We start from the raw sequence: 57671 nt of genomic DNA on the forward strand, positions 1-57671 counted from the left end.
TCACAGCACCTTCACGAATTTTGGCCGATGTTACCGCATCATCAGCCAGCTTCGATGTATGAATGACTCCACCCGATAAATGGCGGGTCTCGATCCCACTGATGGCAATCTTATCGCCGGTGACCGCATGATTCTTGATCAATTCTTCGGTAACCAGCAAGCGGCTAAGATGCCTTGTATTGATGGAACCGTCGGCAATTTTGGCGGAATCAATGACTTGATTGCCGAGCTTCTGCGAAGTGATGCTGCCATCCCTGATTTTATCCCCACCAATGGAAGCATTACGGATTTTGTGACCTGACACGGAGCCATCAATCAGATGTTCTTCCGATACAGACGCCTCTGCCAGTTTCGCAGATACAATTGCACCATCCGCAATGTGGATACTGGTCACTGCATAATCCTGTAACGCTTCACTTCCGACAGCACCTGGTTTCAGCTTGGATGCATCCACCGAGAAGGGAGCCAGCCGACTCTCCGTAACAGCGAACTCACTGAGATCATCCGTGTAGATGTAGTGTCCGGTATGTCCCGGCATCTGATTCTGATTCAGGATCTCCAGCCGATCCTTGCTCTTTGTCTCCTTCTTGCTACTCTGTTCTTCCAGGGAAAGAGGAGCAATACTGCTTACCTGAATTTCTTTCTCCGTGACCACTGGAGCACTCACTTCCTGGTTCACTGACTCTACAGGTTCAGGCTTCGGGGTGTCAGCCAATTTCTCTTGCACAGGCTCGTTCGTAGCTGAACGAACCTCTGTACTTTCGGGAGAAGCTTCAGTCGAATCTTGAATGCTCTTGGGAGCAGGTACATCTGTATTCAGGCGTTCTCCCCTATTCGGTATCAGCCCTGATTTTGTTGGATCCACTCGGCGATCAGTCAGTTCCAATTCCTTGAATTTCGGGCTCACATGCCGCAGTTTCGGCGTCAGAACCTTCTTTTTGCCATTTTTACTCATGCAGCTTGCTCCTTCCTCTAACGTTCGTCTCCGGCATCATATGCTTCCATATGGGCATCTGCCACTTCATTTATGACTTTTGCAGATTCCAGAACACGGATGGACAAGTGTCAAAACAGGAATGTTCGATGATCTTCGTGGAAATAGGCGTGTCAGGGTAGCAGAGGAAAGGCGGCTGTCCACGCCCCCGTCCCAGTCATGTCATAGGATATTGTGTCTAGGTCATGTCTGAAAACTCGCTGAAGTGCTTCCTTCGGAGTTTTCAGACACGACCTAAGCAAACACTGGTGCATGGCTATGCATCTACACACCGGTCTGCGTTATCGCGATGTCAGAGCCATGCGGTGACAGGCCGGCATTCCATGAATGGACGATCCATGTCGCGATAACATCGAAGGAGGAACGGTCATGCTCCAAGAAACGATCGGCATTATGTTCGATTCACGCATGTACCGGGGGATACCGGCCGGAAGGACCGGTCAGGAATCACTCGCGAATTATGAACAGGCAGCGGCTAGTTATGGATTAACTCCCTGCTTTTTGCGGCTGGAAGATATTGATTCGAATCGTAAGACATGTTTTGCCTATGTAAAAAAGGAAGGTAAATATGTCCGTGAGCGCATGCCATTGCCCTCCGTCATTCATAACCGATCACTCCAGCTTCGCCGGGCGGAACAGCATCAGATCACCAAGCTGATGTTGCAGGGTATTCAGGTATTCAACGTTCGCAATCGGTACCGTAAAGATCATATTCATGACATGCTTCATCAGGACTTCGCCTTGCGAGAACATCTGCCCCATGCAGTTAAAGCTACGCCTGAGTCTCTGACCTATATGATGGAACATTATGATGACCTCGTCATCAAACCCTGTAGTGGCAGTATCGGTCATGGTATTATGCGAGTCTTTCAGCGAGATGGACAGTGGAAACTGACCTGTGAAACGAAGGCTGCACGCAAAGGATGGGCTACATTCCGTTTGAGCAAAGGACAGCTTCCTTCCTCCACCCTGCGGCGCATCTTTCGTCATGCCTACCTCATTGAAGAACGTATCCCGCTGGTGCGTTATGAGGGGAGGCCGGTCGATCTGCGGGTATCCGTACAGCGTGGTAGCGATGGTCTGTGGGGAATTACAGGCATGTTTGCCAAAGCCGCTCCTGCTCATACGTTTGTCACCAACATCGCCCAGGGCGGTAAAGTCATGAAGCTCGCGGAGGCCCTTGGAGCAGCATATTCAGACTTCGATTTGGCTCGACTGGAGCACAGAATCGGATTTGTTGCACTCCGAATTGCCCAAAACCTGGCCGCCAGTCTGCCACACCTGGCTGATCTGGGCCTTGATCTTGGAATTACGCGCAGCGGCCAGATCTATTTTATTGAATGCAATGGACGGGATCAGCGCTACGGTTTTCGTAAAGCCGGCATGTCGGAACACTGGAAGACCACATACAGCAAACCGATGGCCTATGGACGTCTGTTGCTGGAGCAGAATTCGAGAATTCCGAGACAACCGCAGACATACGATAGGGGATCATATTGATTTCGTGTGCATTCTGTGTCAATATTATGCAGAACGGCCGGTCATGCCGGCCTTGAAGTTCGCATTAACCCTAAGGGGGATATTCATGGCAAAAACGCTGTTGCGATTAATGACCGAGCTTTCTTCGCGCAAATGGATCTCCCGGACTGTGGGAGCCTTCTCCAAAAGCCGGGGAAGCAAGGCATTTATCCCTTATTTTGTCCGGACCTACGACATCCCTGTTCAGGAGGCCGAAAAAGACTGGAAGGAATACCGTTCACTGAACGATTTCTTTACCCGCAAATTAAAACCGGGCATGCGCCCGTTGGAACTTTCAGAGCATGCACTGATCAGCCCGGTCGATGCCAAGATTACGGCAGCCGGTCCGATATCTGCAGGGACACTCCTGAATGTTAAGGGACAAAATTATACACTTGCTGAATTATTAAACCATTCTCCCCATCTGGAGAAGTACAAGCACGGCTACGGGTTCGTCCTCTATCTCAGCCCTCGCGACTATCACCGCATTCATGCACCTGTCAGCGGCCGCAAAATAGAGAGCGAGCACATCAAAGGCAAAGTTTATCCCGTGAATGACTTTGGCCTGACCCATATGAGATCGGTGCTTAGTCGAAACGAACGGCTCATTACGTATATCGCACACGATTACGGTGAAGTGGCGGTTGTCAAAGTAGGTGCGATGAACGTGAGTAGCATACAATATGCGGACACGGACACAAGTACCTGGGCACAGGGCGATGATCTGGCCTATTTTGAATTCGGTTCCACTGTTGTTCTGTTGACGCAGAGTGGCACATTCGAACCGAAACCAGGCTTGCAGCCAGGCGATTCGGTCAAAATGGGCGCATTGCTTGGTCGTTTGAAACCGAAGAACTAATGAGTCCACACGCAAATAAAGAGGATGGCGCAATACCTGGTTACAGGTGCTGCGCCATCCTCTTTATGCATTCATATTCATCCATGTATACATACAGTACGAAGCTATGCTCCGTCGTTATTGGTCTGCTGAGTTCTCCTCAAAACCACACATCTTGCAAGTCCTCTGCCGGTTTGAAGCGGCGCAGACGGTTCCGGAAAATATTGCATCCCTTCGTAGAGCATCCCCGGTTGCGGACCCGACGTTTTCCGTTCATCACAAGTTCCCCCTTTTGGTCATCTGGAATGCTAGATAATTACCCTTGCTTTCCAGACTTGAAACGTTGTCATGTTCTTCCCATCAGAATTCTAACGAATCTCGGATGGGCTTTTGCCTGTATACTGCTTGAACTGACGACTGAAGAAGAATATATCCCGGTACCCCAGAGCATCAGCCACTTCGGTCACATTCATGCCGGTATGCACCAGCAGATGTTCCGCCCGTTCAATACGCATACGGATAATATAAGATTGCACCGATGATCCGACCAGTTCTTTGAACTTGATCGAGAAGTATCGGGGTGATAAGCCAGCCCGTGCAGCCAGATCTTCCACCCGATGCGTAATCCCGGGATGCTGACGCACATAATTGGCGACCTCCTGGATCACATCGGATAACTGGTTGCTTACCTTTTTCTCCACAGGTTCTTCCGTATCGGCGCGCAGCAAATGAATCATCAGCTGTTTTAGAATCAATCGACTCTCTTCATCACGTCCGTACACATCCGATAAGAACAGTCTTACATAACGTGCCAACAAATGCTCAAATTCCACCGTTTCCTGTACCTCACGATAGGACTGGGGAACATCAGTAACAGGCTCGTCCACATCAAAGTGAATATACGTAAGTACCAACGGTTTTTGCTTATTATGTGTTGCCGTAGGATGATCGCCTGGTCTGAACAAAAAACAACTACCCTTCCCAACTTCATAGGACTGGTCATTCAGTACAAGCGTTCCTTCACCACTCCATACATAAAATAAATCATAGTTTTGCATCGGTTTTTCCCGTTTCTGCCACTTCCAGCCCGGTTCACAGACAATTTTGGCGACAGCGGGCAAAATAACAAATGATGACGGCGATGCCTGCAGCATGTCGCCACTCCCCCTTGATAGTTAATCTCTCTGCATATGGCATCATTCTGATCTGAATCTCACTTCTTCAATCAAGGCCATATGTATTTCAGTATGTTGCATCATTCAATACAACTTGCTCATATATGATCTCTGCTCCTACAGGAGCGAAATGTCTTATCCCATTATACAGCGGAATTCACTGAAACGAAAATGTGCACTTCTCCCAGGCTAGCCGCATTCGCCGGATTCCCTCTGTTATCTCTTCTTTCTCCAGATGTGCAAAAGCAAAACAGGCCGCGGGATGACCTGAAGTCAGCCGATATCGCTCTGCATCACGGAATAGTATGCCATCCTCCTCAGCAAGCTTTTTAAATTGCTGATAACTGTCCTCATCGCCATTCCAGGTAGCGTAGATATGCAGTCCTGCATCACCAAGCTGCATCGTGAATGCCTCCGGCAACTGCAGTTCCATCTCTCGCACAAAAAAATCATGCCGTTCCCCGTATAACCGGGTTAACCGCCGTAAGTGCCTCAGGTAACCTCCTCGGGTCATAAATTTTGCCAGTGCGCGCTGCTCTAACAGCGCCGGAGGTACCGGTTCATACAGCGCCTTGGCGGCAAGCAAAGGTTCTACCAGACCAGGTGGCAGGACGGCGTAGCCCAGTCGAAACGAAGCAACCATCGTTTGTGAGAATGAACCGACGTAGATGACGCGCTGTTCACGATCAAGCACTTTAAGGGGTTCAATCGGTCTTCCGCCCCACCGGAATTCGCTGTCATAATCATCTTCAATAATGACCGCATTCCGCTTCGAGGCCCACGCAAGCAAAGCACGTCTTCTGTCCAATCCCAGCACGGCTCCTGTTGGAAACTGCCGGGTAGGGGTAACAAATAACGTCTGTGCCTCCCATGGCTGGGGAATAATACCCGCGGTATCCACATCTGCCGGGATGATGTTCCCACCACAGGACTTAACGGCATGGGCAATGCCCGGATACCCCGGATTCTCCAATACAACCGCTGCCCCCTCTGCAATCAGCAGCTGGGATAGCAGAGTGATGCCTTGCATTGAACCGCTGAACAATACAATCTGTGATGCATCAGCCTGGATGCCACGTGTCCATCTGAGATGGGAGGCGATGGCTTCACGCAGCTCCGGATCACCGGCTGCACCGCTAGGTTCTCGCCAACCACTGCGATGAACAGCAGCGAGCGCACTCTTCCACTCCGCCAACGGGAAATGTTCTGCTGGCATGCGCTGCATTTGGAAATTAATGATGGACGGCTTCGGTGAAGGCAGCTGGGCCCGTGGGACATCATGTTGTGTATTCAACATCTGGACTCGTTCGCCCCAGGGAGACAGCCTGAGAACGGCTTCCTGTTTCTCATTTTCCTGTGTCGATAATGTTTCCGTTACAAATGTACCTCTTCCCCGATGTGCATGGACATAACCATCCGCAAGCAGCATGTCGTATACCTGAGCTACCGAACCACGTGACATCTCATATTGTCTTGCCAGTTCGCGCGTCGAAGGAAGCCTCGTGCCTCCCTCCAGTGTGCCTGCATGAATGGCATCCCGTAACGCATGGTACAATGCCTCATACTTGTATCGATGCTGAAGTTCATAGGTATCCATCGGCAGCCACAATTCCATCGTGCACCTCTCTCCATCCGTCTTCATTCTTGATCCCTGACCAATTGGCCTACTAAAGTGAATGTAAATTGGATCTATTTCATTGTCAATGTATGAACTAATGTTATCCATAAGATATGGCGTTCTATTATACATTTCATTGATGGGGGAATACACATGAGACGGAAAGAATTCACAGTAGATGAAGAACAGGAGATTACCGCATTTCTGGATCAGTGCTCCTTCGGGTTTCTGGGAACGGTCAGTCCGGATGGACAACCACGGGTTACACCGCTGAATTTCGTTTATATGGACGGTCACTTTTATTTTCACGGCAGTCTGGCTGGCGAGAAGATGAAACAGATTAAGCAGGATTCGTCGGTCAGTTTCACGGTGGCTGAAGAGTTCTCCCTGATTCCATCCTATTTCAGTGATCCCGAGCTTGCTTGTCCAGCGACTTCTTTCTTCAAAAGTGTCATGGCCTTCGGTCAGGCAGAACCGGTTAAGGATCTGGACATCAAAGGCAAGGTACTACAACGCTTCATGGAGAAACTCCAGCCACAAGGCGGATATGTGCCCATTGATGCTACTGACTCGCGTTACACAGGCAACCTCAAAGCTGTAGCCGTTGTAAGAATAGTACCAGAACGAATCAGCGCCAAGTTTAAATTCGGACAAAATCTCTCCAGTGAACGATTCGATCATATCAGTGGTCAACTGGAGCAACGCAATGAGGGACGAGATGCCGAAACCGCTGAGATGATGCGGAAATATTGTCCATTTCATCAGCAATAAGATTCATTTTCAGAGGATTCATCCAAGGATAAATTCAGCTAATTTTCACCTTAAAACCGTCTGCAACAACGCGGTAAAGCGATATAACTGTCATGTTGCGTAATTTCCGTGACGGGGGGATGTCAAGGTGTTATAATGTTAGGCAGTTGAATCCCAAAGACTTGGAAGGATGAAAAGAATGAATCCACTGGCTGAACAGTTGAACGAAAGTATTCAGGCAGGCAGCAGTCACGTCTACTCCATGCTGTCACAGCTCGGCAAAGAAATTTATTTCCCTAAAGAAGGTATCTTGAGTCAATCTGCTGAAGCAGCAAGCTTGGCCAAAACCTATAATGCAACGATTGGTATCGCTCTAGAGGGCGGTGTGCCGATGCATCTTCCGGTTATCCAGGAGAAGCTCTCTGCATTCCAGCCGAAAGATCTTTACCCTTACGCTCCGCCTGCAGGCAAGCCTGAATTGCGGACCGTCTGGAGAGACAAGATGCTGAAGGAAACACCTTCGCTTGAAGGTAAAACGTTCGGTAACCCGATTGTAACCAATGCATTAACCCATGGACTTAGTATCGTAGCCGACCTGTTTGCCGATGAAGGGGACGCTGTCATATATCCGGATAAAAACTGGGAAAATTATGAGCTGACCTTCGGAATTCGTCGTCATGGCCAGTTGGTTCATTATCCCCTGTTCGATGATCAATTGAACTTCAACAGCGAAGGCTTGCTTCAGGCCCTGCTTGATCAGAAGGACAAAGGTAAAGCGATCGTACTGCTCAACTTCCCGAATAATCCTACAGGTTATACGCCTGGAGCCGAAGAAGCAGATGCGATTGTGAGCACGATTCTTCAGGCAGCTGAAGCTGGCGTTAACGTGGTTGCTGTAACAGATGATGCCTACTTCGGGCTGTTCTTCGAAGATTCCATTCATGAATCCCTATTTGGCAAACTTGCCAATATTCATCCACGTGTTCTGACTGTAAAAGTGGATGGTGCAACCAAGGAAGAATTCGTATGGGGCTTCCGCGTTGGATTCATTACGTATGCCCATGAAGATGCAGCCGTTCTGCACGCATTGGAACAGAAGACACTCGGTATTATCCGGGCAACCATCTCCAGTGGCCCGCATCCTTCCCAGACCTTTGTATTGGATGCGCTCAAAGCACCGGAATTTGAAGCACAGAAACAGGAGAAGTTCGAGATTATGAAAGGCCGTGCCAACAAGGTGAAGGCCATTCTCGATAGCGGCAAGTATGAAGATGCATGGGATTATTATCCCTTCAACTCTGGTTACTTCATGTGCCTGAAGCTGAAAGAAGTTGGTGCTGAAGAACTTCGAAGCCACTTGCTGCACAAATACGGTGTCGGTACAATCGCGCTGGGTGAAGCGGATCTGCGAATCGCCTTCTCCTGTATCGAAGAATCCGGATTGGAAGATCTGTATGAAACCATCTATCGTGGAGTTCAGGATCTGCAGACGACCTAGTTAACACACCGTAACGAAGTTACAACAATCTCAATAAATCAGGGACACAGGATCATGTCTGTACCCTGCATGATATAAGAACCCTTTGTATAACCGCGACGTTTCATGTCTACGGATATACAAAGGGTTCTTTTATGTTTTAGCTGCCCAAAAGCTTTAATTTCTGACTTTACCGGGCATCGGCCCAATCAGCCTACCCCCAAGGCACATAATATACGATGTACGCAAGGGCGTGCCAAACAACCACTTGAAAGGGGAATGACCATGTCTGGAGTTGAAGATACAAGAGGCGGTTATGGATGCGGCGGTTACGGCGGAGGATTTACAAACACAGGTGCCATTCTCGTTCTTTTCATCTTGCTCGTGATTATCACTAAATCGTTCCTCTGTTAGTACCAATACACACTTGCGCGAGAATCAAGTGATCTGACCGCATGATTCCATTACAGCACAAAGAAGGGTATACCGGGATACAGCCCGGCATACCCTTCTTTTGTTATCTTTTGTACCTCTCACTGATGAACCCAATGTAATAAATTGAGTTGGTCAGGTGTCGGATCGTTTACTCGTCTTCTTCTTCCTTCAACCACTTGTTACCTTGCGAACGCCGCATGATTACAATGACCAGTATGCCCAATACAAGTGCCACTCCAGTGATGCTTAGTCCACTCACTCCGGCAGCTAGCATAGGCAGCCACATGAGCAATGCAGCCAATGCGTGCAGATGGAATATGAATCCTAACACCTGGGAACGACGACTTTCTCCCGAGATCGGATAGATCATAATCCAGAACGATTCACTATGACTGCGACGCAGCGCACCTAACTGAACACCTGCAAGCAACAGGAAGAACAGATACACACCTACACCAAAGTAGCTGCCTGCTGTCCACCAGGATAGTAACATGCCCAGTACAACTAGGCGTAACACGATTGAGAACACTTCGGTTCGAATAAACGTTTTGGTAATCAGATATCGGTAAGCTTTCCCTGCATTCCAGGGAAGACCGCTCCCCAATTTGCTAAGCCAGCGACGCGAACTTACTTTCTGTCCGGATGAAGGTACATCCACGAACCAGCCGAGCGTCCGCATAACCCTGCCAGCCTGCCCCCGCTCTACCTGAATCAATCGTTCCCACGCTACCCGATGTTTCACCGGTATACGCAAGGCGACGATGTAGACGACAGCCAGCAGCAGCAGGAACCAGACGCTGCGTTGCGGTGGCTGCCACAGCCATGCGCCAACCGCCAGCACTGCCAGAGCCCATCGCAAGAGACGATATCCTCTTGCTGCCCCGAGCTGAACCATTCTTAGCTCTTGCCACGCTCCATAACTGGACAACCCTTTCCACAGCAACAGGAATACGATGAACCAGCCAAATGGCCGTGCATCCAGATCTGCTCTGACATAGAGAGGCCACAGTGTAACAAATACAAGCAGCAAGCCCAGACTTTTATATATGACACCCCGGGCAAAGCTATTCTTCAAATACTCCTGCATCCGGTATTCCTGTGGTCGCAGGAACACGATATCTGCCGGAAGCAGATATGTACGATAACTGCTAAACAGCACTAGCGGTGCCAGCAGCAACAATGCAATCCAGCGAATCGGAAATTCAGCCGGAATGTTCTGGACAAACGATGTATACCAGGCGGAGAACGCAATGACGAGAAATAAAAAGACCATAGCTACACCGCTCTGGATCACATAACCCAGATAAGGAAGAATTCCGTTCCAGAATCCTGTGCGTCTTTGCTTCCATAGCAGCTTGAGATCCATGCTCAATCCCTGCCTTGTACGAGGGAATAGAACATGTGCTCCAGCGTGGCATCCGATTCCCCGAATTGGGAGCGCAGTTCATTCAGCGTCCCTTGAGCAATAACCTGCCCACGGTGCAAAACGATAAAACGGTCACAGTAATTTTCAATCGTCGACAGAATGTGTGAACTGAGCAAGATGGATGATCCCGAAGCTTTCATCTCCAGCATAAAATCAAGCAAGGAGCGAATACCGAGCGGGTCCAGCCCCAGGAAAGGCTCATCAATGATGTACAGTGGTGGTCCGGCCACAAAAGCACACATGATCATAACCTTTTGTCGCATCCCCTTGGACAGGTGAGTCGACAGACTTGTACTTTTCTCATTCATGCGGAACAATGCCAGCAATTTCTCTGTACGTTGTTTGAAGTCAGCCTCCGACACATTGTACGCTCTTGCCGTAAATTCCAGATGCTCCATCACCGTCATCTCATCATACAGTTCAGGTGATTCAGGTACGAATGCCATGGCCGATTGGTAGATCTGCGCATCCTCGTCCCTCTTCTTGCCCATCACTCGCACTTCGCCCTGTTGAGGGGTCATCAAGCCGAGGATATGTTTCATGGTTGTGCTTTTGCCAGCACCGTTTAATCCGATCAGTCCGACCATCTCTCCACGTCCGACTTCCAGATCGATGCCGTGAAGGACCGGCCGTTTGGCGCTATAGCCTCCGCTTAGCCCGCTGATTTGCAGAACAGGCGATTGAACGTTTTCCATCTATCCCTGCACCCCTTTCGTCAGATTCTATTCTTCGGAGCGTGGCGTTTTGTCTTTACTCCACTTGGGTGCTCCCTTGTTTTTACGATCCTGTTCGCGCTCCGTGCGGCCTGTATTGCCAGCTGGTTTGCTACCCGCTGGACGCGAATTGGAGATTGTAGCTCGGGTACCGCCATTGCGGCTGCCCTGACCTGGTTTGCGATCTCTGGATTGTCCTGGTTTTCTGGAGAACGAATGTCCCTCAGGACGTGTGTCCGGACGCGGATCAGCCTCCAATACTTTACCGCCAAAGAGTACACGTTCTGGCAGTTCAATTCCGAGTTCACGTGCGAATTTACGCATAATGAAGATCTGTGTTTCGTCCACAATAGACAGTACAATACCCGAGCGCCCCATCCGGCCTGTACGACCTGCACGGTGAACATAGTGCTCCGAGTCAAATGCAGGGTCATAGTTAATGACCATTGGCAGGCCTTCGATATCCAGTCCTCTGGCAGCGACTTCACTGGCGATCAGCAATTGCAGTTTACCGTTACGGAATGCAGACAATACGTTACTACGGGTCACTTTGTCAGCATCGCCATACAGCGCAGCAGCGGACAAGCCCAGATGATTCATTTTCGCTTCCACTTCACCAATATCCTCTGTTGCATTCACAAATACAATTGCCCGATCCGGGTTGTACTGTCTAACCAGACGACGCAGCATGTCAATTTTGTTGCGGTTCTCTTCTACAAAATAAAAATGCTCAAGGCCCGCAGCCGTAGCACGGTCCGGTTCAATTCCAATCTGAACAGGCTCTTTCATCTCACGCTTTGCGAGTCCAGCCGTATGCTCATCAATGGTTGCTGACAGGAAAATCAGCTGACGGTCGCGCAGTGCACTTTTAAGAACAAAGTTCACGTCACTTACGCCGCCAAGTTGGAATACCTGATCCGCTTCATCAATAACAATGGTGGAAACGTTGTGCATTTTCAGTTTTTTGAGTGTAATCAATTCTTTCAGTCGTCCCGGTGTACCCACGACCAATTGCGGATGCTCACGCAGCTTCTCGATCTGACGTTTAGCCGCTGCGCCACCAATCAGACCCAATACGCCGATCTTGCGTTCTTCCCCGTAGCGCTGTGCCTCACGTACAATTTGCATCGCCAGCTCTTGTGTTGGTGCAATAACAAGCTTCTGGGTACCTTTAATATCCATTTTGATGGATTGTAACAGTGGCAGCAAATATGCCAACGTTTTTCCTGTTCCCGTCTGGGATTTGGATACGACATCTCGGCCTTCCAAAATAACCGGGATTGTCTGAGCCTGCACAGGTGAAGGTTCGTTAATGCCATGTTTCGCCAAAACGGCCTCCAGATCCTGTTCCACGCCAATTGAAGCAAATGTTTGATTCGTCATGTATGTCCATCCTTTTAATTTATTCATTTTGATGCTAGCCCTGCTTGTGCCTACTAAAACCGAAGCCTGTCATCACATTACCTTTCATTATATGCGAAAAAAGCCCGTGGACCAAATCTTATTCAGGAATTGTCCATTTGCACACAAAAAAAAGAAAAGCCCCTCGGCGGAGCCTTTCTTTCATCCCGTATATGATGCCCAGTATTGCATTTACTTCTGATTCATTACACCGTGCGACAATCGATCCGCAAGACGTGGAAATAGCTGGTACAGCCATATGCCAGCAGAAGCAAGTCTTGGCAGATTCACTTCTTCCTTGCGCTTTTTCATCGCCCGAATCATATGACCCGCAACGTCTTCCGGTTTCAACATCATCCAGCGTACATTATTCACATAATTGCCAGATGGGTCAGCCCGATGGAAAAATGGTGTATCAATCGGACCTGGGTTAATCGTTGTCACCAGGACTCCGGTCTTGCGAAGCTCCTGACGCAGCGCGTTACTAAATCCGAGTACAGCATGTTTCGTAGCCGTATAGGAAGCGGATTTGGCCGTACCGATTTTGCCGGCCATAGAAGCCACATTCACAATCTGTCCTCTACCCCGTTCCAGCATCTGTGGCAGCACTGCTTTGGTACAGCGGACAATGCCCATGTAATTGACGTCCATCATCTCATCGAATTCCTGTACAGACATGTCCGTCATAGCTGCGAATTTTCCATAACCCGCGTTATTCAGTAAAATGTCAATTCGTCCGTATTTATGCAATATCGCATCCACAGCTTCCTGAACCTGCTCACTATTCGTAACATCAAGCGTGAGCAATTCATGCGGCCCTTTCAGCGAAGCACCAATCTCTTCCAGCTTGTCCCGCGAACGGGCAGCCAGAATCGGGATGGCTCCTTCTTCTATCAGCATCTGCGCACAAAGCGCACCGATACCACTCGATGCACCTGTGATAAACACTACCTGATCTTTCAGCATCCGTGATGTCCTCCCGTATGAACACATATTGCCTTTTGAGGCGTATGGTTCTATTCTACGAGATCATGACCTGAATATCCATCTCACCAATGCCGTCCATCAGCAAAGGAATGCTCAGTGCTTTCGTTGCACTAAATGTAGTCAAGTGTTCGGATTTCATCACTTGTGGAGGTGTAATATCAACCACAACACCTTGGTTCGACAGGATCGTACTGGCATTACCACTGATCATATTACCGAGTTCCGAAATAGCACTCTTGCTCATTTCATCCATTTCTGTAATGACGAATCCGCCCATCATCGCAGATACAATTTTCAGTGCAACTTGTTCGTTGATTCCAAATACAATATTTCCGCTAAGTTGTCCGGTCATTCCGATCACGATCCAGACATGGTCTGCAATGAACTCTACATTCTTCACGCCAAGACTCCCGGTGGAAGGCGAAACCTGGATGAGCTGTTCGAATACGTTCCGTGCCGATTCCAGGAAAGGATTAATCACTTCCGCTTTCACTGTCTATGTCCCCCTCACACTGGGTTATTGGTCACACACCAAAAGTCCCATATTCAATAAATTTATTATACTTTATCACGTACAAGAATTCATTAAGAATTCGTTAAACCATGTGTACTATAATTTATCGTCATCCGTGGGGCAAATGTTTATAGCTGATTCTAGCGAATAAACAGAGCTTTTCACTTCTTTTGCAGAAAGCTTTTCGATCATCATATGTGGCAAAAGGCATTTAGGACTTTATGACTGTTTTCTCACAACTGTTAAAAAAATCAAATTCTTGCATTCGCATTTTTTTCACAGTCTCTTGAACTACTTTTTATCCCAACAATCACCTTCATTGCTCTGCTGTCCTGAATCACCTATAATTTAAGATAACGGAACAATAACCAGTTACGGGATTTCATCGCACCAAACACTACATAATCAAGATACTTTGCCTGCAAGGAGGTCACCTATGAACATAAGCCAATTGGAGACACTAATTACCATTTCCAAAACGATGAGCTTCCGCAAGGCGGGAGAACTTCTGAACCTGACCCAGCCTGCCGTCTCGGCCCAGATCAAAAGTCTGGAGGATGAATTCAGCACCGTTCTTGTGGATCGCAACCAACCCGTCACCCTGACAGACCGTGGACAGGTATTCCTGGAGCATGCTGAACGGATGCTCGACATCGTCGATGAGTTGAAACAAAAATTGTCCGATCTCGATGAAACGCCTCAGGGACGCATCGTGCTGGGTACAACAACTTCCATTGCTATTCAGATCCTGCCAAGGGTGTTATCCTATTTCCAAGATCAATTCCCGCTGATTAAAACCAGTATCCAATCCCTTCCTTCATCACAGATCTATACCCAGGTCGAAAATGGGCTGGTTGATATTGGTATTGGTTATCTCACGGAGCGCAATCCCAACCTGAATACCTCTGTACTGTACTATGACACATTTGAACTCGTGGTATCTCCTTCCCATCCGCTGGCGAAGAAAAAACATGCTGCCGTGGATGTGCTCCGCAGTACACCATTGATTCTGCTGTCCCCGGATACCGTAGGACGACGGTTTACAGAAACCATTTTTAAGAAACATAATATTGAACCTAATATTGTGATGGAGTTGTCTAGCAGCGAGGAAGTGAAACGGATGGTCGAGATTGATCTCGGAGCAGCTGTCATATCCAAACAATCGGTTGCCCATGAGTTGCGCCAAGGTACTCTGAGAATGATACCCTTAAGTGAGCTGGAGGTCAGTCACCCTGTTGGTGTTATCTATAAGTCCAGTCGGTACCTCAACTCAGCAATGCAACAATTCATAAGTGACCTCAAAGGCATGCCGGAAACCCAATTCATCAGTTCAGAATGACAATGAGCCATGAGAAAGGAAGGATTCCATATGAAATTCGATCTTCACACACATCATTTTCGTTGTGGTCACGCAGACGGCAACATCCGCGATTATATAGAGGCAGGTATTGAGGCAGGACTTCAGGCCATCGGTATCTCGGATCATACGCCATACTTTGGCAGTGAGCTTGAGCAGGCATTTCCCCGGATCGCAATGGGCAAGTCGGAATTACAGCATTATGTGGAAGAAGTCCTTGCTCTGAAAGAAGAATACGCTGGTAAAATCGATGTGCTACTCGGCATTGAATCTGACTATTTCCCTGCTCATGCGGAATTGTACCGCACCACACTGGGACAGTATCCTTTTGACTATATTATTGGTTCCGTTCATCATACCGAGGATGTGAGTATCTTCAACAAAACCCGGTGGAATGGCTTGAGTAATGCTCGCAAAGTTGAAGTAAAAGAAAGCTATTATTCATTGATCCGAGAATCGGCTCGTAGCGGTATGTTCCAGATCCTTGGGCATATTGATGCGATGAAAGGAAATTATCCACCCTTCTCCGATATTATCGCTGATCAAGCCATTGATGAAACGTTACAGGTCATTGCAGAATCCAACGTAGCCATCGAAATTAACACATCAGGCAAAACCAAACTCAGCGGTGGCTGGTACCCGTCAGATGCCATTCTGGAACGGGCCCATCATTATGGGGTGAAGGTGACCTTCGGGTCGGATGCTCATAAACCGCAGCGGGTTGCAGACGAACTGGATGACGTTCGTACACGTCTCAAGGAGATCGGATTCACCGACTGGGTGTACTTCAAACAGAAACAGATGCAGGTTGTATCACTGTAAAAAGTATAGATCCACAGAGAAACCCCCACAGCGCGCTTGTTCACGTTGTGGGGGTTTAGGTTTAATTCTAAATTAAAAATATTATATAAGTTAAACTGAACATTTACACGATAACGGAGAGGACAGAAATAACTTGAAGAAGCGAAGCTAAAAGCTTTCTGAAAGAAAGCTGCATCGGAAGCATATGCTTGCCGTTTATGACCGGATTTTCCCTTCTAACTATGGGAATCAAAAAATCTGGGGATAACAGCGATCGGAGGGTTATTCTGTCATCGGAGTGCCTGTGTAAAAATTCAAAAAAAATGAACCCGCTCGCGCGGGTCCCAACAGCATTATCTATTATCAAAAAGGGGGTCATGAGATAAGTTTACCCCTTGTCTGTTAGAGTTCAATTGCAGCTATATTTCATTTGTGTAACAAATAATTGAAGTTCGATTCATTCACGTTTGACTACTCTTACTCTATGTTATTGCGGCTTGTCAGATACCAGGGTTTGCAAGTCTTTCTTCTGAAGCGGATGTACGTATTGTTCCCGGTACATGCTGTACACTTTGACATCCATCAGGGATTCTGATGCCTCGTCATCTTCATCGTGCAGCCCGAATGAGGGAAGACTCCGCTCATAGGACATCCCTATTTTGCTTAGCACCCGTTCTGAAGATACATTGGCCTCATAACAACGTGCCTCCACCCTCCACAAATGAAGATCGTCAAATCCAAACTGCAGCAACCTCTGTACAGCCTCGGTAGCCACACCCCTGCCCCAACAGGATCTGTTCAGGATATAACCAATCTGTGCGGTTCCATTCTGATCATTCCAGTGCTGGAATGACGTGATCCCGATGACCTGTTCTTTGCCTCTCCAGCAGATCCCATAATGTAACGAATCCAGCTTGGCACTGCTGCTCCGTATCTGGTTCAATAACCGTCTCGCCCTGATCGGTGTGGGCTGGCTTCCCCTATTCACATACCGGATAACTTGAGGATCGGAAAAAAGTTCCGATAATGTGCTGTAATCACTTTGACGCAATGATCGCAGGACAAGACGCTCTGTCCACAAAGCAGGCAGACCTTGAACCAGCATTTTTCGGGTAAGCATGACAATCGCTCCTTTTGCCTAAACGGGCTCTAGTCCGGTAAGACAAGCATGCTCTGAAGATGATCCGGCGTAATACCATTTGAACTGATCCACGAACTTTAGTATTCGCTTTTAGTGTTCATATATTGCATCATTCAATTCCTAACCCTTAAGGGTTAGGATGCTGACTACTCCTGCAACCCACGATAGACCCCCGTACGAATCTCACGGATATAAAAATCCAATGCAGGAACATTTGCCGACTGTGCAGCTTTTACTTCCCTCTCAATATCATAAGGTACCCGCACAAATTGAACATTGAATGGGATATTGTTATCATTGCTATCTTCACCCTCCAGAATACAGTAGGAAGCCTGGGGAAGATCCAGCGGATTACCTACACTGCCTGCATTAAACAGTAGCTTGCCATTCATATACTGCAAGTATGCGTTATGCACATCACCATAACCGACGACGTCTGCAATACCTCTGTCAGGCTCATCAGCCGGAGGATCAAACATTGCTAACCTTTTTTCCAGCTCATCCCAAGGCTGTACACGATGGTATACACTTTGAGGTGAAGCATGAACCAGGCGGATAGTGCGACCACTCAGTTGAAACTGATGACTGAATGGTAGACTTGCCAAGTATGCCAAACGTTCCTCACCAAGCCGTTCAGCTTGCCAAGTGAAATTCTCGTTGTCCTGGTTAACGGCAACCAGTTCATCCCAATTACCGCGGATGACAAGTTCGCACGTCGCTCTCACCTGATCAACAACCTGTACCGGTTCTGGTCCTTTGCCCACGAGGTCACCGAGACAAAAGATTCGCTCTACGCCACGACTTCGTATATCTTTTAGCACTGCTTCCCAGGCAGTCATGTTGCCATGAATGTCGGATACAATCGCAATTCGTTCCATCTGGATAACCTCCATTCATGTTGAATCGTTCACTGTTGTACGTTTACACATTCACTCCGATGACAGAATAACCTTCCGATCGCTGTTATCCCCAGATTTTTTGATTCCCTTCTTCAAAGGAAAAATCCGGAGATTAAGGCGAACGCTTCGCTTCTTCACGTTATTTCTGTCCTCTCCGTTCTCGTGTAAAAAGTTTAGTTGAACTGATATGATCTTATATTCCTTTTATGTGGTTAATCCTTTAAGCTCAAACACCGTTAGTTCAGGTCTGCACAGAAAACGAATGGGCAGTTGGGTCATGCCAAAACCACGATTCACATACACGGGCATCTGTGTCTGGGTGGAGTAATATACCCCCTGGACATCCGTGTAATACAACCCCTGAACATACTTATGCGAACCTCGCGGAGTCGTCAGCGCCCCCACCCAGGGAAAACGTACCTGTCCACCATGGCTATGACCGGAAAGCTGCAATCCGAAACCATAGGGAGTGGCAATGTCGGCATAATCCGGTTCATGCATGAGCAGAAGCTTCCACACATCATGATCCAATTCCTTGATAGCTTGGGCAGGATCAGGTCTGCCTGTCAGCGCGTCATCGAGACCTGCTATGGCCAGACGTTCGCCCCCTTGTTCAATCACCACATGTTCGTTCCGCAACAATGTGAATCCGGCTTCACGGAACATGGTTGCCACTTCATTCTGCTGGCCGCCCCGATAATCATGATTCCCCAAAACCGCAAATTTGCCATACTTCGCTTGCATGGAGGCCAATATCGGAATACATTCACGCATCGGCTCTGCTTCCCTCTCGACGATGTCTCCGGTAAAACAGATCAAGTCCGGTTGCTGCTCCTCAATCGTTGCTGCGAGCTTCTTCATCTCTTTCACCCCGGTATGAAAACCAAGATGAGCATCGCTGAACTGAACGACACGTAATCCGTCAAATGCCTTTGGAAACTTCGGCAGTTTCAGCCCCACTTGCTTGATTTCCAGACGACGCGGCTCCCAAAGCCAGGCATAACCTCCTGTAAGCAAACTGGCACCTGCCGTCATCAAAACCATACGCAATAAGAAACTTCGGCGAGAGGGATCATGATCCTTTTCTTCTCCAGGAAACACAGACTCTTCTGCACCTGGTGCCTTGTGCGAGCGCTGGGACGGCGAGTTGTTACTCCCCTGACGCGGTGTCTCTGCCATATCTCCCCCTCCTTCTACGCTCCATATCCATCCCCTTAGTATACCATATTCTGCATGGATAGCCCGGTTCCTCTGCTTCTTTGTAAAAAGAAGCCGGGATCTCCGGCATGTTGCTGCACGGGATCACGACTTCTTCTAAGTTGCAGATTGCACTTCTGCACATGTTATGACGAGATTATACACCCAACCAGCGTTTGAACATATGCTTGGTCGTTTGTTTGTTCATTTCGGCAATGGAGGTTGTCAGTGGAATACCTTTGGGACAGGATTGCACACAGTTCTGTGAGTTACCACAGCCCTCAATGCCTCCGTCTTCCATCAATGCTTCCAGACGATCATCGGCGTTCATCTCCCCTGTTGGGTGAGCATTGAACAGGCGCACTTGGGACAGTGCTGCTGGACCAATAAAGTCTGTTTTCTCATTGACGTTCGGGCATGCTTCCAGACATACACCACATGTCATGCATTTGGACAGCTCATATGCCCACTGACGCTTCTTCTCAGGCATCCGTGGACCTGGTCCGAGGTCATAGGTACCATCGATCGGAATCCATGCTTTAACACGTTTCAGAGCGCTAAACATCCGGGTACGGTCGATGACCAGGTCACGAACCACCGGGAATGTCTTCATTGGTTCGATGCGAACAGGCTGTTCAAGCTTGTCGATCAGGGCTGCACACGCTTGACGTGGCTTGCCGTTGATGACCATGGAGCAGGCACCGCAGACTTCTTCGAGACAGTTGGAATCCCAGCACACGGGAGCAATGGATTTGCCATCTGTATTAACCGGGTTACGCTGAATCTCCATTAGGGCGCTGATCACGTTCATGTTGGGACGGTACGGAAGCTCAAATTCTTCGTTGTACGAAGATGACTCCGGGCTGTCCTGACGGGTGATGATAAACTTGACGGTTTTGTTGGCTGTAGCTTGTTCCGCCATATCGTTGTCCCCTCCTCTGGTGACGATGATTGTATTGCTGATGCGCAAAATGGTTTGGTGCACGGGAGACGCTTCGTCAGCGGAATGCCCCTCTGATCGCTGTTATCCCCGGATTTTTTTGATCAACCCTTTCCAGGGTTAAAATCCGGTGATAAAGGCGAACGCGTTGCTTCTTCAGGTCATTTCCGCTTCCTCCGCTACGTCGTGCACTGGGTCACTTTGCTGGAAACTGCACTCCATTCATGCTGGATGGGCAGTATTGAAGTGCTGAAGCATCGCTAAGGCGCTTTGCTTCTTCTGGGCATTTACATCAATTTGATGGCAGTAACTTTGAAGAAGCTCTGCTTCTCCAAAGTTCTCCTGCCTCTCCGTTCAGGTGCTTAACTATTCATTGCATGAATAGTGTGGTACTACTTAATCCTTAGAGTAGTCCCGGATACGTGGTGGGATCAGGGATACGTCTACTGGCTCGTACGAGATTTTCGGGCCTTCCTTCGACCAGCTTGCGATGGTCGTTTTCAGGAACTCTTCGTCATTACGTTCCGTAAATTCCGGTTTGTAATGCGCGCCGCGGCTTTCGTTACGCAGCAGTGCGCCCAGAGTCATCGCTTCTGCCAACTCAATCATGTTCCACAGTTGGCGGGTGAACGCTGCGCTCGGGTTGTTCCAACCTGAGCTGTCGTACATGTTGATTTTGCCGTAACGCTCTTTCAATTCCTTGATCTTGCCGATCGTGGCTTCAAGCTTGTCGTTGTAGCGTACAACCGTCATGTTGGCTGTCATCCACTCGCCAAGCTCTTTATGAATGACATAGGCATTTTCCGTGCCCTGCATTTTCAAGATGCCTTCGTATTTGTCGCTTTGTTGTTTGGTGTGTTTCTCGAATACGGAAGATGGGATATCAGCGGACGATTTTTTGAGTCCTTTGATATATTCAGCCGCTTTCGGTCCAGCCACCATACCACCGTAGATCGCGGATACGAGTGAGTTTGCACCCAGACGGTTCGCGCCATGGTATTGATATTCACATTCACCAGCTGCGAACAGCCCCGGAATGTTGGTCATTTGATTGTAATCTACCCACATGCCGCCCATGGAATAATGGACTGCCGGGAAGATTTTCATCGGGATTTTACGCGGGTCATCACCCATGAACTTCTCATAGATCTCAATGATGCCGCCGAGTTTAACATCCAGTTCCTTCGGATCTTTGTGCGACAGGTCGAGATAAACCATGTTCTCGCCGTTCACACCCAAGCCCATATCTACGCAGACGCTGAAAATTTCACGAGTCGCGATATCACGCGGAACCAGGTTACCGTAGGACGGATACTTTTCTTCAAGGAAGTACCACGGCTTGCCGTCTTTGTACGTCCAGATTCGTCCACCTTCCCCACGCGCAGATTCGGACATCAGACGCAGCTTGTCATCTCCTGGAATGGCTGTCGGGTGAATCTGAATGAACTCCCCGTTGGCGTAATTTACACCTTGCTGATACACGGCACTTGCCGCTGTACCTGTGTTAATTACAGAGTTGGTCGTTTTACCGAAGATGATACCCGGACCACCGCTCGCCAGAATAACTGCTTCTGCCGGGAAGGTCTGTACTTTCATCGTTTTCAGATCCTGAGCTACGATCCCGCGACATACGCCTTCATCATCCAAAACTGCCTGCAGGAATTCCCAGTTCTCATATTTCGTAACCAGGCCCGCTGCTTCCCAGCGACGCACCTGCTCGTCTAATGCATAGAGCAATTGTTGCCCTGTTGTCGCTCCGGCAAACGCCGTACGGTGATGCTTTGTTCCCCCGAAACGACGGAAATCAAGCAAACCTTCCGGTGTCCGGTTGAACATTACGCCCATACGGTCCATCAAGTGAATGATGCCAGGTGCTGCTTCGCACATCGCTTTAACAGGAGGTTGGTTCGCAAGGAAGTCACCGCCGTATACCGTATCGTCAAAGTGTACCCATGGGGAGTCACCCTCACCCTTGGTATTTACCGCTCCGTTAATGCCGCCTTGTGCGCATACAGAGTGGGATCGTTTAACAGGAACCAGTGAAAATAAATGAACATGGACTCCGGCTTCAGCCGATTTGATCGCCGCCATCAAGCCTGCGAGACCGCCGCCCACAATAATTACATTCGTTGATGCCATTGCTGTTCACTCCCTTATAAGTCAGCATTTATACGCTAAATGCTTAAATTAGAACTGTTTTAACTGCGTCAATCATCGAAGTAGCTGTCTGGAAATCAATGCTCCGGAAAGCAAATAGTGAAGCAATAAACATGATGGAAACGATAGCGAACAAACTCATACATACGTAAGAGGATACACGCTGCGCACGCGGACCAACTGTAATCCCCCAGCTAACGAGGAACGACCACAGGCCATTGGCAAAGTGATATGAAGCCGCAACCACACTGATCATATATATCGCAAAGGTTATCGGATTCGTCACCGCATCATGTATGACGCCGCCAATCTCTTCATGGGATACGTTACCCAGTGCAATCTGTACCCGCGTCTCCCATACATGCCAGATGACGAATACAAACGTAATGATACCGCTTACCCTCTGCAACGTGTAGCGCCAGTTGCGCTCATTACCGTAACGCCCAACGTTAGGCTTGGCCTGATAGGCAATGTAAAGACCATAAACACCGTGATAGAACAACGGCAGCCAAATGAGTGTCGCCTCAATTACAATAACAAGAGGCAAACCGTTCAGAAATGCAACGGCACCATAAAAAGCTTCTTTGCCGCCTTCAACTGCTGTGAAGTTCGTCACCAAGTGCTCAATAAAGAACAGACTGAGCGGAATGACGCCAAGCAAGGAGTGCAGCTTTCTGGAGTAAAACCCTTTCATAAAATGTCGATCCCCTTTCGCTAAATACAACGTTTTCATAAATGATTTCACTTATCGTGACACGAATCCTTTTCCATGAAAAGGTTCGACAAATTGTTCCGTTTTCGCCAGGTGTGAACAACTTGTGTCACGATTCATGTTACTCCTTTTTTTCTTATAAGGGAATTGCAATATAATTATTAAATGTTATAACCTATAGGTATAAGCAGTGAAACATTGGGTTTACAGGCCATACAACATGGAAAACGATTAAGCAAGGGCAAGAATCACACTCATCACTCATGGAAAAGAGGTCGTAATTCATGTTCGAAGAGTTAAACGCATTTGCAGCGGTCGTGGAGCAGTCCAGTCTGAACCGTGCATCCAAGTTACTGAACTTGTCCCAACCCGCACTCTCACGCAAAATTGCTAAATTGGAGGATGAACTCGGGGTTGCCCTATTCCACCGCCGGGGCAAACGGCTGGAGTTAACCAGTGTGGGCCAGCTCGCCTATACGTTCGCGGTAGAACAGAAGCAGCAGCAACAGAAGTTCCTGACGATGCTCGCCCAGTATAAGGATGAAGAACAGAGCACCATTACACTCGGCGCAAGCCTGACGACGCTTCAAACCACATTACCGCCTCTCGTTAATGCCTTTATGGAGAAACATCCGAATGCCGAACTGAAATTGTTGACGGGGAAAACGCATGAGATTGTCTCTTTTGTACGTGACAAAAAAGCCGATGTGGGTATTGTTGCTTCTTCCATCAGCGAAGTAGGGCTTAACTGTGTGCCGCTCTTTGACGATCATCTGGAGCTGGTAGTGCCGCTCACGCACCCTTTGTCCGGCAAGGAAGCCGGAATGGAGCATTTGCAGGATCTGCCGATGATCACGTTCTCCAAAGGCACCTGGTACCGCAAATTAACGGACGACCTCTTCCAGCGCTGTGCCGTGATGCCGGATATTCGTATGGAGATTGATTCCTTCGAAGCGATCATCCGACTTCTGCCTTCCGCCAAAGCCGCTGCTCTATTACCCAAGTCATATCTCCGTCCACAATTGCTCGCGGACAACGATCTGGTTTCTGTTCATTTGCCACAACTACAACAGACCCGAAGAACTACCTGCATGATCTATGGGGAAAAGGAAGACCTCAGTGAGACCTCCAGACAATGGGTCAAGGAGACGGCTGCACTCTTTACAGCAAAGGCGCCATTGCCCTCACGGAGGACTACGACGCCTTAACTTTAATCTGATCAGCCAGGCTCCCATTTTTAATCATCTTAACTTATCAGCTCTCCTGGCTGATAACCTCCTCTTCAAACCGTTCAATATCTGCATTATTACCGATAATGACCATAATATCCCCCATTTGAAGCGAGTCCAGTGCTGTCGGAGCAATAATGACCCCGGCTTCTTTCTGTAACGCCACAATGCTGCAACCAAAGCGTACACGTGCATTGAGGGTTGAAAGTGTTTTGTTGTGCAGACAGGCGGGAACCTTCATCTCGACAATACTGTAGTCATTGGATAGTTCAATGTAGTCAAGCAAGTTCGGGGTAACCAGCTGATGGGCAACCCGAATGCCCATATCCCGTTCAGGGTAGACGACACGATCGATCCCCAGCTTATCCAGTGCTCGTCCGTGAAGGACGGATATGGCCTTGGCCACGACCGTCTTGACGCCCAGTTCTTTTAACAAGATCGCGGTGAGAATGCTCGTCTGGATATCATCCCCAATGGCAACGATGCAGCAGTCAAAATTACGAATCCCCAGGGAGCGCAGCACTTCCTCATCTGTGGCATCGGCTACAACGGCATGGGTGACCAATTCACTCATGTCTTCGACGACTTCTTCATTTTTATCGATCCCGAGCACCTCGTAGCCGAGTTCCATTAATTCCTGTGCCAGACTGGAGCCAAACCGTCCGAGCCCAATCACCGCAAACTGCTGTGTTTTCATTGTTCTTCACGAACCCCTTATCCAAATCAATTTCATAACTCACTAAAAATGGATTCATCCAATAATCATTTTGCCTTCCGGATACCTGTATAACTCTTTACCCTTTTTCTGCCCAAGTGCATACGCTAATGTAATGGGTCCGAGCCTTCCTGCGAACATTGTAAAACAGATCAGGAGCTTCCCGATGGTGGTCAGCTTCAGCGTTAGTCCGAGTGATAATCCCACGGTGCCAAAGGCAGATGTCGTTTCAAATAAAATCATCATAAAGCTGGCTTCTTCTGTGGTACTCAGCGCCATCGTTACGGCTATGATGAACAAGAGCGCCAGCAATGTAATGGTAAGCGCCTTGAAAATCCGTTCCTGTACAAGCCGGTAGCGGAAAAATACGATATCTTCACGTCCACGCATCATGGCGATGACTGCGCCAGCCATAATCATAAATGTCGTCGTTTTGATCCCGCCTCCGGTTGAGCCCGGTGAAGCACCGATGAACATCAAAATGATGATAAAGAACTGCGTTGCCTGCCTGAGCCCGGCAATGTCTACCGTATTGGCCCCTGCAGTTCGCGGTGTAACTGACTGGAAAAACGAACCGAGTATTTTGCCACCCCAGTTCAGACCACCGAGCGTCCGGGGATTGCTGAATTCGAATACGAAAATAACGAGTGCACCAAACACAATCAACAATCCAGTCATCAATAGTACCACTTTGGAATGTAGAGACAGCTTCCGCGTTTTGCGGTAATCCACCAGATCAGACAGCACTACAAAACCGATACCACCAGCGACAATCAGGAACATGGCTGTAAAATTCACCAGCGGGTCATATACATATCCGGTCAGACTGCGGAAATCCCCAAACATATCAAAGCCCGCATTGTTGAACATCGAAATCGCATGCCAGTAACCGTAATAGATCGCCTGTCCGATTGGCATGTCGAACGACCAGCGAATGGCAAAGAGCGTACCACATATGCCTTCGAGAATGAGTGAGTAGATCACAACTTTACGAATCAGTCGAACGATGCCCTCCATCGTGCTCTGATTCATCGCTTCCTGTAGAATCAGCCGCTCCCTAAGCGAGATCCGCCGTTTGAACGCAATGGCAACCAACGTAGACATCGTCATGAAGCCAAGTCCGCCAATCTGAATCAGAATCGCGATCACAACCTGACCCAGCACCGAAAAATGAGTCCCTGTATCGACCACAACCAAACCGGTGACACATACGGCAGAAGTTGCCGTAAAGAGCGCATCAATAAAGGCAAGGCTCTCACCGTTACGGCTGGATGCCGGAAGCATTAATAAGAGTGTACCTACCAATATGATGCCAGCAAACCCTAACACAAGAATACGTGGTGGCGATAATCGCATCCATTGAACATTCAGTTTCACTTGAGTATCATCCACCTCTGCTAAAATGAAAATAACTCCACACCCCGTGGAGCCTTCTTCATCTGAAATGCTGTTTCCAAACGTTAAACATGTATGATTCAGATTAAAACGACATATATAATGAAGTTGGAATATAATCTATTCGTTCCCTTGTTGGGCGAAAGACATGCGAATCGTTGCACATTTGTTTCAAAATTATAAGCGCTGCGGCGTTTGCAGACAAAACGTTTTTTGTGTAAATCGGATCGAATTCAGCCAAAAAGGGAAAAACTCAGATATGGCGACGGATGGATCAGATTCTTTCGATCCTTTTCATTCATTTTCAAGGATTTACACCTGTTTTCGTTACATCATTGGCATTCGGGCATCGCCCTGTGCTATGTTTACTTTAATATCCATATTAGATTAAGGAGGAACACCATTACATGAATCCCTTAGGGAAGCCTTTGCTACTCAAGGCTAACTTCAAGCGTCTGGGGTTGCTTGCGGCGATCGGCCTGATTCTATTTTTTGTATTTCAGATCTTTCCTGCTACCTCATCGCAAACCACAGAAATTTCGTCTACGTCCTTCATAACCAAGGAGCAGGCGACGCAATCCGCACGATCTTTCGCAGCTTCTGTGGATGACTATACACTGCCAAATGATGCTGGAAACACCCTGGTAACCTACCAGACACATTCCGATATTTACGGGTATATGGCCAAAACGAAACAACTCGACGCCTATAACCAGAAATGGGAAACAGCCTATCCTTACGATGTATACCGCGTTCGTTTGCCTGATCAGGACAAAGGCGGTTATCTTCATGTTGACGTACATATGAAAACAGGAAAAGTGGTCGGCTTCAAACGAGAACTCCCTTCTTCCCTCTATACCGCTATTGAGGCGGAAGAAAGCACTGGGAAAGTGACCACATCGCAAGTGCTTGCCGAAGGCAATATGTCTCTAGACGAGAAAGAACAGCTTGCGGCTGGCGTTCTGGCCGAATTCGGTTATGAAGTGCCGACACTTCAACTGGATACTCGCGATGGTGAAGCGGGACTGAAGTATACAGATTCTGAAAAAACGATTGGAGACTCCAAGCTTGAACTGAACTTTACGTTTGAAGAGGGTGCGGTACGATCGTTCGATCCTGGCTTCTCGGTCCCTGAATCCCATACCGATTATGTGAAAGCTCAGACGCGTCAAGCCAACTGGATGACCTATGGCGGCTATGCATTCCTGACCCTTGTTCTGGGCGTGCTGGCCATTATCTATAGCATTCTGACCCGAACACATACGTCTTTCAAACGCGGGATCATTCTCTCGCTGGTGTATTTCGCAGCTTCGGTGATTGGCACGCTGAACATGATTCCTCTGCTTCAGGCACAAGGATTCTCCAACTTCATGTTAGCGTTCCTGATGTTATTTCAGATAGGCATTACACTGGTCATGAGTGCAACCATCTATCTATCCCTCGTTGCCGGTGACGGCATGTGGCGTAAAATAGGTCTGAACCCTTGGCCTCGTGCCAAAGAACCGGGATACGGAAAATATGTACTTCACAGTATGTATGCTGGTTACCTGTGGGCATTCATTCTGCTGGGTGTGCAATCCATCCTTTTCTTCATTCTGGAGAAGAGCATTGGCACATGGTCAACAACGTCAGCAGATCAATCTACATTTAATATGACCTATGCCTGGCTTTTCCCGATTATGGCCTGGATGGCCGGTATTGGTGAAGAAGCCGTATACCGACTGTTCGGCATTCGTATGATGCAGAAGATTGTGCGTAACACATTTATTGCATGTCTGATTCCAACCATCATTTGGGCACTGGGACACACCTTGTATCCGATCTACCCGGTAATCACCCGTCCCATTGAGCTGATGGTGATTGGATTGCTGTTCAGTCTGATCATGCTGCGTCACGGCTTCATCGCCGTTGTATTCGCCCATGTGATCTTCGACAGCTTATTGATGGGACTCAGCCTGATCTTTATGGGCGATGCCCTGAATATGGCTGCTGGACTCTTCTGGATCGTACTCCCGGCCATCGTTGGTTATGTGGTCTACAAATTCAATCCAAAACAAAAAGAGAAGCCGTATGTTACGACTCCTCATCCCGAAGTGCTGCAATAATCTGATTTGCCAACTTGTCACCAATAGATAGAGGCCGGAAGTCTTCGACGCTGGCCTCTTTTATTTTGCGCAAAGAGCCAAAATGCTTCAACAGCAGCTTACGCCGCTTCTCTCCGATCCCAGGAATGGCATCCAAACGTGACGTCACCATCGACTTACCCCGCTGCTCGCGGTGGAACGAGATCGCGAAACGGTGAACTTCTTCCTGTATCCGCTGCAACAGGTAAAATTCCTGACTATCCCGAGGCAGGGAGATGACCTCCGGTGGATTACCGATCATCAGCTGTGAAGTCTTATGCTTCGCATCCTTCACCAGACCACATACCGGAATAAACAGCCCCAGCTCATTTTCCAAAATATCGACCGCAGCCGAGATCTGCCCTTTACCACCATCGACCACAATCAGGTCAGGCTGAGTCAGGTTTTCTTTCAATACCCGCTCGTAACGGCGACGGATGACCTCTCTCATCGTTTCATAATCATCCGGTCCTTCAACCGAACGGACCTTATACTTCCGATATTCCTTCTTATCCGGTTTACCATCCGTAAATACGATCATAGCGGATACCGGATTCGTTCCCTGGATGTTCGAGTTATCAAAGGCTTCTATTCGACGAAGCTGGTCCAGTCCAATAAAACGTCCCAGTCCTTCGGCAGCTTTGGATGTCCGTTCTTCATTTCGCTCAATCAAACGGAACTTCTCTTCCAATGCTACACGTGCGTTATCCACAGCCATCGTAATCATCTGCCGTTTCAATCCACGTTGCGGAATGAGCACTTTGATCTCCAACCACTCCTGTAACGCAGCAGCAACCTGGGTTGGGTCTTCCAGACCTGCCGGGAGCTTCTCAGTTGAAGCAGTTGTATCCGTTATTGAAGCATCCTCTTGCATACTCTCAGGTTGATCATCTTCTGCCTCAGCGGAACTTTCATAAGCTGCACGAGTCTCGGCAACCAGTGGCTGGGAAGCGAACTTTTGCTCCACTTGTCCCGTCTGTTCGAACTCCACTGTAACTGCGGCAGGCACCGCTCCATCAGCATCAGAACCCGTATCCGTACTTTCTTCACCGGTTGACATATCTTTGGGCATTTCCGGCAACAGAATCTCTTGTGGCAATGCCGGATTATCGCTGTAATACTGTGTCACGTAGGACATAAAGTCACTGTACGCCTCACCGTAAAACGGGAAGGTAGAGACATGGCGTTCAATCATTTTACCCTGACGCATATATAGAATCTGGACACACATCCAGCCTTTATCAATGGCAAAACCAAATACATCGCGGTCTCTAGCATCGGCCATTGTAATTTTCTGTTTTTCCATCATCGCATCGATGGCAATCACCTGATCGCGTAGTTCCTTGGCACGTTCAAAATAAAGGTCCTCCGCAGCTTCCTGCATCTTCCGCTGCAAATCCTTTTTAATCTCTTCATGTCCACCGCTCAGAAATGAACCGATCTCTTGCGAAATCTGATCATACTGCTCCTTCTCCACTTCCTTCACACAAGGGGCAAGACACTGGCCCATGTGATAATACAGGCACACTTCTTTGGGCATTACACCACATTTGCGCAGTGGATACATACGGTCGAGCAGTTTTTTCGTTTGGTGTGCCGCATACGAGTTCGGATAAGGTCCGAAGTATTTGGCTTTATCTTTCAGCACGCGCCGGGTTACTTCAAGCCGGGGGTGCTTTTCATTCGTAATTTTAAGATACGGGAATGTCTTGTCATCCTTGAGCAGTACGTTATAACGCGGCATATGTTTCTTGATCAGGTTACACTCCAGAATAAGTGCTTCCATGTTACTGCCTGTCACGATATATTCAAAATCACGGATTTCGGAGACCAGCCGCTGGGTCTTTCCGTTATGACTGCCGATAAAATAAGAGCGTACGCGGTTCTTCAGAACTTTGGCTTTACCTACATAGATAATGGTGCCTTCACTGTTCTTCATCAGGTAACAACCCGACATGTCTGGCAGCAAAGCGAGCTTATGACGAATCTGCTCCAATGCCTTCTCCTGATCCTGCAAATCATTCATGAATTGGTCCATAATTCGGTGAATCCTCCTTCCCGAAAAAGCTGAAATCCTCACGTTACATGAGTGACTCCGATGACAGAATGATCTTTCAATCGCTGTTATCCCCAGATTTTTTCGATTCCCTTTTTTAAAAGGGAAAACTCCGGTGATAGCGTACGCTTCCGATGAAGCTTTCTTTCAGAAAGCTTTTAGGCGAACGCTTCGCTTCTACAGCTCACTTCTGTCCTCTCCGTTAACATGTAAATTTCCAGTTTCATTTTATAAAAAATATATACTTTATATTGTCCTATATAAAGGTATTCGACGCAAAACGCCCCCGGCATGTAAACCGGAGGCGTATGTGTAAGCCTGTAAATTATTGGTGTTTTGCGATAATTCCTTTGAGCGCATCTTTCGAGTTCAGACCAACCACTTTATCTACTGGTTGACCATCTTTGAAGAAGATCAAAGTTGGAATGCTCATTACGCCGAAGCGGGAAGCAGATTCCGGATTTTCATCCACGTTAACTTTAGCAATTTTCACTGCATCGCCAACTTCTGTGGACAGCTCTTCCAGGATTGGAGCGAGCATTTTACAAGGACCACACCAAGGCGCCCAGAAATCAACAAGAACCGTTCCTTCGCCTTCTACTTCAGCGTTGAAGGATTGATCGGATACGTTAACAATAGCCATGAAATTGTCCTCCTTATATATACTTACGGTTTATTTTAACCTGTAACGTCGTGAACGACACTTCCAGTATAACACAGGTACGTCAAACTTGTGAATTGAACGCTACAATGTTCATCTTCCCAACATCAAATCTTCACAATTACAGGATGTGGCATGCCAACTGCAAAATCTTTACAAACGCTTTCTTTTCCAAGTATACTAAAATTACTCCGGGTTTCAGCCCCCATACGGGCAAGCTGTCATTCCCTATAAGGAGGCAATAACATGGACGCAAATGTGCGGATCAGCGACCCGCGTGAACATGTGAACGAGGAACCCCGCAACGATCTGTTTGATCTGATCGTGGGTGTTGCCGGCATGGGCGGCCTGATGACAGTGATCTTTTTCGGTATGGTAATCTTCAAATTCATCACCGAATAAGATACTCAGGCTTACGCAGGACCAAAAAAAGCCCGGTTTTCGCGACAATGCGAAAGCCAGGCTTTTTTTGGGACTACTTTAGAGCTTAATTGGAATCAGCTCATTTTATACAATCAAAAGCTCTACCGTTAATTTGATTTGGAGATTAAGCTTGTCTCGAACCATTTCGTTCATTTAGATCGGTCGGTTCAACGTTTGCCGCGCTGATTCTCACCCCGAACGGAGATGACATCCACAAATGGACGAATCCGGTCCATGAGACGCTGCCCTTTATTCGATTCCTCGCCGTCCCGGTTGGTAAAGCTAAGGTGCTTTTCAAGCCCATCCAGATTGTAATTGGACGTATAGAACGTAGGTTTGCGATTCATCCGATAGTTCAGAATGGACCCCATCACATGATCTCGAACCCAAGGGTTCAGATTCTCTGCCCCGATATCGTCAAAGATGAGCAGATCACAACTTTTCAAAATATCCGTCATTTCCTTCAGCTTCTGCCCTTCACTGATCATGGATTTCAGATCCTCCACAAAGTCAGGCATATAAATAATGACACCCGTGTGGCCTGCAACCGCCAGTTCATGCAACAGATAACACATCAGGAACGTCTTGCCTGTTCCGAAAGTTCCCTCGAGAAACAGTCCTTGCGGAGATAATCCGTTCTCCTTAGTCTCCCTAATATAACGAAGCACCTGATTCACTGCCGGAGCACGCATCCGATCCTTGCCCATAATCTCCACGTCGTTGTATCCGGCACTGAGCGCACGCTCGTCCACATAGAAGCTGCGAATGCGTTGCTTAATAATATGTTCATTTTGCCGGGCGATATGTTTGGAACAAGGCGCTTTTATATCTATGATTTCGGGTTTACCGTTAAAATGTTCTACTTCCAGTTTGCAAAAGTGGCCCTGAAAATCGTTAGGACAGTTGTCGAGTCCCGGACAATTCGCACAGTTCTTTGAGTCTTTGGCGTACTGAAACAGCTTGCTCAGATCGGTCATGAGCTGTGCATCTTGCAGTTCAGGATGACCTGCGCGGAATTCACGTACGTACGGATTTTCCATCAACTCCGCCGCAATCCGCCGCGATTGCTCACGAAAGGCAGGGTTCAGCTGCTGAAGCAGTCCTCCCAAGGATTCCATGGCTTCAAGCCCCCTTAATGTTTCAATATAGAATGAACAATTGAAGTGTACCCATGGCCAAATTGATGGCATAGGAACTTTCGATCATTAGCAATTCTACTGTTCATTCTATAGAAAAACAACCAATAACTCAACTGATACATCTGGTAAATAGCGTAACCCTTCCACCACCGTACATAATGCCTAGTTTAGAGTACACTTGCAGTCCTCTACCTTACAGTACGTGTTCAGAACTCTGTTTTCCGACTTATTGAACCACCTTTATTAGCGGCGAAAGCCAACAGTAACGATCTCGCATGAACCTGTCTGTATGTTCCATTCCTTGCTGGCAAATGATAATGTTGATGCCTCTTCTATGCTGAGGGAATGAAGCATTTCGCCCTCTTCCTCCAGGATGTTGCTCTTGTATGCCGTTTCGAATGGCTGTGGATTCGCTTGTGATGCAGCAAACTTCAAGTTAGCGGACTCGGTGGTCATATTGAACCAGCGGAACATCACATCACCAGAATCCTCATTCACCTTGAGCGAAGAAAAAGCCAAGCCGTCCCCTTGCCATGCAAACGGTGTGTTGTTAGGTGTCAGATAGCCCGGGTGTACTTCGGTTTGTGCCAGCGTCCAAGGAACCTGGAACTGATATGCCTCAATATATGCACCTGACGCTGCACCATTTCCATCGTGGGGAATGATCTCGATCTTAAATGTATGTTCACCAAGGCATTGTGCTTCCGGTGTCGGGAACAAGCCCCAATCTCCAAGTTCGCCTACAGAACGAAGCAGCGTAACCGCGATGGTATTGCGTCCATCCAGAAGGACTTCATATTCATTCAGGCCCAGATTGGCAACGACCAATCCGGCGTCCTTTTCACTCACATCCACAAAATTTTGTTGATGCTGTGTATTACTTGGATTTTGCCACTCTGGTGCAGGCTTGTTATCACGCGTTGCAATTTCGAACATGGAATCCACATGATGAACTCCAGATACAAGATCCGTTGGGAAAAGAGCACGTACCCGGTGATCCTTCGCCTGATTGTTGAAGGTTGTTTCCATTTGCACGCCTTTTCCACTACGACTAAGCGATACAACCGTGCGGATCTGGAGCGGAATCATTTTAGTTGATCGCTGGGCTTTGCGGTATGGATAATAAATCAGCTCCCGTTGTTCCTGATCCAGCATCTCATCCGCCGACTCCGGTATTTCCCAATGATGAATCACTTCGAACGAGGCCAAGTATGATGTATCCTCAAGGACCCGAATTTCAGCCTGAAGCGCTTGTGTTGTCAATGCCACTTCATTCTCTGGCTGTTTGAACATGTATTCATTACCGATATCGCCCACATTTTCGTACACGCCAAGGTCCTTGTAAGTCCGGCCTGTTCGTTTATCTGTGAGGGTGAATGAACCGTTGTCGGCAATCGTGACGATCAAGTGTTGATTTTCCATGCCACGTTCACCACGCAACAGCGTAGTCGTTTTCGATGGAGATTCACTCTTGGCACGATCCGCTGAGTTCACCAAAGCATAAGTTTTCAAGCCCAATGCAGCTACATTCTCTGTTTCAAAACGAATACGAACGCGCCGGCAGCTATACGGCTGACGGAAGCGATCATCCGGTAGATCATAGCCGAATTGCAGACCCAGATCCTCCACCGTACATGGAATCTGCGTACCTTCTTCATCTACCAGTATGCGACCTGACAGGTCAACGGCGTTCATCCGAGCCGCCATCTCTTCCAATGTATATCCATCCCGGAAATACAACCGAGCCGCGTCCAGTTTCATCTGAACTACACCGCTGCGTTCCCAACCCGTTGTATTAAACACCACAACAGGCCGAGCACTTTCGCCGTAACGCTCAAATATGGAGGTATCGACGGCTGTGGCAATCTGGCTGGTGCTCTCCTCAATCAAAGCCTCTGCCACATGGCGGCTCTTATCAAACCGTGTCACCATCTCGCGATGAACCTCATCCACACTGCATCCGCAGATGCTGTCATGCGGATGATTCTGCATCAGCGTTTTCCAGGCATAGGTCAGTTGGTCATGCGGATAGGCATGACCAAGCAGATAGGCGTAGGATGCCAGTGGTTCAGCCACTTTTTCCAGCATAGTCTGCCCCAGCTGGTTCATCTGTTTCAGATACACACGAGCCGAGGCGGTGTTCACCAGGGTTCCCCAGCCATCGGTACGCTGGCTACGCAATTCGCCTTTGACCGTGGACAACTCATGTTCAGACGATGCTCTCAAGGCGTTCAGATAGTCCGGAAAGTTCGAGTGAATGAACTCGATATCGGGATATAATTGTTCAGCCATGCGAATCGCTTCTGGCAGGTCTCGTTGAATCGGCTGGTGATCACATCCGTTCATGTAGAGCAGCTCATTGGTTGATGCATATTTCTCAGCGTCTGCAAGCTTCGTTTCCCAGAACTTGCGGGCCGATTCCTCGTCTACTGGAACTTCATTTCCGTTGGAGTACCAGTTGGCAAACAATACGCCGAGCACTTTTGATCCATCTGGTCCTTCCCACATCAGCTCCGAGAAGCTCGATTCATATCCGGCATCCGATACCGTATTATTAAATCCCGTAGGCTTCACACCACGTCCAAAAAACACATTATCAATGCCCGATTGCTGCATCAGCTGCGGGGTCTGTCCGACCAATCCGAATGTATCGGGAAAGTAACCAATCTTCGAAGGTGTTCCGTAACGCTTGGCGTCCTTATGCCCAACCTGCATGTTGCGCACATTGGCTTCACCACTCGTCAGAAACGCATCCTGCAAAATGTACCATGGCCCAATCACAATCCGTCCATTACGAATATGCTTCTCCAGTCGTTCCTTCTGCTCCGGGCGAACCTGAAGATAATCTTCGATGATAATCGTTTGTCCATCCAAATAAAAGCTTTTATAGTCTGATCCCTCATCAAGCTGATCCAACAGTGAATCGACGAGCTGAATGAGTCGCATATGATGCTTCTCATACGGCAAATACCATTCCCGATCCCAGTGGGTGTGTGAAATGATGTGTGCTCTCTTCTTCTTGGTCATCGTGTTATCCCACCTCTTTCGTCTTGTTGTACAACCTCAACCTCATCCGGGCGATACACGCCATTCAGCTTTCCGGAAGCATCTGTGGCAAAAAGAACCGAACGATTTTTCTCCAATTGGAACGAATACGATACACCTGTACGTTGATCTCTGACGTGAACCTCATGGTTCAAGGCAAACTCCGATACGAATACATAGAGATTCCCTTTTGGAAAACTCAGCTTCCGCCCGTAGATTCCTGCGACATCCCCGCCAGATATCCATTCCAACTCCTGTTCGATGCCAGCAATCTTAGTGGCGTAACGATACAATTCAGCGAGTGGTTCATCCCGTCCGTTTAACTCGAGCGGCAGTGGGGTCCAGATTAATTTCCCTTTGCCCAAAGGCAGAACGTGTACTTCATCTGGTGTACCATTATCGCCATGAAGCAACGTCTCCTTCGCCACCTCAGCGATCCGACGCCGTCCATAGGTCACCCGGTGATTCACGCCATTAATACTCAGCAGTTCTTCCCGCTGCACGTTACCCAGACTGCGTTTGCCTACGATATGATCTGCCCGATCAGTTGCCTTCCAGTATGCATCCAGCCCCAGCGGTCCAGTGATAAGCAGACTTGTGCCTTCCTTCTCCGCAAACGTGAGCAATTGTTGAAGTGCATCGCTGTCCATATTGTGCGGACTTGGTACGATGATCAGTTTCGGTGGCTGCTGCTCCAGCGCTTCCAGATGATATTCGGATAACGCACGGAACGGCAGTTTCAGATCATAGGACATCACACGGGTCAGCTTCGTTGTCGCATCATAGGCCAGGGCACGGTTGGAGAAGTCATTGGAATACGGGAACACCACTGCAATATCCTCCAGCTGGCGGTCTTCAAAGAGATCACGAATGCCATGCATGAATCGGCCAAAATCATAAGACACATCCGCCTCTGGCTTCTCTGTACCATCTGCACGAAGGGCTCCGATATGAGACTCATTGGCATTATCCATATAAAAGTTGGTGTTCCAGATCCATTGCACCGCTCCTGCACCGCCTGTCGAGAAAGCATAGGCGTACTTGCGTTCGAGAATGCCACGAAGCTCTTCCTCCGTACGCTTGGCTCGCCCATCGGGGGTTTCCACGTACATGATGCCCGTCTCCTGAATGAGATTTGGCTTATGAGGCGTTTTGGCGAAAATACCGTCCCAGATCAGATCATCGTTCAACCACCAGGAATGCACGGTTGTATAATCCACTTCACGTTCATAGAAGAACGGTGACGGACGCTGTGCGCCAAGCGCTTCATCCTGCCCCACGGTAACCAGATGATCCGGTACTAGATCCTTAATCGTACCTACAAGCTCTCTAGCCCAACCATTGTGCATCTCCATAGAGAAGAGACAGTAATCAAGCCAGCGCGTTCCTTTTTTGGCCTTGTGCATGTCCTGTACATCAAAATTAATCTCTTCCGGCTCCGGGATCACCGCGGCTGCAAAGTTGGGAAGCTGCTTCGGTGACATGTTCCATGCCTCCTGCAACGCTTCAATCGTCTGATGCCGCTGCTCAAGCCAAGCGATATAAGCCTGCTGTTCATACGAATCCCTCGCCGAGCGTGGGCCAGCGGAGAAGATGCGCACCGGATCAAACATGGATGGCTCATTAATCAGATCCCAGTCCACATGGGTTGTATGCGTGTGACGACTGACGATGCTGCGGATGAAACGTTTCTGCGCCTCGACACTCTGCGGGTCCAAATACGGATTCGTGCCTTCCCATGTCTCCGGTGTAAAGGAGAAAAAGGTGAACGTGACCTGTAAGCCGTGGCGTTTCGCCGTTAAAATAAATGCATCAATGGCACGAAGCACATCCTCTGCCATATGTCCGTCCACCTGCATCATGTTGCGATAGGCGGTCCAGATTCCCGTGCGAATCCAGTTGATGCCGGCTTTCGCCATTTGGGCCATATCCCGGTCCCATACATCGGCATTTGGCAAAAACAGAAATTTCCGTGCCACATCCGAGGTCATATAGGTCATACCCACAACAGGAAGAGGACGTCCGTCTTTTACAAAATAGTCCCTGCTGCGGGTAATCACTTCCCCTTCTTCCAATAATGCTGCATCTTGACCCCAGAAGCCTTGACGCAAGGTTCGAACTTCTCCATCAGGTGCCTGCGCTTGGCATACGATCCGATACAGCCCACTTTCAATGGAAACCGGGAGAAGTATACGTTCGAAACTCTGCTCACCGGAAAGTTCCATCTCTAGTTGATGGCTCCATACCGTTTCCGTCGTGCCACTTGTGCGATCCTCATGCTCGACCGTTATGTCGAATGTCCACAGCTCAGACGTTGTACGCCTGCTGCCTGCACGCTGTAAAATCTGGCCTTGAAGTGTAAGTACAGCCCGTTCATCTGGATCATACGAAGCATAATTTGTTTTCAGGGATAACTCCGTTACACCTTGCGCACAGAATTGCGCCCACTTTACAATCTCGTCAGCGCCATCCTGCGTCCAGAATGAGGTGGTCAGCGGCAGATGCACAAACATCCAGCGTGAACCAACAAAAGTCCCGCGGGAGTTTTCCCACAGAACGACCGGAGCGGCGACACTGCGTCCATCCTTGCTCATGCCACGAAGTAACGGATAAATCTGCGTACTCATGGGGCCGGATGAACCCATCTGGTGAGGCAGATCACTTGTTTTGGTTGTATGTGGAATCAGATTCCATGTATCTGAAATCTCGAAAATTCCCTCTTTACCAGCAAGAAGCGGGATATATTCAGATGACGTGTACGATTGCACGTTGGCAGAAGATACGTTCAATGCCTCATGAATATAGAGCTCCTGGTGATACGCGGTCTGCTCAGACTCTACAACCCATGCCTCATTTTCATATCGAACCGGAAGTTTGAAGGGTGCACCGCCAACACTGATCAGGCTCCCTCCCTGATGCAGATAAGCTGCAATCTCCATCCATGCGGATTTGGGGAAATAGGGTGCGTGCAGATTCACTAGACATCCTTCACCTGCTGTAGCGTTCAAAGCCTCTGCAAGTTCTTCAGCGTTTACAACGGTGATCCCTTCAACCGCTTTCCATGTATTCAGAGCCTGCTCCGTTGGAAAAGCACCATCCACTGGAAACGCAGGGTCAGCGAAGATAATCAGCTTTTGATCATTAGGTTGCATACTCATAACAGGCCATCCTTCATGGATCTATAGACCAACTGGGAGAACAGGCTGTTGGACCATGCAAACCATTTTCGTGTAAAAATCGTTGGATCATCGGCGTGGAAGCCTTCATGCATATAACCTGTATCTGCATCTGTCGCTTCAAGCATGCGAATAATCTCCAGTTTCTCCTCGGCAGACTGCGCAGTCAGTCCTTGCATGGACAAGCCCATATGCCAGATGTAATCTGGCGGAGTGTGCGGGCTACCGATTCCTTTGGCAACCTTGCCCTCATAATAGAACGGGTTCTCTTTGCTCAGAGCGAAGCGGCGCGTATTCTGGTAGATCGGATCATCCGCTGTGACGTAACCCAGATATGGAATGGACATGAGTCCCGGTGTACCCGCATCGTCCATGAGACAGTGGTTGCCATAACCGTCCGTCTCGTACGCATAGATCGGTCCAAATTCGGGATGACGATAAATACCATACAACTGAATGCCGTGATCCACGTCCTGCTCCAGATCCTTCAATTCCTGCAAGAATTCCATATCCCGGAACACCCACTCGGCAAACTCCTGCATTTGGCGCAAAGCTACAACCGCGAACATGTTGCCAGGGATATTGTAGTGGAAATCACACGCATCATCACTGGAACGGAAACCGGACCAGATCATACCCGTGTAGTTGACTGGCATACCTTTTCCGTGATTGCGCAGGGAGTCTGTTGGGATACCGTTATTGCGAGTGAAGCGATATGGAGATTGTTCCATGTGATGCTGTTCGACTTTGAATAGGTCCACGATTTTACGCATCGCTGCCTTGAAGCTGGAATCGAAAATGTCAGTCAGTTCGGTTTCCTTCCAATATAGATAGGCCAGGCGCACAACGAAACATAGTGAGTCAATCTCAAATTTGCGTTCCCACACCCAAGGTGACATGTCAGTTTCGTCCGTGGTGTTCCAGTGCCAGTCGTTGGCCGTCTCATTGAAGGCATTAGCATACGGATCGATGTGAACATACTGGATATGACGTTTAATTAACCCGCCAATAATGCGTTGCAGGTCCTCATCTTCTTTTGCAAACGGAATGTAATGTACCACCTGCTCCACGGAATCACGCAGCCAGGAAGCCGGAATATCTCCTGTGATAACAAAAGTCGTACCGTCCTCCATCAACTTCGTTGTTGTTTCAATGGTGTTAGGAAAGCAGTTTTTGAATAATTGAAGCAGCTTTGGTCGGTGAGCCAGTTTCTGTTCCGCTTCTTCGAGCACGGCCTGAATGGATTGTGGCAAGGCGACGGGCGGCATTGGTATTTTGGGTAATCTGAACTGTTCCATGGATGAGTGCAACTCCTTAAACAAATTGAATGGTGTAGCTATAGGATGAAACAAAAAATTTACACGGGACCACTGCGCGGTCAGAAATATCCTCCGATCGCTGTTATCCCCAGATTTTTTTGATTCCCTTTTCTAAAGGGTAAAATCTGGGGATAGCGTATGCTTCCGATGTAGCTTTCTTTCAGAAAGCTTTGAGGCGAACGCTTCGCTTCTTCTGGTTATTTCTGTCCTCTCCGTTAACGTGTGAATAAAGAGCTGGACATATATAGCTCGAAATATTTCAAAAAGGTTTACCGCAGTAGCACGGTTTGTATTTCGTAAGGTTTAAAGGATAGTGTAATCTGGCCATTGGTATTGGCCAGTGGTTGGACCGGTTCTTCCAGTGCGTTGGAGTGGTACGCTTGCTCAAAGGTATGCGGCCATTGCAATGTGATGTTTTCGCGTTTGCCTGACGATTCATAGAAACGCAGCACGGTGCCTTGTCCATCCTCTGCCATTTTGACCGTATCGAGAATGACATGTTTACTATTAAAGTTAACCCAGGAGCCTGTTGCTGGACGAGATTGTGCGGCAGTTGCCGTTACATCTGCGGTTGGATAAACTCCAGCTCCTGCGCTTTGTTGTGATTGATCCCTCTGTTGCACCTGTTCCATCTGTTCCACTTGCTGCTGCGACTGTTGTGTTTGCTCTACTTGTTGCACGACCACTTCCGTGTTCAATTCAGCCGCCTGACGTACAGTGTGTGCAGTTCGCCAGTCTCCGTCATGTGGGTATAGGGAATACGTGAATTCATGTTCTCCCAGATCAGCCGTGCGATCCGGCCATTTGGGCGCACGAAGTAAGGACAAACGAATCGTGCTTCCTTGCACGTCGTACCCGTACTTGCAGTCATTGAGCAGGCTCACGCCGTATCCGTATTCGGACACGTCCGCGAAGCGATGTCCACAGACTTCATACTGGGCTTGTTCCCAGCTTGTGTTGCGATGCGTCGGACGTTCCAGTGCACCAAATGGAATCTCAAATGTTGCTTTGGAGGTCACCACATCAATTGGGAAGCCGACTTTCAGAAGTTTATGATCTTCATTCCAGTTCACCTGTGTCTGGAAGTCAATTCGCCGTGAGTCATGATAAAAGACGATATCTTGTGTGATTTCCGATTGGTGTAGCTTCCAGCGGAAGCGCAGGACATCTTTCGTTAAACCCGCCAGTACCAGCTTTTTCTCCAACAGCTCCACTTCGCCAGCAATCTGTTCCTCATAACGACTATCGATATCCCATGCATCCCAGAGCGTTGGACGATCGTGGAAGAAGTGAAGTTGATTGCCACGTTCACCCGGCTTCAGCATCTCACGCTCTGCGGTTTTATCCCACAAACGTGTGATCTCTCCACGTTCGTTGAACTGCACATGATACAGGGCGGTATCCCATGTATCCTTAAAGGTTGGTTGTGCGGCAAGGTTCGTCATTTCCCGTACATTCGTTTCCCTTGTATTTTCCGGTACCAGCCAAATCGTCTTATATCCAAACGCCGGAATGTCCGTCACAAGAATAGACATGCTGCCATCCTCCCGATCCATTCGCAGGCGCTGGCCTTCTTCATCGATCCCGTAGCGATCAAAACCATCCTGCACAGGAAGTTGAACGACTGCACTCCTTTTCCAGCCCAGGCTGTTGAATACAACATAGGCTACTGAACCTTCTGGCCCCTGTGTGTTGATACCGTTCGTCAATGCTGCAATACCCTGATTCAATCCAGTTCTACCTAATTCGAATACCTGTACATATTCCTCATTCGAAGTCACGTAGGATTCCGTAATCGCCGATCCCGGTATAATATCGTGGAATTGATTCAGCAAAATTAATTTCCAGCCGTCATGCAGTGCTGAACGCACTTGAACTTCGGTATTCGCCTCCATATCTGGCAGAGCGAGTGTATTCCACAGCTCAGCTTCTCGATATAGAACCTCCGCTTTCCGATTGTTGCGCTTATTACGCGCATGTGTCGTGTAGGTTCCCCGATGTAACTCCAGATACAGATCACCATGCCACTTCGGAAGTACAGGCTGTTCCTTTTCGATTCCGGCAAAGAAAGCTCCAGCTGTGCTATATCGACTTGCAGGCTGCCCAACCATCAGGTCTCCGCGATCCACATACTCCAGCATCTCGCGTGTTACCCCGCCTCCGCCATCTCCGTGTCCGTATAGAAGCATCTGCTCCGGATGCGCTGCTTTCTCACGGTAGGACTGCCAGTGATCATGAATGTCTTTCGGCAACGTATGCTCGTTAACCCCATGATTGAGGTAAGACAGGATCGGTGTTCCATCAATGCCCACCCAATGGAAGAGATCGTACGGAAATACATTCGTGTCATTCCATCCGAGCTTCGTCGTCATGAAATATTCCACATTGCCATGCTTCAAAATCTGCGGCAAGGAGGCACAGTACCCAAACGTATCCGGTAGCCATTCAATCTGTGATGTTTTGCCAAACTCCTCCATATAGAAACGCTGACCATATAACATCTGGCGAATCAGGGACTCCCCGCTCGGGATATTCAGATCCGGCTCAACCCACATGCCGCCAACCAGCTCCCAGCGGCCTTCTGCAATCCGCTGCTTCACCCGCGCGTACAGCTCAGGGTCATGCTCTTTCAAAAATGCATATAACAAAGGTTGGCTTTGGGAATACACATAGTCGGGATATTCATTCATGAGTGCATCCACGGTGGAGAAGGTACGGCTCGTTTTACGTACCGTCTCACGTACAGGCCACAGCCAGGCAATATCAATATGGGACTGTCCCACCATATGCTCCAGACCTTCTGCGTTGCCGCCAATCTCACGCACATGATGCTTCAGATTATTCTCAATCTGGCGAATACCCTCTCCCTGCTCAATCTCTTCTGCTGACATGCCTACAAATTGATCCATTGCACGATACACCAGTTCTAACTGGCGAACCCGCCTGAAGTCACTTTCGGGCAGCAGCACAGCTGAATCACGCACAATAATAACGGTGTACATCAGACTGCGAACCGCTTCATTGGGTCTCACCAGCAGGCTCGTAATTGATGTGATCGGCGGCTGAATAACCGCCTGTTGATTCAACGGGTCTACAGGTTCAGGTACCGGATCAAACATCTCAATCTCAAGTTCCGGAGTGGTTCCGACTTTGGATGGATCAAGTGTGACGTAGGTATGATTGCGGTCAAGTCCCTGATAGGAATGTCCATTCACCCGAAGCAAACCTTCGCCTCCGGTTTCAAATACAAGCCCATAAGGTGCTTGCTGCCATGTTGTAGGGACCTCCAAACGTGTTCTAAAGAAATAAGTCGTTCCCTGTTTGCTCGGAAAACGCTCAAAATCTTGCCCTTCCGGGTACTCACCCTGATCCTCATACTGTCCTGGCACATTATAATAAGCGCGGGTAATGTCCCAACTGCGCAGCTGTAATTGCTCCAGCCACTGATGTTCGGACAACTCGCGAATAAATCGTCTGATACGTTCCAACGTCTTACGCCTCCCTTACGGTCAGTTCGGCCATTTGCGTATCGTTTACGCTGCTGCCGATATGAATATGGAATTGTCCCGGTTCAACAACAGGCTTCAAATCACGACCAATATACTGCAACTGCTCGGCCCCGATGTGGAATTCCACGATCTGTGTTTCTCCAGGCTCCAGCTTCACTTTCGCAAATCCCTTCAGTTCCTTGGCGGGACGAGTCAGCGAACTGACCACATCAGAGATATACATCTGTATAACTTCTGCACCTGCATAACGGCCGGTGTTGGTCACATTCACCGATACCGTAACCGTATCACCAGCTGTCATAGACTCAGCACTCAGTTTCGGTTCGCTGTACTCAAATGTGGTATAACTCAGTCCGTATCCAAATGCATAACGTGGCTCCAGATCCTCTTCCAAATACCTTTTGCCTCGGGAACGTTTGCCGTTATAGTAGATCGGTAACTGACCGACATGCTTCGGAATGGAGATGGTCAATTTGCCTGACGGATTCACATCTCCAAACAGAATATCTGCAATGGCATGCCCACCCTCTTGACCCGGATACCACGCCTCCAGAATTGCATCGGCATGTTCATCTACCCAAGGCTCAGTGATAGGACGACCATTGATGTAGACAACGACAAGCTTCTTGCCGAGCTTGTGAATCTCCTGAATGAGTTCCAGCTGAACTCCGGCAAGCCCCAACGTCATCCGGTCGATCCCTTCGCCGCACTCCATATCATTCCATGAGTTATCTGATACATTGGAAGCGCCCGTCTTCAGATCGATCGTTCCTTCTCCAAAGTCACGCGCACTGGAGCCACCAACCACCATAATCACAGTATCCGCTTGGCTGGCAACTTCAATTGCACGCTCAAATCCTTCTTTGGAATCACCTTTAATCCGGCATCCCGGTGCATATAGAACCTGATCTGTACTGCTGTCACCAGTCAAAGTACTAACAGAACTCTTCTCCGTTTGCTCATTCACACGATTAGCCAGCTTACTGCGAATCCCATCCAGTACCGTTGCCACTTTGGAATTCGGTTGCGGAGATGTGTAATCGCCCAGTTGATTGTAAGCTTGGTCTGCATTAGGACCAATCACGGCAATCTGGCCCACATCTGCTATCGATAGAGGTAACGTGTCAGCCTCATTTTTAAGAAGTACAACACCTTCCGCCGCCAACTGGCGTGCCAGCTGAACATGTGCTTCACTGCCAATGACTTCCGCTGCGCGATCTGCATCTACGTAAGGCTGTTCGAATAAGCCCAGTCTGAACTTCAACGCTAGTACGCGAGAAGCAGCCTGATCCAGAACCTGCACATCAAGCTTGCCTTCTGCCACCGCCTGCACCAGATATTGCCCGAACATCTCACCGGACATTTCCATATCGATACCTGCTTCAATCGCCTGCACCGATGCGTCCAGTCCATCCGTTGCAACATCATGCCCACTTGCCAGCATGTTGATCGCACCGCAATCCGTAATGACCAGACCGTCAAAGCCCCAATCCTTACGCAAAACATCTTCCAACAATTCCGTATTTACTGTACAAGGTGTGCCATCAATTTCGTTATACGCTGGCATGATCGACTGCACACCAGCTTCCACCGCTTTGCGGAATGGATACAGATCCACTTCCAGCAGTTCGCGCCAGCCCATATGTACAGGACCTGCATTGCGTCCACCTTCCGAGCTGCCGTAACCTACAAAATGTTTCAGCGTTGCCGCTACTGTATCTCCACGGTCGAGACTTTCACCCTGAAGTCCTTTCACAGATGCAACCGCCAGTTCTCCTATGAGATACGGATCTTCCCCGAAGCATTCCTCGGTACGTCCCCAGCGCGGATCACGCACAACATCCAATACCGGAGAATAGGTGACCGCACCACCTTGGGCACGTGTCTCCCGTGCTACTGCCTGGCACATCTCCCGATACAGATCCACATTCCAGGTGCTCCCCAGTAAAAGGGGGACAGGATAGACCGTTCCGTCAATGGCCATATGACCATGCGAGCACTCTTCCCCGATCAGAATGGGAATCCCCAGTCTGGAATGCTCCACCGCATAGCGTTGAATCAGGTTAACCGCCTCAGCGCCTTCTCTGGCGGATAGTCCATTTTCCAGCGTAACGCCAGTCCACGGATCTGCCCGAAGCGCACCGTAAAGGGAGCCGATGCCCCCATTTTCCACTTGCTGCTTAAAGGATTCATTTAACGTGATGTTCCCTTGATCATTCGTATAGGTCTGCCAGCCAAATGGCTGCGTAAGTTGGCCTACCTTTTCTTCCGTCGTCATCAGGCTCAACAGGTGTTGCACCCGTTCTTCTACGGATTTGCTTTGATCCTTATAAGTCATAATCTGCATCTCTCCCATCCTATAGCGTGATCCGGCTATTCTTTGACAGCGCCCACCGTCAGACCTTGTACGAAATAACGCTGGAAGAACGGATAAGCGAATATTATCGGCAACGTGGCAAGCACTACCATCGCCATTCGGGACGTATCCTGCGGAATGGACTGCATGGCTGCCAAACTCATTGAACTGTTAGCAGAGTTCTGCTGGATAAACTGGATGCTCGACTCAATCCGCATCAGCATGGATTGCAGCGGCACCAGATTCGGATTATCAATATATAAGAGTGCGTTGAACCAATCATTCCAGTAACCGAGTGTACTGAACAACCCGATGGTTGCCAGCCCTGGCAAGGAGAGTGGAATCACGATTTTCATAAAGGTATAGAACTCACCGGCGCCATCAATCTTCGCCGATTCAATGACTGCATCCGGTACACTGGTGGAGTAGAATGTACGCAGGATCATAATATAGAAGGCATTCATCGCCAGCGGCAGAATCAGTGCCCATAGCGTATCTTTCAATCCAAGCAGCTGGGATACGACCATATAGGTTGGAATCATCCCGCCGTTAAACAACATCGTCAGAATCGCAAAGATGGAGAAAAATCTCCGGTATCTGAAGCTCTTGCGGGAAATCGCATACGCGTACAGCGACATGAGAATCAGACTGATGATGGTACCAAGTACCGTCACCAGGATGGTCACTCCATACGCCCGCAGCAGCGTGTCCCCACTCTGCCAGACAAACTGATATGCCGCGAGACTCCATTCTGCCGGAATCAGACGGTACCCATCACGGGCCAGTGCTTTCTCGTCCGTAAACGAGATGATGACTACAAATATAAAAGGAAATACACAGATCAGAGCGAATAGACCGGCGATGATGTTCATGATCACGTTCCAGCCGCTGGATACGTGGTGGAAGTCACGTTTTTTAACAAGCCCTGCTTGAGCCATAGTGGTTCACTCCTTTCCCTTGTCCTAGAATAGGCTACTGTCTTTATCGACTTTGCGCACAACATAGTTGGAGATAATAACAAGCACAAAGCCCACCACAGATTGATACAATCCGGCAGCAGTACTCATGCCAATCTCACCGCTCGTTTTCAAACCACGATATACATACGTATCAATAACATTTGTCACGGAATATAACGTACCCGAATCCCTTGGCACCTGATAGAACAGTCCAAAGTCGGCATAGAAAATGCGGCCTACGGCCAGCAAGGTCATAATCGTAATAATGGGTGACAGCAACGGAATCGTAATATTACGAATCTGCTGCCACTTACTTGCTCCATCGATCATGGCTGCTTCGTAGAGCGATTTATCAATCCCCAAAATGGAAGCCAGATAGACAACGCTGCTATAACCGATGGTTTTCCATAACGCTACGAATACCAGAATATACGGCCAATATTTTGCCTCGGAGTACCACTGAATCGGTTCCATCCCGAACCAGCCGATGATCTGATTCAACATCCCGCGGTCCATGCTCAGGAAGCTGAATGCGAAGTAACCAACGATAACCCAGGAAAGGAAATACGGCAGGAACATGCCCGTTTGATACAGTTTGGCGAGTCGTTTATTCACCAGTTCCGAGAGCAGGATTGCCAATGCCACAGCAAATACCAGTCCCAGGAAGATAATGGCGATGTTATAAAAGAGGGTGTTGCGTGTAATGAGCCATGCATCACTTGTGCTGAACAGAAATTTGAAATTGTCCCAGCCTACCCATTCACTCTTCATCAGACTTGCCCAGAACCCTTCACGGCTGAAGCGATATTCTTTAAAAGCAGCCACGGTGCCCACGAGTGGCAAGTAGGAGAAGAAGAAGAACCAGATGGCGCCTGGCAGCACCATGAGCAGCATGACTCGGTTTCTAATCAGGTTTTTCAAAAATGTAGTCATTGTGGAGATCCTCCTTCAGGCTTGAATGAAAAAGGACCGGACGCGATAAGCAGCCGCCCGATCCTTACGATGTACCGTTACTTGTTTTCCGCTCTCCAGGCATCCAGCTGGCTTTGGGCTTCAGCCATTACTTTCTCCAGTCCGGCTTGATTGAACTTCTCAATCACTTGATCCAGATTAGTCGCCGGGTCCAGTGTACCTGTCATCAGTGCTGCCCAATATTGCTCTTTCACGTTCTGTACCGCCGTCAGTTCAGCAGATACATTGCTTGCATCAAAGTTGAAGCTGAGGATCGGGGAATTGACACCTTCAGCATTGAACTTCTTGAACTCATCCCATTTGTTGTCCGGGTCATTGCTGTTCAGGAAGAGCAGCATGTTGTTCCCCAGGGAGTATGAAGGCATATCGTAGTTTTTCGACTCAGGCAGATTCTCCATATGTGTGTCATCCACTTTTTTGTAGTGTGTACCCTCGATACCGGAATCCACCATATTGCGCAGTACAGGATCTGTATTCAACAGGTTCAGGAATTCCATCGCTTTCTCCGGATATTCCGAGTTGGCCGAGATCGCCATAATGGAGCCTTGTACAGATGTATTCGTGATGATCGCATCACTGGCTGGAGTCGAAACGACTTCATAACCGTAACTTGCAGACCATTGATTATCCGCGAGCGGCTGAGTCTGTGCACGATCCAGGAACCAGTTACCCGATGTTGTCAGGTCGTTCGTGGAACCTGTTGTTGCCGCTTCTGCCGATACATAACCGGCTTTGTAGTATTTGTGCATCGTGGTGAGTGCTTCTTTCATTTCAGGTGTTTCCAGGATGTTCACGAGCTTATAATCTGTTGTATCCAGCTTGATTGCCATTGGCAGATTCTGAATGACATAGTCATATGGCACGTAAGGAACATAGTTCTTATCCATGGCAAATGGTGTTACACTCGCCTCGTTTTCTTTGATCGTTTTGAGCAGAGGCTCCAGACTGTCTAACGTACGAACGCCAGAGATGTCCAGCTTGTATTTATCAACCAGCATTTGGTTAAAGCGCCATACTTCTTGTTGTGGCAGCTCTTTGTTGGCTGGAATTCCGTAATTGTGTCCATCTACCTTCGAACCGCTGAGGAATGCAGGATCAATGGTCTTGGTGAGATCTTGACCGTATTCGGTAAGCAAGTCATCCAGTTCAAGGAACGCACCTTTTCTTGCATTTTGTACATAATCGAATCCACCCGAAGAGGTGAACAGAATATCCATTGGCTCACCGGATGCTACGTTAACCTGCATCTTCTGCGGGTAGTCACCCCAGTCAACCATCTTCATCGTTACCGTGGCATTAATTTTCTCTTTGGTATACTTGCTGACTTCTTCCATCACTTTGTTGACGTCTTTCTGAGGGGTACCGATGGTATACCAGATCAACTCGACCGCGTCATCTCCCGCTCCTCCGGATTCTGAAGCACTTTTGCTTCCTCCACAGGCACTAAGAACAAGCGTAACGGCCATTAACAATGCAAGAACGAGCGATAAACGTTTTCTTTGTTTACTCATTTCTTTGATCCTCCCTTTTCGTGGTCCCTTAGGCTCTACAAACTAACTGCTTTAACCTTATCGAATGAAAGCATTTACAAAAAGAAGATAAACTTAAGTTTTCGAGGTACAAATTAAAGAGAAATCGTCCTTGGGCAACTATTTTGTACCTGTTTAAATAAATCGCTTACATGAAAGAGACATGCCGGGTAACGTATGGCATGATCTTCATCACATGCCACTTCTGTTCCCGATATGTCTCTTGGACTCCGTCCGCAAAATTGGATCTGCCCGACAACGAATTAACCAAACACCTTGAAATCTGTCGGAGAAATTCCCACATATTTGCGGAACTGTTTATAGAAATACCCTGTCTCCCAATACCCCACATTTCGGGCGATCTCATGTACCTTCAGATTGGAATTGCGCAGTTGCTCCTTCGCACGTTCAATCCGGTATTTGTTGATATATTCGGCAAACGTCTCCCCGGTCTCCTTATGGAACAATTGTCCCAAATACACTGGATGCAGATGATAATGGGCACCCAATAGCTTCAAGGAAAGCTCTTCTGCGTAGTGTTTGTCGATATGCTGAAGCACCTGGTTCACAATCGGATTCTTCAAATCCTGCAATAGGGATTGGATGGTCTGCGACCCAACCTGCTGAAGTGCCCTCACGAGCTCATCAAAAGTGCCACTGTCCAGCACAAGTTGAAGCCCCTGTTGGTATATGGCAGACTCATCCGAATGTTTGATGCCCTCCAGTTCCATTTTGAAGCGAATCACAACTTCCAATGCGGTATTCTGTAACTCCCCAGGTGTAAGCCCATCGCGATGCTGTTCAAAGTCCATGCGAATCTGGTCGGCAAGCTGTTCTGTATTCCGGGACAAAATAAGTTTGGCATACTCCCTCCAATCGATGAAGAAGGTCGCCGTTGAACTTCCGCACCTTTCCAGTATCGCATGGTCAATCACTTTAAGATCGGGATAAATCATCACATACTGGAGTGCTTTTTTGGCCTCAGCATAACTGGTCGGTGCATGGTACAGCCCCTTCATTAACCTGCCTGCTCCAATGCGTACCGCAGGATGTGTTACGGTTATCGCATCAGATAATTCCTGAAGACCATCCATCAACTGTTGCTCCTCGTCGCTCGTACCCTGAATATTGGCAATAATGACGATGTCTCCATCGATATCATGAAATACGTTCAGATGGCGTCTGTCCCTCAGCATCTCCTCCACGCGTTCAAACATGCCAGATGTCTGTTCTTTGTCCCGCAAGACAGCCACAGCAACGTCCGGTGCATCCAGCGAAAGGTTCATAAATTGGGCACGTTCTTCAAATTCAGTAGCTGCAATCTGTCCCGTAAGCCATCGATGAAGAATGTTATCTTTCAGAATCTGGATGCCATAAGCATCATCGGCTTGAGGTGACACCGTATGATCCAGCTTGGACGCGGTGTTGCTCAGCGTGGATTCCAATTCCTCCACATTAATCGGTTTAAGCAGATAATTTTCGATCCCCAGCTGCATGCCTTCCTTCAGATATTCGAACTCATTGAAACCACTGAGGATAATGACCTTCAGCTCAGGTTGCACTCGCCTTGCTTCCCGAATCAGGTCTAGACCATTCATGAGCGGCATCGATATATCCGTAATCAGAATGTCCACAGGCTGAGAGGAGAGCGCTTGTAACGCCGCCTGTCCATTCCCTGCGTGACTCACAATTTCCATACCAAACGAAGACCAATCCACAATATCGTATAAGCCTTCAATGATGAACGGCTCATCGTCCACAATAAACACCTTGTACATCTTACACACCTGTCCCTTCTGTATGTGGATAACGCACCCTGATCCGTGTTCCTTCCCCGAGGGTGCTCTCTATGGTGATACCGAACTCTGGCCCGTACAGGAAACGCAATCGACTATGAACACTGCGCAACCCGAACATCTGACCGGACTCTTCAGGACGTTCCAGTTCTTCGAGAATTTCTGTCAGACGTGCTGGATCAATGCCTTTGCCATTATCTTTGACTTCCACCTGCACCACATCATCCGTCTCTTCCACAACAATCGATAATCGGTTATCCGATCGTTCCGTCTGAATGCCATGCACGACATAATTCTCAATGATGGGTTGCAGCGAAAGTTTGACCACAGGGTGTTGATAATAAGCAGCGTCGATCTGAATCGTATATATGAAAATATCTTTATAGCGGATTCGGAATAACTCCAGATACAAGCGACAAGCTTCCATCTCATCCTTCAGCGTATAGTTTTTCTTCTGCTGTACCAGACTCTTGAACAATACGGACAGGCTATAGATCATCTCACCGACGTCTCTGGCACCCTGGGATATGGCTCTCATCCGAATCACTTCGAGCGTATTGTAGAGAAAATGGGGGTTGATACGCGCCTGTAATGCGACCAACTCCGTCTCCTTCTGTTTGATCTCGGCTTTGTAGACCCGTTCGATATACAGATTTAGCTCGTCCAGCATATCGTTAAAGCTATGCGAGATCTGCCCCAGTTCATCATCACGCGGATCGTCAATGCGAGCCGTGAAGTTGCCGTATTTCACTTTCTGGGTGAAGCGAATAATTCGACGGGTTCGTTTGGCAAAGTTAATAATGAAAAACGCCGGAACCAGCACGGCAAACAAAATACATACGATACTGATCGAGATGATGGTATTGCGAATGCCCGCATAGGTTTCACCCATCTCTTCTACCGGAACGGTACCAATGACCACGTAACCCTGATCCGCAGAGACGAACTTGTTCACATACATGTTCTGTTCCTTTTTCATCGAATCCATATCCGTCTGATCAAACAGCGAATCGGCTACATTCACGTAGGGATACTTCTTCCCGTAATACTGATTGGTGGAGTCGAACAAGACTGTACCTTTCGCCGATAATACCACGATTTCTCCCTTCAGATTACTCTCGTAGTTATCCAGTGCATTTCCGATTCCCTCCGAGTCAAAGAAGACAAGAAATTGGCCCAGATTCCGAAGAGTCTGTGTATTGTTAATCGGTACGCGGATGGAATAGAGCGCAGGGTCCCATTGATTGATCTCTTTACGAATCCAGGAATTGGGGGCACTGATATTGGGCGTTTCCATCGCCATCACGTCCGGAATATAGGAATGGGCCACATTGGTGTCCAGCTTGCGGAACTGCTTGTGTTGATTGAAGGTAGACAGATCCTGCTGCTCAGCGCTATATAACATGAGTTGGTTAATCTGCGAATTACGATCCATAATGTTCTGAAAATGTTTCAACACATCGGCCGAATAGTCGTCCTGATTGGCGTAATATCCATTGGTCATGTGCTGAACATATTCAGCGTACGAATGATTCATCAGGTAAGTAATGTTGGCGGACAGCGCCTCATTCTGATGCATGTCCCTCACCATGTTTTGTACCGATTCATACTGCTGATGAATGTATCGATCCACATGTTCCATCGCCGCTTTCTGGATCGCCAGTTCCCGACGAATCGTGGAGTCGGACACCGACAGGAAGATGATATAAGACAATGTAATGATCGTGACAATGGATATCATCGAGAAGGTCAGGAGCATTTTCATAAACATATTATTTTTGAAGAAATTATTGTAAACGCTAACAATTTTCAATTCGCATGTTCCCTCCGATGCTGTTTTCCTGACTATATAAGTTGAACTAAAGATATTTACACTGACACTACGATGACAGAATAACCTTCCAATCGCTGTTATCCCCAGATTTTTCGATTCCCTTTTTCTAAGGGGAAAATCCGGTGATAAATGCGAACGCTTCGCTTTTTCAGGTTTTTTCTGTCCTCTCCGTTATCGTGTAAAAAATTAGTTCAACTTATATAGAATTATATCATTAGGCTTCTAACATTAACTTGTCACCTGCAACTTTTCTTTAGTTTATATCTGTGTTTCTTTAATTTCACCCTATTTAAAAACGCTTTCATCCACTATCGTTAACCATAAGTTTAGCTTTGTGTAAAAGAATACCTTACATTCATTCCACTTGAAGGAGGAACAGCATGACACGCAAACTCAAACCAAAAGGCCTCATTCCCAAGGTAACCGCCATGGTCCTGACTACGGCTCTGCTTGGACAAGTTGTTGCATCATCCGTTTATGCAGGAGACACGCTCCCTTACACAGGCGAAAGCGCCAAAGGGGTGAATCAGCCCTATCAACACGGGTACACCTCAGCCCAGATTCTGAACTGGACACCTGAAAGTGATATCCATGGCGATTTACTTCGTGCCCATGTTCCCTTGCAGCCCCGTAATGAAGCGTTCGCTGCTACACAGGCATATCCTGAGCTTAGCCCGGACACCCAGCTATTTACGATGAGTGGTGATTACGGCAATGCATTCTTCGATAGTACACCTTATACCAATGAATTCAGCCAGTATCTGTTTAATTATTGGCAATATACAGACTACTACAGCTATTGGCACGGCATGGCCTCTGCGGGAGTACCTGAGGAGCTGTATGACCCAAGTAAAGAATGGACGGAGAAATACTTCGAGTTTGGTATTTTGAACATTCCGAATCCGGCCTACACCAATGCAGCCCATAAGAATGGCGTTAAATCCATTGCTAACATCTTTTTCTCAGACAATGACCGTGGACCACAAACCTATAAACAAATGCTGATTCAGGATGAAAACGGTCATTTCCCTGTAGCCGAGAAACTTGCCGAGATGGCAGAATACTACAACTACGATGGATATTTCTTCAATCAGGAAGAGGTTGCCCGGGGTGTAGCCCCTGAGGATATCGCTTCCTACAAGAAATTCATGAAATATCTAAGAGATAAAGGCCTGTATGTCCAGTGGTATGATTCCACCATCAATACAACGGGCAAGATTCAGTACCAGAATCAATTTAATGGGCTCAATAGCCCCTTTGTACAGGATTCCGTTCTCGGCAGAGTCTCGGATTCCATCTTCCTGAACTATGTATGGAACCACAAGATGCTCCGCGACTCCCGCGATCATGCCCTTAGCCTGGGACTTGATCCACTCGAAACCGTATTTGCTGGTGTCGAAGGTGGACATGACAAGTTCGGCCGTTGGAAGCAATCCTATGACCTGCGCCATAACCTGGATGAGAACGGTCAACCCATGAACAGCATAGCGACATTGGGTGCCGACTTCACCCACAACGCTCTGGATGAAGAGATGGGCGATGGCAGCACCAATCACCGAGCTGAGGATGAGTACCAATGGATGACCTTTGTGCGCGATCGTGCGTGGTGGTCTGGTCCAAATCAAGACCCAACGAATGCACGTCGTAATGCGTCTGCCGATCTATCGGATGTGTATGCTTCCGGTGCGAATTGGGATGGAATTGCCGCTTATCTTACCGAGCGATCCGTCATCAACGGCTCTAATTTTGCGACCAGCTTCAATACGGGTCACGGTCTGAAATATTATGAAGACGGCACTGTCTCGAACGATAAAGAATGGTCCAATATCAACATTCAGGATATCCCTGTCACTTGGCAATGGTGGATGGATAGTGAAGGCGACAAGCTTAGTGTTGATTTTGACTATGGTCCCTCTTATGAGAAAGGTGCAAGGTACACATATAAGTCCATTGGCGCGTTTAATGGCGGCAGCTCTCTCGTGGTGAACGGTACACTGAACGCGGAGAACTTCCTTCGCCTCTACAAAACCGATCTGTCCGTCAACGGGCAATCGAAACTGGAGCTGACGTATAACAAACCGTCCACTAGCGACACTTCTTCCCTACATGTTGGGTTGATCTTCGAAGATGATCCATCCAACGTGATCAACGTAAATGTGCCTAATGCAGGCCAGCATACGGAAGGCTGGAAGACAACTTCGCTGGATTTGAGTGCATATCAAGGCAAAACCATTGCCGCTATGGGATTATCTTTTGACCCGAATGGCAAAGCGATTGAGAATTATCAGATGAACATTGGTGAGATCCGCATTTCCGACGGTTCAGCGGCTGTACCGGATGCACCGACCGGATTCCATATTGCCAAAGCACTGACCAACACCGATGAATTGGTTGTTGCATGGGACATGAAAGACTATTCAGAGGTCAAACAATACAATTTATATGAAAATGGCGCCTATGTAGGCGGCGTGTATGATTCCACTTTTTATATCAAATCGCTAAAACAGCCGTCTGGTGAACTGTCCATTCGTGCGGTTGGTGCAGATGGTACCGAGAGTGAAGCAACCGTCCTGCCTTACGATCTGAATGCAGCCGTTCAGAATATCGATGTGAAATTCAAAAAGAATGGTGATGCTATTGTAAGCTGGAAAAACCCGAAAAAAGCAAAAGATTTGGACAAAGACAAAGATAAGAATACGGACAAGGATAAGGACAAAGATAAAAATAAAGACAAAGGAAAAGGCAACGAGTCTATTCAGCTCACACTAAAAACTGAATACACGAAAGAACCCTTCACCACGTCTCTTCAGGTCAAAAAAGGAAAACAATCTGCCGTCCTGACCGGACTTCCAACCAATGGTGAACATTACGTGCTGAACATCGCCATTGGCGGCCAGAACCCGGTTACCCATACCGGACAGCTCGCAGATCTTCAGATTACACCATACGCCAAGGAAAAGGTCACGGTAAAAGATGGGAAATATACATTAGCCCTCCCGGATCTGGAGGACTGGTACAAGATCTATGTATATGAAAATGGGGTGGCACGCGAGTTCGGAGTCACTTACGTTTCGCAGAAATTCCCCTATATCATTCGGGGAAGAACGAAGCTGAGTGAACTGACCTTCACACCAGCGTCCAGCAGCAGCTCTTTGAAGTTGGTTATTGAGGATTATGCAGGCAATCAGGCCACTACGATTCTGAGGTAACATTGCAAGGTATTTTCAAACTAACCTGTATAACATATTAGCCACTTACATCTATTTTAATAAAAGAGAGCCCTCTCACTTCCTTGATAGGAAGTTGAAGGGGCTCTCTTTTATTAATCTCAAAAAACATCTCGAAAATCATTGACGATATAACTAGCTTGAGAAAGTACCGGAAGATGAAATTGTTTATGTGTAATCTAAATTCTTTATTTCCAACATAAAATTTATAGCTGATTATATAGTTTCTTGAAATTAGACATGTATGGGTCAAGAAGATACAACTTCTTCTTTATAATTCTCTCTCTATATTTAGAGAGTTCTTCGGAAGTATTCACTACTTTATAGCTTTTAATTTTAGCTTTCTTCACAATTCCAATGGAAATGTTATCATTATACGGGTCAAACAGCTCGATCGTTCCATTAAATAAACTAGTTCCTCCATTAGGACCCTTTTTATACGTTCCATATTGATATACGTTTTTTTTCTCTTCCGTATATTGCATAAGAAATCCAGATTCTTTTTTAAAATTCAAAGATGCAAACAAGGACATATTTTCTGCTTTTAATGGAACATTTAAATCATTGGAGTCTTCTAAACCGAGAGCGACCATCACATTATCGTTCATGTACCTAAAAACCAATTCAGTATCTAAACTCAAATCCTTTATCACTGTGTATCCAGATACAGGCTGACCATCTTTAAAAGTACCCTGATGTGCCGTAGCTCGATCATATTCTTCACTGTACTTACTAAATTTAAAATATTCTCTTAAAGTACCTTGCCCATTCTGTTTATCATTAGCCCAAGTTCCCTCATAAATGACTTGAGGCGTTTCTGTTTCTGGGTCTGTTGTGATTAACTCTCCCTTCCCAGATCTCTTTCCATATTTCCACTCACCGGTATAAGTTTTATACTTTCCCCATGTGGCAGTTCCCTTTCCATGTGCTTTCCCATCTTGAACTTCACCATAGTAGATACCTCCATTAGAAAGAGATAAAGATACTTCTTGTGTTGTTGCAGCGTAAACCCCTCTTTCAGTAGCTACATTAGACCCTATAAATAACCCTAGAACCAATAAAGCAATTGCAATAAATCTCTTCAAATTCAAAATCCTTTCTATTCTTATGTATTAGTAGGTACTATTATATATCGTATAAATGATAACATTTCTGTAT

The 57671-nt window shown here is 47.9% G+C and carries 41 protein-coding genes (1 of these 41 cut by a window edge); 11 read left to right on the forward strand and 30 right to left on the reverse strand.

The features are described 5' to 3' along the window. On the reverse strand, positions 1-955 hold the beginning of the coding sequence (locus PAHA3_RS27955) for a WIAG-tail domain (protein WP_062837902.1). It extends 3656 nt beyond the left edge of the window; the window shows 955 of its 4611 coding nt (coding positions 1-955); its start codon is at positions 953-955; the stop codon falls past the left edge of the window. Between the two features lie 408 nt (positions 956-1363). Between PAHA3_RS27955 and PAHA3_RS27960 the strand changes: the two genes are divergently transcribed. Both PAHA3_RS27960 and asd read left to right on the forward strand, forming a co-directional pair. After that, positions 1364-2494: a YheC/YheD family endospore coat-associated protein gene (locus tag PAHA3_RS27960; protein ID WP_062837903.1), complete on the forward strand. Its 1131-nt coding sequence runs from the start codon at positions 1364-1366 to the stop codon at positions 2492-2494. A gap of 85 nt (positions 2495-2579) precedes the next feature. After that, positions 2580-3371, forward strand: coding sequence for an archaetidylserine decarboxylase (asd, locus tag PAHA3_RS27965; protein WP_062837904.1), 792 nt, complete (start codon positions 2580-2582; stop codon positions 3369-3371). A gap of 347 nt (positions 3372-3718) precedes the next feature. Here the strand turns inward: asd and PAHA3_RS27970 are convergent, their stop codons facing one another. Beyond that, a complete protein-coding gene (locus PAHA3_RS27970; RefSeq protein WP_062837905.1) occupies positions 3719-4504 on the reverse strand; it encodes an AraC family transcriptional regulator in 786 nt (261 codons plus the stop codon). 178 nt (positions 4505-4682) lie between these two features. Further along, entirely contained in the window at positions 4683-6140 is a 1458-nt protein-coding gene (gene pdxR, locus PAHA3_RS27975) for a MocR-like pyridoxine biosynthesis transcription factor PdxR (RefSeq protein WP_062837906.1), read from the reverse strand. A gap of 156 nt (positions 6141-6296) precedes the next feature. Between pdxR and PAHA3_RS27980 the strand changes: the two genes are divergently transcribed. The 3 genes from PAHA3_RS27980 (at position 6297) to PAHA3_RS31040 (ending at position 8784) form a co-directional block, all read left to right on the forward strand. Then, positions 6297-6914 (forward strand): pyridoxamine 5'-phosphate oxidase family protein, encoded by a 618-nt coding sequence (locus tag PAHA3_RS27980; RefSeq protein ID WP_062837907.1) that lies wholly within the window; start codon positions 6297-6299, stop codon positions 6912-6914. A gap of 178 nt (positions 6915-7092) precedes the next feature. Next, complete coding sequence (locus PAHA3_RS27985) at positions 7093-8391, forward strand: aminotransferase class I/II-fold pyridoxal phosphate-dependent enzyme (protein WP_062837908.1); 1299 nt, start codon at positions 7093-7095, stop codon at positions 8389-8391. Between the two features lie 264 nt (positions 8392-8655). Further along, the gene (locus tag PAHA3_RS31040) at positions 8656-8784 is read left to right on the forward strand and encodes a hypothetical protein (RefSeq protein WP_017692471.1); all 129 of its coding nucleotides are present in this window, start codon (positions 8656-8658) and stop codon (positions 8782-8784) included. 169 nt (positions 8785-8953) lie between these two features. On the opposite strand, the gene PAHA3_RS27990 is transcribed toward PAHA3_RS31040, so the two are convergent. The 5 genes from PAHA3_RS27990 to PAHA3_RS28010 all read right to left on the reverse strand — a co-directional run bounded on the left by PAHA3_RS27990 (position 8954) and on the right by PAHA3_RS28010 (position 13825). Further along, positions 8954-10171 (reverse strand): ABC transporter permease, encoded by a 1218-nt coding sequence (locus PAHA3_RS27990; protein WP_062837909.1) that lies wholly within the window; start codon positions 10169-10171, stop codon positions 8954-8956. Between the two features lie 2 nt (positions 10172-10173). After that, positions 10174-10926 carry an ABC transporter ATP-binding protein gene (locus tag PAHA3_RS27995; RefSeq protein ID WP_062837910.1) on the reverse strand — a complete coding sequence of 251 codons (753 nt, stop codon included), beginning with the start codon at positions 10924-10926 and terminating at the stop codon, positions 10174-10176. A 27-nt stretch (positions 10927-10953) separates the two neighbouring features. Then, positions 10954-12327 (reverse strand): DEAD/DEAH box helicase, encoded by a 1374-nt coding sequence (locus PAHA3_RS28000; RefSeq protein WP_062837911.1) that lies wholly within the window; start codon positions 12325-12327, stop codon positions 10954-10956. Between the two features lie 210 nt (positions 12328-12537). Continuing rightward, the gene (locus tag PAHA3_RS28005) at positions 12538-13311 is read right to left on the reverse strand and encodes an SDR family NAD(P)-dependent oxidoreductase (protein ID WP_062837912.1); all 774 of its coding nucleotides are present in this window, start codon (positions 13309-13311) and stop codon (positions 12538-12540) included. A gap of 55 nt (positions 13312-13366) precedes the next feature. Continuing rightward, positions 13367-13825, reverse strand: coding sequence for a chemotaxis protein CheX (locus PAHA3_RS28010; RefSeq protein WP_062837913.1), 459 nt, complete (start codon positions 13823-13825; stop codon positions 13367-13369). Between the two features lie 457 nt (positions 13826-14282). On the opposite strand from PAHA3_RS28010, the gene PAHA3_RS28015 reads away from it, so the two are divergent. Beyond that, positions 14283-15185, forward strand: coding sequence for a LysR family transcriptional regulator (locus PAHA3_RS28015; RefSeq protein WP_036605798.1), 903 nt, complete (start codon positions 14283-14285; stop codon positions 15183-15185). Between the two features lie 30 nt (positions 15186-15215). Beyond that, complete coding sequence (locus tag PAHA3_RS28020; protein WP_062837914.1) at positions 15216-16025, forward strand: histidinol-phosphatase; 810 nt, start codon at positions 15216-15218, stop codon at positions 16023-16025. A 466-nt stretch (positions 16026-16491) separates the two neighbouring features. Here the strand turns inward: PAHA3_RS28020 and PAHA3_RS28030 are convergent, their stop codons facing one another. The 6 genes from PAHA3_RS28030 to PAHA3_RS28055 all read right to left on the reverse strand — a co-directional run bounded on the left by PAHA3_RS28030 (position 16492) and on the right by PAHA3_RS28055 (position 23032). Next, positions 16492-17124 carry a GNAT family N-acetyltransferase gene (locus tag PAHA3_RS28030; RefSeq protein WP_062837916.1) on the reverse strand — a complete coding sequence of 211 codons (633 nt, stop codon included), beginning with the start codon at positions 17122-17124 and terminating at the stop codon, positions 16492-16494. A 167-nt stretch (positions 17125-17291) separates the two neighbouring features. Next, complete coding sequence (locus PAHA3_RS28035; protein WP_062837917.1) at positions 17292-18023, reverse strand: metallophosphoesterase family protein; 732 nt, start codon at positions 18021-18023, stop codon at positions 17292-17294. A 225-nt stretch (positions 18024-18248) separates the two neighbouring features. Next, a complete protein-coding gene (locus PAHA3_RS28040; RefSeq protein WP_062837918.1) occupies positions 18249-19223 on the reverse strand; it encodes a metallophosphoesterase in 975 nt (324 codons plus the stop codon). A gap of 175 nt (positions 19224-19398) precedes the next feature. Further along, complete coding sequence (gene sdhB, locus PAHA3_RS28045) at positions 19399-20163, reverse strand: succinate dehydrogenase iron-sulfur subunit (RefSeq protein WP_062837919.1); 765 nt, start codon at positions 20161-20163, stop codon at positions 19399-19401. 414 nt (positions 20164-20577) lie between these two features. Further along, positions 20578-22320 (reverse strand): succinate dehydrogenase flavoprotein subunit, encoded by a 1743-nt coding sequence (sdhA, locus tag PAHA3_RS28050; protein ID WP_036673387.1) that lies wholly within the window; start codon positions 22318-22320, stop codon positions 20578-20580. Positions 22321-22363: 43 nt separating this feature from the next. Beyond that, a complete protein-coding gene (locus tag PAHA3_RS28055) occupies positions 22364-23032 on the reverse strand; it encodes a succinate dehydrogenase cytochrome b558 subunit (protein ID WP_062837920.1) in 669 nt (222 codons plus the stop codon). A gap of 302 nt (positions 23033-23334) precedes the next feature. Between PAHA3_RS28055 and PAHA3_RS28060 the strand changes: the two genes are divergently transcribed. Further along, the gene (locus PAHA3_RS28060; RefSeq protein ID WP_062837921.1) at positions 23335-24258 is read left to right on the forward strand and encodes a LysR family transcriptional regulator; all 924 of its coding nucleotides are present in this window, start codon (positions 23335-23337) and stop codon (positions 24256-24258) included. Between the two features lie 46 nt (positions 24259-24304). Here the strand turns inward: PAHA3_RS28060 and PAHA3_RS28065 are convergent, their stop codons facing one another. Beyond that, entirely contained in the window at positions 24305-24976 is a 672-nt protein-coding gene (locus PAHA3_RS28065) for a potassium channel family protein (protein WP_062837922.1), read from the reverse strand. A 54-nt stretch (positions 24977-25030) separates the two neighbouring features. Continuing rightward, entirely contained in the window at positions 25031-26350 is a 1320-nt protein-coding gene (locus PAHA3_RS28070; RefSeq protein ID WP_062838053.1) for a TrkH family potassium uptake protein, read from the reverse strand. Positions 26351-26796: 446 nt separating this feature from the next. Between PAHA3_RS28070 and PAHA3_RS28075 the strand changes: the two genes are divergently transcribed. Next, entirely contained in the window at positions 26797-28494 is a 1698-nt protein-coding gene (locus PAHA3_RS28075) for a CPBP family intramembrane glutamic endopeptidase (protein ID WP_062837923.1), read from the forward strand. Here PAHA3_RS28075 and uvrC read toward each other — a convergent pair. Both uvrC and trxA read right to left on the reverse strand, forming a co-directional pair. Further along, positions 28463-30550, reverse strand: coding sequence for an excinuclease ABC subunit UvrC (gene uvrC / locus PAHA3_RS28080; RefSeq protein WP_062837924.1), 2088 nt, complete (start codon positions 30548-30550; stop codon positions 28463-28465). The two genes, PAHA3_RS28075 and uvrC, sit on opposite strands and share 32 nt — an antisense overlap. Positions 30551-30893: 343 nt before the next feature. Continuing rightward, a complete protein-coding gene (trxA, locus tag PAHA3_RS28085; protein WP_017692451.1) occupies positions 30894-31211 on the reverse strand; it encodes a thioredoxin in 318 nt (105 codons plus the stop codon). 264 nt (positions 31212-31475) lie between these two features. Here trxA and PAHA3_RS30295 point away from each other — a divergent pair, with 264 nt between their 5' ends. Next, positions 31476-31631: a YqzM family protein gene (locus PAHA3_RS30295; RefSeq protein WP_139331949.1), complete on the forward strand. Its 156-nt coding sequence runs from the start codon at positions 31476-31478 to the stop codon at positions 31629-31631. 188 nt (positions 31632-31819) lie between these two features. Here the strand turns inward: PAHA3_RS30295 and dnaI are convergent, their stop codons facing one another. The 11 genes from dnaI to PAHA3_RS28140 form a co-directional block, all read right to left on the reverse strand. After that, the gene (dnaI, locus tag PAHA3_RS28090) at positions 31820-32770 is read right to left on the reverse strand and encodes a primosomal protein DnaI (RefSeq protein ID WP_062837925.1); all 951 of its coding nucleotides are present in this window, start codon (positions 32768-32770) and stop codon (positions 31820-31822) included. A gap of 264 nt (positions 32771-33034) precedes the next feature. After that, a complete protein-coding gene (locus PAHA3_RS28095) occupies positions 33035-35818 on the reverse strand; it encodes an alpha-mannosidase (protein ID WP_062837926.1) in 2784 nt (927 codons plus the stop codon). Then, the gene (locus PAHA3_RS28100) at positions 35815-38994 is read right to left on the reverse strand and encodes a beta-galactosidase (protein WP_062837927.1); all 3180 of its coding nucleotides are present in this window, start codon (positions 38992-38994) and stop codon (positions 35815-35817) included. The genes PAHA3_RS28095 and PAHA3_RS28100 overlap by 4 nt, the downstream gene beginning before the upstream one ends. Next, positions 38991-40310 carry a glycoside hydrolase family 125 protein gene (locus PAHA3_RS28105; RefSeq protein ID WP_062837928.1) on the reverse strand — a complete coding sequence of 440 codons (1320 nt, stop codon included), beginning with the start codon at positions 40308-40310 and terminating at the stop codon, positions 38991-38993. Before PAHA3_RS28105 ends, PAHA3_RS28100 begins: the two co-directional genes overlap by 4 nt. Before the next feature lie 290 nt (positions 40311-40600). Continuing rightward, positions 40601-43819 carry an alpha-mannosidase gene (locus tag PAHA3_RS28110; RefSeq protein WP_062837929.1) on the reverse strand — a complete coding sequence of 1073 codons (3219 nt, stop codon included), beginning with the start codon at positions 43817-43819 and terminating at the stop codon, positions 40601-40603. 4 nt (positions 43820-43823) lie between these two features. Beyond that, on the reverse strand, positions 43824-46178 hold the full coding sequence (locus PAHA3_RS28115) for a glycoside hydrolase family 3 N-terminal domain-containing protein (protein WP_062838054.1): 2355 nt from the start codon (positions 46176-46178) through the stop codon (positions 43824-43826). A gap of 35 nt (positions 46179-46213) precedes the next feature. Then, the gene (locus PAHA3_RS28120; RefSeq protein WP_062837930.1) at positions 46214-47134 is read right to left on the reverse strand and encodes a carbohydrate ABC transporter permease; all 921 of its coding nucleotides are present in this window, start codon (positions 47132-47134) and stop codon (positions 46214-46216) included. 24 nt (positions 47135-47158) lie between these two features. Continuing rightward, positions 47159-48088: an ABC transporter permease gene (locus tag PAHA3_RS28125; protein ID WP_036605780.1), complete on the reverse strand. Its 930-nt coding sequence runs from the start codon at positions 48086-48088 to the stop codon at positions 47159-47161. 77 nt (positions 48089-48165) lie between these two features. Further along, on the reverse strand, positions 48166-49638 hold the full coding sequence (locus tag PAHA3_RS28130) for an ABC transporter substrate-binding protein (protein WP_062837931.1): 1473 nt from the start codon (positions 49636-49638) through the stop codon (positions 48166-48168). Positions 49639-49919: 281 nt separating this feature from the next. After that, positions 49920-51434, reverse strand: coding sequence for a response regulator transcription factor (locus PAHA3_RS28135; RefSeq protein WP_062837932.1), 1515 nt, complete (start codon positions 51432-51434; stop codon positions 49920-49922). A gap of 1 nt (position 51435) precedes the next feature. Continuing rightward, entirely contained in the window at positions 51436-53265 is a 1830-nt protein-coding gene (locus tag PAHA3_RS28140) for a sensor histidine kinase (RefSeq protein WP_062837933.1), read from the reverse strand. Between the two features lie 401 nt (positions 53266-53666). Here PAHA3_RS28140 and PAHA3_RS28145 point away from each other — a divergent pair, with 401 nt between their 5' ends. Beyond that, positions 53667-56495, forward strand: a complete 2829-nt coding sequence (locus tag PAHA3_RS28145; RefSeq protein WP_062837934.1) for an endo-beta-N-acetylglucosaminidase — start codon at positions 53667-53669, stop codon at positions 56493-56495. A gap of 224 nt (positions 56496-56719) precedes the next feature. Here PAHA3_RS28145 and PAHA3_RS28150 read toward each other — a convergent pair whose 3' ends face one another. Beyond that, complete coding sequence (locus tag PAHA3_RS28150; protein WP_062837935.1) at positions 56720-57598, reverse strand: hypothetical protein; 879 nt, start codon at positions 57596-57598, stop codon at positions 56720-56722. Between the last annotated feature and the right edge of the window lie 73 nt (positions 57599-57671).

Origin of the sequence: Paenibacillus amylolyticus (genome assembly GCF_001570725.1) — a bacterium.
GTDB lineage: Bacteria > Bacillota > Bacilli > Paenibacillales > Paenibacillaceae > Paenibacillus > Paenibacillus amylolyticus_A.

Excerpts from the sequence above, each read along its gene's own strand:
- sdhA (WP_036673387.1), bottom strand. The coding sequence starts at position 22,320 with ATGGCATCAACGAATGTAATTATTGTGGGCGGCGGTCTCGCAGGCTTG.
- PAHA3_RS28105 (WP_062837928.1), bottom strand. The coding sequence starts at position 40,310 with ATGGAACAGTTCAGATTACCCAAAATACCAATGCCGCCCGTCGCCTTG.
- PAHA3_RS28145 (WP_062837934.1), top strand. The coding sequence starts at position 53,667 with ATGACACGCAAACTCAAACCAAAAGGCCTCATTCCCAAGGTAACCGCC.
- PAHA3_RS28005 (WP_062837912.1), bottom strand. The coding sequence starts at position 13,311 with ATGCTGAAAGATCAGGTAGTGTTTATCACAGGTGCATCGAGTGGTATC.
- PAHA3_RS28000 (WP_062837911.1), bottom strand. The coding sequence starts at position 12,327 with ATGACGAATCAAACATTTGCTTCAATTGGCGTGGAACAGGATCTGGAG.
- trxA (WP_017692451.1), bottom strand. The coding sequence starts at position 31,211 with ATGGCTATTGTTAACGTATCCGATCAATCCTTCAACGCTGAAGTAGAA.
- PAHA3_RS27985 (WP_062837908.1), top strand. The coding sequence starts at position 7,093 with ATGAATCCACTGGCTGAACAGTTGAACGAAAGTATTCAGGCAGGCAGC.
- PAHA3_RS28060 (WP_062837921.1), top strand. The coding sequence starts at position 23,335 with ATGTTCGAAGAGTTAAACGCATTTGCAGCGGTCGTGGAGCAGTCCAGT.
- asd (WP_062837904.1), top strand. The coding sequence starts at position 2,580 with ATGGCAAAAACGCTGTTGCGATTAATGACCGAGCTTTCTTCGCGCAAA.
- uvrC (WP_062837924.1), bottom strand. The coding sequence starts at position 30,550 with ATGGACCAATTCATGAATGATTTGCAGGATCAGGAGAAGGCATTGGAG.
- PAHA3_RS28130 (WP_062837931.1), bottom strand. The coding sequence starts at position 49,638 with ATGAGTAAACAAAGAAAACGTTTATCGCTCGTTCTTGCATTGTTAATG.
- PAHA3_RS28070 (WP_062838053.1), bottom strand. The coding sequence starts at position 26,350 with ATGCGATTATCGCCACCACGTATTCTTGTGTTAGGGTTTGCTGGCATC.
- PAHA3_RS28015 (WP_036605798.1), top strand. The coding sequence starts at position 14,283 with ATGAACATAAGCCAATTGGAGACACTAATTACCATTTCCAAAACGATG.
- PAHA3_RS28115 (WP_062838054.1), bottom strand. The coding sequence starts at position 46,178 with ATGACTTATAAGGATCAAAGCAAATCCGTAGAAGAACGGGTGCAACAC.
- PAHA3_RS28100 (WP_062837927.1), bottom strand. The coding sequence starts at position 38,994 with ATGAGTATGCAACCTAATGATCAAAAGCTGATTATCTTCGCTGACCCT.
- pdxR (WP_062837906.1), bottom strand. The coding sequence starts at position 6,140 with ATGGAATTGTGGCTGCCGATGGATACCTATGAACTTCAGCATCGATAC.
- PAHA3_RS28055 (WP_062837920.1), bottom strand. The coding sequence starts at position 23,032 with ATGAAAGGGTTTTACTCCAGAAAGCTGCACTCCTTGCTTGGCGTCATT.
- PAHA3_RS28040 (WP_062837918.1), bottom strand. The coding sequence starts at position 19,223 with ATGGCAGAGACACCGCGTCAGGGGAGTAACAACTCGCCGTCCCAGCGC.
- PAHA3_RS27995 (WP_062837910.1), bottom strand. The coding sequence starts at position 10,926 with ATGGAAAACGTTCAATCGCCTGTTCTGCAAATCAGCGGGCTAAGCGGA.
- PAHA3_RS28095 (WP_062837926.1), bottom strand. The coding sequence starts at position 35,818 with ATGACCAAGAAGAAGAGAGCACACATCATTTCACACACCCACTGGGAT.
- PAHA3_RS28125 (WP_036605780.1), bottom strand. The coding sequence starts at position 48,088 with ATGACTACATTTTTGAAAAACCTGATTAGAAACCGAGTCATGCTGCTC.
- PAHA3_RS28075 (WP_062837923.1), top strand. The coding sequence starts at position 26,797 with ATGAATCCCTTAGGGAAGCCTTTGCTACTCAAGGCTAACTTCAAGCGT.
- PAHA3_RS28035 (WP_062837917.1), bottom strand. The coding sequence starts at position 18,023 with ATGGAACGAATTGCGATTGTATCCGACATTCATGGCAACATGACTGCC.
- PAHA3_RS27960 (WP_062837903.1), top strand. The coding sequence starts at position 1,364 with ATGCTCCAAGAAACGATCGGCATTATGTTCGATTCACGCATGTACCGG.
- dnaI (WP_062837925.1), bottom strand. The coding sequence starts at position 32,770 with ATGGAATCCTTGGGAGGACTGCTTCAGCAGCTGAACCCTGCCTTTCGT.
- PAHA3_RS27980 (WP_062837907.1), top strand. The coding sequence starts at position 6,297 with ATGAGACGGAAAGAATTCACAGTAGATGAAGAACAGGAGATTACCGCA.
- PAHA3_RS28030 (WP_062837916.1), bottom strand. The coding sequence starts at position 17,124 with ATGCTTACCCGAAAAATGCTGGTTCAAGGTCTGCCTGCTTTGTGGACA.
- PAHA3_RS31040 (WP_017692471.1), top strand. The coding sequence starts at position 8,656 with ATGTCTGGAGTTGAAGATACAAGAGGCGGTTATGGATGCGGCGGTTAC.
- sdhB (WP_062837919.1), bottom strand. The coding sequence starts at position 20,163 with ATGGCGGAACAAGCTACAGCCAACAAAACCGTCAAGTTTATCATCACC.
- PAHA3_RS30295 (WP_139331949.1), top strand. The coding sequence starts at position 31,476 with ATGGACGCAAATGTGCGGATCAGCGACCCGCGTGAACATGTGAACGAG.
- PAHA3_RS27990 (WP_062837909.1), bottom strand. The coding sequence starts at position 10,171 with ATGGATCTCAAGCTGCTATGGAAGCAAAGACGCACAGGATTCTGGAAC.
- PAHA3_RS27970 (WP_062837905.1), bottom strand. The coding sequence starts at position 4,504 with ATGCTGCAGGCATCGCCGTCATCATTTGTTATTTTGCCCGCTGTCGCC.
- PAHA3_RS28065 (WP_062837922.1), bottom strand. The coding sequence starts at position 24,976 with ATGAAAACACAGCAGTTTGCGGTGATTGGGCTCGGACGGTTTGGCTCC.
- PAHA3_RS28135 (WP_062837932.1), bottom strand. The coding sequence starts at position 51,434 with ATGTACAAGGTGTTTATTGTGGACGATGAGCCGTTCATCATTGAAGGC.
- PAHA3_RS28120 (WP_062837930.1), bottom strand. The coding sequence starts at position 47,134 with ATGGCTCAAGCAGGGCTTGTTAAAAAACGTGACTTCCACCACGTATCC.
- PAHA3_RS28020 (WP_062837914.1), top strand. The coding sequence starts at position 15,216 with ATGAAATTCGATCTTCACACACATCATTTTCGTTGTGGTCACGCAGAC.